Consider the following 41,688-nt stretch of genomic DNA (forward strand, 5'->3'; position numbering starts at 1 on the left):
GACCCTCTTAAAAGGCTAGAAGTGGTGTCCACTTAAATAGGTGGACACCATCGCCTTTGGCGGTGGGGTCAGGAAGGTGTGTTTGCTGGCCGGTTACGTAATACATAAGCTGGTGATTGCTAGAAGTATTATATGGCTAACATTTTTTCAACTATTTGCCTTCGTCCGGTGGTGCCTGGAAAGGCCTGAAAAGCTGCCCACCGACTGATCCATACTCATCGCAGCCGGGGAGCTTTGACGTCTTAATGGCGGCATCAGCGGCAGGCGTGGCCAAGCTAACGGCGATGATCGGAGGTTCCGCATCACTGAGGATTGCCACCTGCTTTGCAATTGCAAATGTAAATGCAGCAAGGAGTTCTGCCTGCTGCATTTACGAAAAGACTTTGTGCCATGACCCGTCAATGCGATCGCCTAATCAAAGACTTTGGGTAACCGTTCGACCGGCACCGTGCCTGCCATTTCTCGCTGTGTACGACACTTGAGCGGATTCAGATATGGCTGATGTCCGCAATCGAAAAATTTCTACTTAATGGCTACAAATCGTAATGGTCAAATTCGATGCAATCGGTGGCGATGATCGATTGGGAGAAAAGACTGAGGTTGCGGCAAAGAACTACGGACTGGCTACATACCAGAAACACTCACTGCGGATCGATCTACTATGTCGATGTCCCAAGGTACAACTACGCCCCAACAGGTTGCCATCCTGAAACCCTCAGGCTAGAGTGCGTCCGTCGTGGTCAATCCCACGACCGGGAGTCGAAACCCGTGTTTTGTCTGAGGCGCGGTAGCGTCATAGCTGTGTAGCCTGTGCTCGTTTCATCAGGCTACTGCATTTCTATGGCGGACCGTGCGGGGCAGGCTTTTGCCTGGCCGGTTCCCTCGGACGCCGGTATTTCGACCCCCGTACGGTTCGCCACCATAACCGAGTCGAAACGGTGTTGGTGGCTCCTCCAATCGTCCGAGGAGCATAAGGAAAATGCACTACCCCCTTTTTACCCAAGAGCTCCGCCTTGGTCTTCTGGTCTTGTCGTTCGCTTCCACTCTGGAGGTGCGCCATGGCTGAGTTCGAAACCTGTATTGTCCCTTTTCCACGGCGGCCAAGTCCGCTTCACGAATTCGAACCCTCTCCTCTCCCAGTCGAAGCTGCTGCCGAGCTGCGCGCGACCATGCTGGGCGACTTACTCGATCAGATGTCTGGGCAGGATGGCTTCCAGCCGGAAAATCTGCGGCTGCGAGTTGCGACCTATGCCGCCCAGGATCTACTCGACGAGATGGTTGTTCTCTACCGGCGCGCGCTGTCCGAAGCGCGAGGAGGTGTCAGCCATGAGTAAAGGCATCATGACCTTGCTTCCCCCGCACGATGGCCATCCTGGCATGGAGATCATCTGGGCAGCGGATTGTCGGCAGGCCTTCAACCAAGGTGTGAGCTTCGCCCAGACCTGGCTCGACAATGCCCGCAGCGGCTGGCTTTGGGCCGTTATGATTGCCGAGCGCGATCTATTGCCTTGCGCCATAGAGAGACGGGCCTTCGAAGTCGGCTTCCTCAGCCGCATCCATCAGCGTTTATGCTCGCCACAGTGTAGCGGCGAGCTAATCAAGGATGCGGCGTTGAGCCTTTAAGCCGGCATTACCGGCACTCCCGTTGCTGATGCGCTTACTGCGCGCATCGTTTCCATATGGGCCCAGCAGGTCGATGCGTCGACCTGCTGGGCGGGCCGTCGCCACACGGTGGTGACGCTTCACCATTCCAAGAGCAGGGGTTCTTGCCCCCTCAAAATCAAGATAAATAGACGGTTTCCACCCGGCCGCTGCGCTGGGCGGAGCCTCCGCGATTTTTCCTGATTTTTTCACGACAGCCTTAGTCGCCCTAGTCGGCAGGGGGCCATGCGCGATGCAAAGCGCAGAACCCCGACGACGAAAGGAGCCGAAGACTATGAGCCAAGCAATCAGAATCTACGTAGCCGATCTTGCCGCCTATAACGCGGGCCATCTGCATGGCGAATGGATCGATGCGACCCTAGACACCGACGACATTCAGGAACAGATCAACGCCATGTTGGCCAACTCCCCTGTTGATGGAGTAGAGGAGTACGCCATCCACGATTACGAAGGCTTCGGCGGTTACAGCCTCGGCGAATACGAAGGCATCCAATCCGCCCACAAGATCGCCTGCTTTATCGAAGAATACCCGGACTTCGGCGGCGAGCTTCTCGCCCACTTCAATGATCTTGATGATGCCCGCCAAGCAGCGGAAGAGTCCTATTGCGGCTGCCATGTATCGCTGGCCGACTACGCACAAGAACTGACCGAGGAAACCAGCACTATTCCCCAGCACCTGGCTCAATACATCGATTATCGCGCCATGGCCCGCGACATGGAGTACAACGGCGACGTGTTCACCATCGAGACCGGCTTCGAGCAAGTGCACGTGTTCTGGAACAGGTAGGGGAAGCGCAGAGCAGCGGGTTTGCCCCGGTGCTCTTGTACTTTGCGCCCCTGCCCTGCGGCCACCCGCGCGCCCCGCCCATAAACTGATCCCCTGCCGCTGATCGCCAGGAGCTCAGCGGCTGCATCACATACGCCACACGGGCAAAGGCAGCTTGCAGAATCAGGCCGAGCATTCGGACATTTACGGCATCACGTATTTGCACAGATGCGCTAATCCGCGTTCACGGATCTACGGATTTGTGGGAATCCTGATTTACGCTTCTACGGTTTTACAGAAAAGCGGGCAAACGTATTGCCGGCTTTGCACGAAAGCGTAAAGCCGCAGATCCGCAGATCCGCAGGATTGGCCATGTTTCAGCACAGCAAATACCTTCCGGTCATTGCCGTTCGCATCGCAGCTGAGCGTACTCAGTCTGAGATCAGACTGAGTACGCATCAATCCAGGCTCTGCTCACCCCCACCTTCGCTTTGACACAACCCGGCATGATCGAGCGCGACGACTGCCGCATGGTGCACCTCCCAACGCAACGGAGGACTCATCATGTCGCATACACCCGAGTTGTACAGGCAACCTCGCCTCGTCGATCTGGACTCGCCCCATCACCGCAAGGCCGGCCCGACATCACACGCAATGAACCCGTCAGCGCGCGAGAACGCAGGAGAAACCCAGAAGCCCGCCCCCTCCCCTCGCTACCTGACCAACGACGAAGCCGCGGACTTCCTGCGCCTATCGCCGCGAACGCTGGAGAAGCAGCGGGTGATCGGCGGCGGGCCGCGTTTTCGCAAGTTCGGCCGACGGGTGATGTACGCCTTGGCCGACCTCGAGACCTGGGCGGATGCGCGCAGCTTTGAGACAACCTTCGATCCCGAGTACATCGAGCGCCACCAGGGAGCGAACCGCCATGATCAGTGAAGCCGTCTCTGCCCATGAGCCACAGCAAGCGCATACAGCAGGCGCAGAGCGAACAGCTGGATCTATTCCGTGCCCTACCGGGCGACATGGCTCCACGCGACGCCCAGGACCTGATGGCGCATCCGTTCTTCTCGCTGGCGAAATCGCGCCGCAGCGTGCCGATCGACTTCCGCTCCGGCGGGGTAACGGTGAGGGTCGAGGGCACGCGGGAACATGGCATCGCTACTATCTGGGATGCCGACATCCTGATCTGGGCGGCCAGCCAGATCGTCGAAGCACAGGATGCGGGGATTGCTACCTCGCGGCTGATGCGGGCAACGCCCTACGAGATCCTGCGTTTCATCGGTCGTGGCACCTCGCTGCGCGATTACCAGCGTCTGAAAGCCGCCCTGGATCGCCTGCAGTCCACCAGCGTGGCCACCTCGATTCGCGAAACCACGGGCCGACGGCTACACCGTTTCTCCTGGATCAACGAATGGAAGGAGCTCGCCGCAGCGGATGGGAGGCCATTGGGCATCGAGCTGATCCTGCCCGACTGGTTTTACAGCGGGGTGCTCGACCAGGCTCTGGTGCTGACCATAGACCCCGGTTACTTCCGCCTCACCGGCGGCATCGAGCGCTGGCTGTACCGCCTGGTACGCAAGCACGGCGGTCGCCAGGAAGATGGCTGGCAGTTCGACTTCCGGCATCTGTACCGAAAATCAGGCAGCGTCGCGCGCTATTCGGACTTCGCCTTCGACCTGCGTGCGCTGGTGGTTCGTCAGCCGTTACCCGGGTACCTGTTGAAGATCGAACGCATCCCGCCCTCGACCGAGTTGCTGGCGTTCCGACCCGTGCCGTACACGGCACGGGGATAACCTGGGCAAAAGCTGTGAATTCACTCGTGCTATCAGGCGCAAACCGGCTCGTGCTATCAGGAGTACGACTCTCGTGCTATCAGGCGCACGAGCGCCTCTGCAGGCCACGACTGGCGCAGCTTTCAGCCGCCCTTAACTTAACTAACTTAAAAGCTCTAACTTGTTATTGGGGCAGCCCCCTGCTGTGGACAGGTGCTGCGCGACGATATTTTGCCTGGAGAACCAGGCCATGATCGTCGCCCTGCTCAACCAGAAAGGCGGGGTCGGCAAGACTACCCTCGCCACCCATATCGCCGGTGAATTGGCCCTTCGCGGCCAGACCGTGATCCTGCTCGATGCCGACCCGCAGGGCTCGTCGCTGGATTGGACGCAACGGCGCAGCCAGCAGGGGCTACCCAGGCTATTCAGCGCCGTCGGCCTGGCGCGCGAGACCCTGCACCAAGAAGCACCGGAGCTGGCCAAACAGGCCGACCACATAATCATCGACGGCCCACCACGCATCGCCGCCCTTGCACGCTCGGCGCTACTGGCAGCGGATCGCGTGTTGATACCGGTGCAGCCCAGCCCTTACGACCTGTGGGCCAGCGCAGAGATGGTCAACCTGATCCGCGAGGCGCAGGTGTTCAGGCCGTCACTGCGCGCCGCCTTCGCCATCAACCGTCGCGTCAGCACCACAGTGATCGGCCGCGAGGCCCGCAGCGCCCTCGCCGACCAACCGCTGCCCGCCCTGCAGGCGGAGGTTCGCCAGCGCATCGTCTTCGCCGAGAGCGTGGCCGCTGGGCGGCTGGCACGCGAACTGGTCCCCGACAGCGCCGCCGCGCGCGAGATCAGCAGCCTGGTCGACGAGCTGTTGAGGTGGACCACATGAGTGGTAAGCGCATCGGCATAGGTGCGCGGCCACTGGCCGATCCGCAGGCCGAAACCTGGATACATCAGGGTACCGCCAGCGACACCAGCAAGAGCGTCCGCTTTACGGCTCGACTTACCCTCGACATAACCCCCGCGCTACGGGCACGCATCAAGGTCGCCGCCTTCAGCCAGGGCATCACCGTGGCCGAGATGTTGCGCGAGTTGCTGGAGCAACAGTTCCCGGAGACCACCCCATGACTACCAACACCCAGGCTCTGGCGGAGCAATCGCCAGATGTACTGACTGAGTGCGCGCATGGCATACCGCTGACGCGCGTCTTGCAGGCTTACGTGGAGGAACGCCTAAACCTCTACCTGCGTTTCGGTCACCCAGCGCAAACACGCCGGCTAGATCACAGGAGGAGCATTGCGCTGTTCGCACCAGCCACCTTGTTCTGTCGTATTCGCTGGGAGGCAAACGACTACAGCACGACTCGCTGGCAGTTGTTGGTGCTGCAGGCCGGGACGCTACACGAGCCGATGCAACGCATCGCTGGCATCTGGCCCGGTGCAAGTGTCCTGCTGCAAGCAGATGGCGATAATCAGGTACGCGCCGTACTCACGCAGATAGATGCTATCGAGGCGCTCGGGCTCGACCCAACACAGGTGTCCCCAAGTTACTGGCGAACGTCGGGCAACCGCCTACGCGCACGCATGCCATTGCCCGCATATACGTGCGAGAGGCATGTCGCCTGGATTGCGGGGAGTGCGCTGCATTGACGACTCGCATTCACTTCAACTGGCTGCCGTTGCTACTGGTTGCTGGCAGCTTGGCTGCACTGGTCTGGTCGGCGTTTGGCACACCGTTACAGTTGATCATCTACAACGGCTCCGACAGCGTGCCGATGGGCTGGTACCGCATCACGCTGACCGGCTCACCGGCAGTCGGCGATATCGTGCTCACTCGGCTTCCGCTGGCTGCCGCGACGCTGGCTGCACAGCGCAGCTACCTGCCGACACGCATCCCACTGCTCAAGACAGTATTTGCCATCGCGCCACAGCGCGTGTGCGTAAGGGGGAACCACGTGCTGCTCGACGACCAAGTCGTAGGCAAGCTACTAGCCCATGACCGGCTCGGCCGCCCGATACCCACCTGGCGGGGATGTCGTCCCCTCGTCGGAGATGAGCTGTTTCTGCTCAGCGACAACAATCCGGAGTCGTTCGACAGTCGTTACTTCGGGCCTATCTCCGCCGCCACGGTGATCGGTCGGGCGCAGCCGCTGTGGTTGGAGACGCGACCATGACCTTAACTCCCTTGCGACAACCTGCCTGCCGAGCGCGCGTAATCGGCTTGCGAGGTCGCGCGCCGCCGCAGTGCAGTCGGCTATCTCTTTGCCCGCCGGCTCGGGCATCACCTGAGCAACCCGAACACACCTCTCAGGGACGTCAAAGCTTGGATAAAGCGGAGGGCAAGATAAAAGGGCGCAGCACTTCGTGGCGCTTGAAGGCCGTCTGCACATGGGGTGGAGGCGGCACAAACCCTGCCCTAGCTAGGTGCCGAGCAGTGCCGTTTACCCGCATCAGACTTAGTAAGAAGGCGTGCCCGGCACGCTGCAGGGCGATCACGTTGGAGGAGTAATCAGGATGACCAAGGAGCGAGACCACGATAGCGAACAGCGCTTCCGCCCCAAGCCAGGGGCACCGAAGCAGCGCGACCAGACCTTCATCAACCAGGTGCTGCGCCAGGCCAACAAGGCTGGTACCGGTAAGATTCGCAAGGCAGGACATCAACCTGGCGCACGCCTCGGCCGCGGCCATGTCGCCGCACGCTTCAGTGCGCAACAGGTATCGCCCAATTCGCGCCGGGTGACCATCAAGACCCGCCTGGTGAACCTGCGTCAGGCCGGCAAACGCTCGACCCTCAGCCACCTACGCTACATTGAGCGCGACGGCGTAAGTCGCGAAGGCAACCCCGGCAAAGCCTACGGCCCACAGACCGATCAGGCCGATGTGGAAGCTTTCGAGGAGCGCGGCCGGGAGGATCGCCACCAGTTCCGATTCATCGTCTCACCCGAGGATGCAGAGCAACTCGATGACCTGCGCACCTACACCCGCCACCTGATGAGCCGCATGGAGGCCGACCTGGGCACCCGTCTCGACTGGGTAGCGGTCGATCACTGGAACACCGATAACCCGCACACCCACATCGTCCTGCGCGGCAAGGACGAGACGGGCAAGGATCTGGTCATTGCCCGTGACTACATCGCCGAGGGCATGCGCAATCGTGCCGCGGAATTGGCAACAGAATGGCTCGGTCCGCGCACCGACCTGGATATCCAGCGCAGCCTGCAACACGAGGTGCAGCAAGAACGTTGGACGAGCCTGGATCGCGCCTTGTTACGCGAACGTCAGGCCGATCTGGTGCGCCTTGACAGCCTGACCGGCCACCCACGCAGGCAACTACTGATCGGACGTTTGCAGCACTTGCAGAAGATGGGGCTTGCCGTCGAGGACCGACCTGGCCAGTGGACTATAGGTCGCGATATAGAGTCGACGTTGAGAGCCATGGGCGAGCGCGGCGATATCGTGCGAACGATGCAGCGGGCCATGGGTGGCGTACAGCGTGACATCGCGATCTTCGAGCCAAGCACCGGCAGCGACGTTGTAGTCGGCCGGGTGGTGGCAAAAGGGTTGGCGGACGAACTGCACGACAAGGGCTATCTGGTGGTGGACGGTATCGACGGCAAGGCCCACTACCTCGCCCTGCCCGCCCGCGTGGAACTGGTCGCCTACCCGCTCGGCGCGGTGGTCGAGGCACGAGGCTCGCTCGAGCCGCGGGCAATAGACCGCAGCATTGCCGCACAGGCAGCCGGAGGCCTGTATCGCAGTGACCATCACCTTGCAGTAGCCAAGGCGCAGACCGAGCCAGGGCGAGACCCACAGGCACAGGTCGAGGCCCATGTGCGGCGTCTGGAAGCCTTGCGTCGGGCTGGGATTGTCGAGCGGGTTGCCGAGGGCGTCTGGCGGGTGTCCGCCGATTTACCCGAGCAAGGTCGTCTGTACGATGCCCGCCACCGTGGTGACGTGTCCGTTAATCTCCGTACGCCCCTATCCATCGAGCGGCAGATCCGCGCTATGGGCGCTACGTGGTTGGATCAGCAACTAATTGACGGCGGTAAGGACTTGACTGGCAAGGGCTTTGGCGCGCAGGTGCGCGAAGCACTGCTTCAACGTGCCGATTACCTGGTGGATCAGGGCTTGGCCGAACGTCAGGGGCAGCGCGTCGTACTTGCCCGCAACCTGCTGGCGACACTGCGTGGGCGCGAGCTATCGGCCACCGCTCAGGACATCGCGACGAAAACAGGCATGCAGTACCGCCCAGCTTTAGACGGCGAGCGCGTCAGAGGGGTTTACCGGCGTAGCGTGCAGTTGGCCAGCGGCCGTTTCGCCCTGCTCGACGACGGTCTCGGCTTCAGTCTGGTGCCGTGGAAGCCAGTGATCGAGCCGAAGCTCGGGCAGAGCATTTCTGCCGTCGTGCAGGGCAACAGCGTGTCGTGGCAGCTGGGCCTACAACGCGGGCCGGCGATCGGCTGAGCGATGGTTCTGCGTTCACACCAGTCCAGGTTCCTGCTGCAGCCATTGCTCAAACAGTCGACTCTCAGGTTTGCCTTCCTTCGCCGCGTAGTACACCAGGCGCAGGTGGCGATCCTCGTCGATGGTCAGCGTGGTGTGCTCAAAGACCACCGGGCCAACCTCCTCAATGTGCAAATGCCGTATGCCTTGGCATGCCCCGTGAATATCCTGCTGCCGCCACCAGGCCTTGAAGTCGGGGTCGACCTTCTCCAGGTCCTTCACCAGCGCTGCAATGTCCGGGTCCTGGGTCGCACGCACGAAGTCGCGACGAAAACTCGACAGGATCTGCAGCGTTTGTTCTTCCCAGGGACTGAATAGCTCACGCATCGCCGGCGTGGTGAACAGCATCCACAGCAGGTTGCGGCGATCTGCCGGGTGCGCGGAAAAGCGGAATACCCGATCCGCTGCCGCGTTCCAGGCCAGCACATCCCAGCGCAGGTTGAGCACGTAGGCTGGGCGCGAAGGGATGTCATCCATCAAACGGTTTATCAGCGGCGGTACGACGCACCAAGTCCTGCCTGGCTCCGCCGGCAAGCGCTGGTGAGCCAGCAGGAACAGATGTCGCCGCTCGGTCGCATCCAGCTTGAGCGTTCGGGAGAGGTTATCCAGGAACGTGGAAGACACGCTGATGTCCCGCCCCTGCTCCAGCCAGGTGTACCAGGACAGTCCCACCCCAGCCAGGGTAGCGACCTCCTCGCGGCGCAGTCCTGGCGTCCGCCGTCGGCTGCCGGCGGGCAGCCCCACATCCTCCGGTGAAATCCGCTCACGCCGGCTGCGCAGGAATTCAGCCAGTTCTGTCCGGGTGCGGTCGAGTGTGCGAGGCGCGCTCATCCGATTACCTCCAGTAATAGCATAAACGGTCAAATTGTAACCCTTATAAATCCAAACAAGAATACCTCCTCCCTGGCCGTAAAGGAGCGTGCCAGGGCGCTTGCTTGATGAGGAAAAACACATCGACGTGTCATCAACTGCTCAGGAGATATACGGATGTACCAAGCACTTCTTCGCGAACAACTGGAGACATTGAAGTCATCCAACCAGTACCGCACTTTCACCACTCTCAGCCGCATCTGCGGCCAGTACCCACTAGCCAAATTGACAGGTACAAACCAGCGACCGGTGGTTGTCTGGTGCAGCAACGATTACCTCGGCATGTCCCAGCACCCCAGCGTCCGTGAGGAAATGCACGACGCGCTGGAGACCTATGGCGCAGGCTCTGGTGGCTCACGCAATATCGGCGGCTCCCATGAGGTTTATGCCCGCCTGGAAGAAAGCCTTGCCGATTGGCATGGCAAGGAAGCGGCCCTGGTCTTCCCTACCGGCTTCGGCTCTAACGACGCCACGATCCAGTGTCTGCTGCGGCAGATTCCGGATTGTGTGGTGGTAAGCGATGAGTTGAACCATGCCTCCATCGTCAATGGCATTCGCTCGACGCCGAACGAGCGCAAGATCTTCCGCCATAACGACCTTGCCCACCTGGAGCAAATACTCGCCGGCTACCCACTCGGCCAGCCAAAGCTTGTCGTATTCGAGTCCATCTACTCGATGGATGGGGACATTGCGCCCATCGCAGGGATCGTGGAAGTCGCCAAGCGCTACAACGCGCTCACCTACCTCGATGAAGTGCATGCCGTCGGCATGTACGGCCCGCGCGGCGCGGGTATCGCCGCCGAGCGTGGGCTGGCCGACCGGGTGGATATCATCCAGGGCACGATGGCTAAGGGCATCGGCGTTATAGGCGGCTATATCACCTCGACCCAGGTCATCGTCGACGCCGTGCGCTCCTTCGCCACCGGTTTCATCTTTACCACTTCCCTACCGCCCGCCATTACGGCCGGCTGTCTGGCCAGCGTAAATCACCTCAAAGTAAGCTGCGTTGAGCGTGATCTTTTGCGCACCAAGACTGCCAAGCTGCGCGAACGCCTCAAGCACTACGACGTGCCAGTCATGCCCTGCTCGCAGACTCACGTACTGCCGGTGCTGGTTGGTGATGCGCAGCGCTGCAAGGCTGCGGCAGAACGTCTGCTGCACATCCATGGTGTGTACCTGCAGCCAATCAACTACCCGTCCGTACCGATAGGCACCGAACGCTTCCGGGTCAACGCCACCCCGAACCACAGCGACGAGCAGATCGAGCATCTGGCGGCCTCGCTGCGCGAGACCTTCGAGCACTTCTCCATACCCCTGGCCTCCCAGGCCTTCGGCACGGAGGTGGCCTGAGATGGATCACACCTTCCTTACCGTGCGCCCCGCGACCATTACCGACCTGGGCAGCCTGGTCGAGTTGCGTGCGCACTTGCTGGACGGCACCTCGGCCAGCTACTCGAGCCGGACTCCGGATGACGCCATGCGCTGGCGTGCGGCCTACCGTGCCTGGCTGACCAGCCGGCTGAGTGAAAGCGACTGCGTGCAAATCCTGGCGGCCGAACACCGGGAGTCAGGCCAGGTGCTCGGCTGCGCAACGGCGATTATCGACCAGCGCGCACCGGCTACGGGATGCCTCAATGGTCTTTCCGGCTGGGTGCAGTCGGTGGTGGTGGAGCCCCAGTGGCGCAACCGCGGCATCGCCCGGCAATTGATGCAGCACCTGCTGCGCTGGTTCGCCAACCGTGGCGTCGGTACCGTGGTACTGCAGAGCACCGAGGAAGCCGGTGCGCTGTACCAGGCCTTGGGTTTCACGGTCAGCGGTGAGCGCCTACTGATTCGTCAGGAGGCGCTGGCATGAGAATCCTCATCATTGGCCTCGGCTACGCCGGCCAGCGCTACCAGCGGGCTTTCGAGCACATCGCGGCCAGCACCGGCATGCCGCTCACCCTGGCCTATGTCGGTCGCCAGAAAAAGCCAATCGACCTGCCCTACTTCGACAGCGTCGGCCGGGCGCTGGAGGAGTTCGCGCCCGAGATCGTCGTGGTCAGCGTCAACGACCACAGCCATGCGCCCGTGCTGCATCAACTGGCCGGCTACCGGGGCTTCGTGATTTGCGAGAAGCCGCTGGTCACGCCTCAGGACGATCTGACCCCTCTCTCCACTGGGCTGGGGCAAGTCAGTGGCTTTGCCCTGGATCTGGTTGAGCGCTACTCGGAGGCCAGCCGGCAACTGCGCGAGTGGGTCGAGCGGCATGACTGGCAGTTGGTGCGCGCCAACTTCCACTGGGGTAAGGATCGCATCAACGACTACCGCCCTACCTGTGGCGTAGCCAGCGAGGTGATCCATGCCCTAGATCTTCTCGGCTGGACCTGCCCACGAGCAGGCCAGCTCAGGCTGCAGGGGGTGCTCGGCGTGCGCTCGGACTTCTCGATCTCCGGCAGCGAGGTGCTCGATACCGTGCTGCTGACGGCGAGCCTGGGTGAGGCGCAGGTGACCGGCTACAGCAGCTTCGTCAACATCGTCCGCCAGCGCACGGTCGACTTCAGCTTCGTCGACCGCGACGCCCGGCTGATCCACGCGCGCCTGGTGTTCGACACGCCGCGCTGGGACCACGACCAGTTGCGCATCTGGACGCGCACGGCCAGCGGCAGCGAAGAACTGCTGCACGAGCATGCCAGCGCCCCCAACGACCCAGGTCTGGACACAATTCACAAGCTGGCGCGGCTGTGCCTGCAGGTGGTGCGCTGGGTCACGCTCAAGGAGAAGCCCCGCCAGGCGTTCGCCGACCTCGACACCGCCGTGGCCCTGCAACGGCTGCTTAACGAAATAGACACCCATGCGCAAACCCCGCCTCCGGCTCGCTACCTCCATGGCGAGACGCGCGCACTGCTGCCTGAAGACAGCGACCTGGAAAGCCTCGGGTAACCCAAGATCACAAGGAGAATTTTATGTGTGGAATCGCTGGATGGCTGTCCTACAGCCAGAACATGGAAGCGCAACGCGACACCCTGCAGCGCATGACCGACACCATGGCCCTGCGCGGACCGGACGCCGGCGGCGTGTGGGTCGACGGTCCGGTCGGCCTCGGCCATCGCCGGCTGTCGATCATTGACCTGGAAGGCGGCCGCCAACCGATGACTGCGCGCCAGGGCGGCCTGCGCGAAGTCGCCGCCATCACCTACAGCGGCGAGGTCTACAACTTCCGCGAACTGCGCACCGAGTTGCAGCGGCGCGGGCACCAGTTCGAGACCCGCAGCGACACCGAGGTGGTGCTGCGCGCCTATGTGGAATGGGGCGAAGCCTTCGTCGAGCGGCTCAACGGCATGTATGCCTTCGCCATCTGGGACCTGCGCTCGCAGGAGTTGCTGCTGATCCGCGACCGCATGGGCGTCAAGCCGCTCTACTACTTCCCCACCGCGGATGGTGTGATCTTTGGCTCCGAGCCCAAGGCGCTGCTGGCCAACCCCTTGGTACCGCGCAAGGTGCGAGCTGACGGGTTGCGCGAGATCCTGGAGATGGTCAAGACACCGGGGCACGCCGTGTTCGCCGGCATGCGCGAGGTGATGCCGAGCGAGATCGTGCGGATCAGCCGACAGGGTGTGAACAGCCGCCACTACTGGAAACTGGAAGCACGCGAGCACTGCCACTCGCTGGACGAGACTATCCGCCATACCCGCGACCTGCTGGAAGACATCGTCGACCGCCAGATCGTCGCCGACGTGCCGCTGTGCAGTCTGCTGTCGGGCGGCCTCGACTCCTCGATCATCACCGCGCTGGCCTCGAAGAAGCTACTCGCCGCCGGCAAGGAGAATATCCGCTCCTTTTCGCTCGACTTCGTCGACCACGGCAGCGGCTTTACCGGCGATGCAGTGCGTGGCACACCGGATGCCCCCTTCGTCCGCGACTTGGTGGAGAAGATCCGCTCCAGTCACCAGGAAATCATGCTCGACAGCCGCGATCTGGCTGATCCAGCTCTGCGCGCGAAGGTCGTTCGCGCCCTCGATCTGCCGCCAGCGTTCTGGGGCGACATGTGGCCGTCGCTCTACCGCCTGTTCCAGGTGGTGCGCAAGCACTCGACGGTGGCGCTGTCCGGCGAGAGCGCGGACGAGGTGTTCGGCGGCTACCGCTGGTTCCACGACCCGGAGGCGATCCAGGCCGACACTTTCCCCTGGCTAACCTCGGTCACCGGCAAGTACTTCGACGGCAAGCCCCTGTTCGACCAGGGCCTGCTGGCTCAGTTGGACATGCACAGCTTCCTGCGCGACAGCTACGCCCAGGCCATCGCCGAGGCGCCGGTGCTGCCAGGTGAGAGCGCGCAGGACCGGCGCATGTGGCAGATGAGCTACGTCAATCTGACCCGCTTCGTGCAGACCCTGCTGGATCGCAAGGACCGCATGAGCATGGCCGTTGGCCTCGAGGTGCGGGTGCCGTTCTGCGACCACCGTCTGGTGGAGTACGCCTTCAACATTCCTTGGGCGATGAAGGCCTTCGACGGCCGGGAGAAAAGCATCCTGCGCGCGGCGACTCGCGACTTGCTGCCGGAGTCGATCTCCGAGCGGGTCAAAAGCCCCTACCCCTCGACCCAGGACCCCGCCTACGAGCAGGCGTTGCGCAATTCGCTGGCGGAGATCCTCGCCGATCGTAATGCGCCGGTCACACCGCTGCTCGACTCCAGCCGGATCAAGGACGCCCTGGACAAACCGCTAGGCACTGTCTCGCCCATGTACGAACGCATGGGCATGGAACTGGCTGTCGGCCTCAACACCTGGCTGAACGAGTACGACGTCAGTCTCGAACTTTAGTCCCCAACCGAATGTGGCCCTGGTTCGGGGCCGCATCCCTCAGCTGTACCACCTACGCGCCTCCACTAAAGCGCAAGCGAGCCTGAGCATGCACACGCACAACCAATCCCCCATCTACCTAATAGCGCTAGGTGCCTTCGCCCTCGGCATGGCCTCCTATGTCACCGCCGGATTGATCCCGATGATCGAGGCATCGTTCTCAGTGTCCGTGGCGGTCGCCGCCCAGTTGGTCACCGCCTTCACCCTGGCGTACGGCCTGGGTTCCCCGCTCTTCGTCGCCCTAACCCCGGCGCATCGTCAGCGCACCGGCCTGCTGCTGGCCCTGACCCTATTCGTTATCGCCAACGCCGCCAGCGCGCTGGCCGAGGACTTCACCGTGTTGATGATCTGGCGAGCCATCGCCGGTATCGGAGCCGGCGTCTACCTGGCCATGGGCATCGGCGCCTCGGCGGCGGTTTCCACTCCGGAACGCCGAGGCAAAGCCATCGCCATCATCATGGGGGGCATGGCCAGTGGCGTGGTGCTGGGCGTCCCACTCAGTCTGCTCGTCGCCGAACAGATGGGCTGGCAGTCCGCCCTGTGGGTGGTCACCTTGCTAGGCCTGGTGGCACTTTTCGGCTTATGGCTCAAACTTCCGGCACTGCCCGCTGCGACGGCGACCTCTCTGGGGCAGAAGCTGGCGATCCTCGGTGACAGCCATGTACTGGTCATCTTGCTGGTATCCCTGTTCGCGGCCATCGCCAGTCTAGGTATGTATACCTTCATCGCCCCGCTCCTGGCGGATCCGGCCTACGGCGCGGTGCGCTCGGTAACACCCTACCTCTGGGTGTGGGGCATCGGCGGCGTGCTGGGCAGTTTTCTGATCGGCCCGCTGGTAGACCGCATCAAGGGCCCAGTCCTGACCTTCGCCATCATGCTGATCCTCGCCGTATCGCTGTTCGCGCTTCCGCTGACAGCCGCCCTCAGCACCTGGCTGGTCATGCTGCCTATCGCTCTCTGGGGCGCGGTTGGCTGGGCCCTGCAGGTGCCGCAGAACAATGAGTTGATCCTGGCCCGCCAGGCCCAGGGAGATGGCAATCTGGCTATCGCGCTTAATGAGTCAGCCCTCTACCTAGGCAGTGCCATCGGTGCGGCGGCAGGTGGATTCGTGCTGCTTTTGCAGATGCCCACCTGGACCCTGGCCGCCAGTGCCGGAGGCGTGGCAGCGTTGGGCGCCCTGCTGCAGATCATCAACCTGCGGCGCCAACCAAGCTGGACCGGCGACGTACAAGCCGAACCCTACAACTGATTCACAGATAGGAGGAAAGGCCATGGAACTGCGCCATCTTCGCTGTTTCATCGCCGTTGCAGAGGAACTGCACTTCGCGCGTGCGGCCGCGCGTCTGCACATAGAGCAATCGCCCCTCTCCCGGATCATCAAGGAATTGGAGTACCGCCTGGGTGTCCAGCTGTTCGAACGTACGACGCGGCGCACACGGCTGACCTGGGCTGGTCAGGTGTTGTTGGAAGAGGCCCGGCGGGTGTTCGCCGTCGTCGACCAAGCCAAGGCCAGCGTCAAGAGCGCCGCAGCCGGATACCGCGGACGCCTACGTGTCGCGCTATCCGACGGCATCCCGCAATCACGCCTGGCCGCCCTGCTCGCCCAGTGCCGCGAGCAGGAACCAGAAGTCGATATCTGCCTGTCGGAGGTCACCTTCACCGAGCAGGTCAGAGGGCTCAACGATGACCTGTTCGATATTGGCTTTGCCCAATCTGACGACGTTAACCAGGGTCTCGTGGCGGAGCCGGTCTGGTTCGATCCACTGGTAGTGGCGGTACCTGCCCGCCACCCCCTGCTGACCTATCGGCGCGTGCCGCTCGAAGAAGTGGTGCGCTATCCCCTGGTGCTGTGTGATCCGCAGGTCTGTGAGGGCTTCTGGCAGCAACTACAGCGGGTGCTATGCACCGTGGAGGCAAGGCTGACTATTGCCGACCGCGTGCCAACGCTGGATCTGATGATGGCGCTGGTAGCCGCTGGCTACGGCCTGGGCTTCTCCAGCCTTGCTCGGATCACTGAACTCAACAACCCCGACGTAGTGGCCCGCCAGTTGGCAGGCAGCCCCACGATGCTGACCACCTATCTGATACAGCGCGAGGCAGAGCCTTCTGAACAGCTAGGCAGGTTCATCGACAGAATACGCCCTGCCGAAGACCAAGCCTTGTTACCCAACAAAACCCAACGAGAAGATATCGCCGGATGAACAGGATTCCACTGCTGATGACTGCATTGCTGCTGGGCGCGTGCGAGAAACCTATGCCCTTCGAGTCGGCGGAAACGCTTGCCGAAAATCCCGAAAGACTGGAAGAGTTGCGACTCCAGTGCAGAGACAACTGGGACAAACTGGGTAACGCCCAATGCAATGCAATGCCGTGACCGAGGCGCAGCGGAAACGCTTCATGGGCAAGGGCACGCCTTACACTCCACGTCCCGTCAAGATCTTCCACTCTGGCACTGAAGAAGGACGCTAGCTAAGGCATCGGCCAAGCGGTTATTTTTATCTGTAGATGCAAATATGCTATATTTTGCTCTGTAGATAATATCAAGGAGCTACCCATGACGGCAGCATTCCAAGCTCAAGACTTTTCGAAAAGCCAATGTGCAGCCGGCCTGCGTACAGCGCTGAACATCCTGGACAAGTGGAAGGCCTCCTCCGAACAGGCCTGCCAAATCTTGCGTATTTCGCGCAGCACCTATACCCGAGCCAAGCAACGTGACTCGGAGTGGGCGGTAGGCCTGGACTTTGATCAGATGCAGCGCATCAGCCTCGTGCTGAATATCCACGCGGCACTGCGCCTGGTGTTCGACAACCCCGAAAACGTCTATGGCTTTCCCTCGATGGAGAATCGCAACGAATTCTTCAACGGGCGCGCGCCGCTAGACATCATGGCGCAGGGCGACATGATCTCGCTGTACGAGACATTCCGACGGATCGACGCGCTGCGGGGCGCCCAGTGGTAATGCTAAGCAGTCTTCCCCCCTTGGAAGGCGAGAGCCTGCAAGCCTACCGTTTGGTCAACTCCAAATTTCCGCCCATTGCCTTGTTCGATGATGTCGCTGACGCAGCAGACTTCGAAGCCATTTATCAGCTTCAAGCAATGACAAACCCAAGATTGCAGAACGAACTTGGCAGGTTGGAGCTAATTCCTCGCGATCAGATTCCGTTCGGTATTCCTGGATGCTCTTACGCCACAGCGCCCTTTACCCATGTGAACCCGGCGGGCTCACGCTTTAGCAATGGCAGCTTTGGCGTGCTCTACCTGGCCGACAAGATGGACACTGCGATTGCAGAGGTGCGCCATCACCAGGAGCGCTACTGGTCGAACGTGCCGGACCTCAATTACGAGCGTTTTGTCTTCAGAGGGCTGGCCTGCAGCTTCACTGATGCTGGACTGAGAGACGCTACGGTAGTGCCGCTGTCGGCCCCCATATACGCACCTGACGATTACACGCTTTCTCATCAATTGGGAGGCGAAACGAAGCGCGCGGAATGCACGGGCCTGCGCTACAACTCGGTCCGCTTCCCAGACAACATTTGTTGGGCACTGATGACACCGAGCACTGTTGCGTCAATCATCCAAGCCGCTCATTTCGAGATGATCTGGAGCGGACAAATCATCAGCGTCAACCGGATTACAACGCTGATAGCCGAATAACTCCCAGTTCTGAGGATGAACTAGACTATTAAGCAGGAGGCAGCCTCCGGTCGCGAACTGCCGATCACGATCACAACCGGCAGAAATCGGCCAAAAGCGGCCATCCAGCGTCTACGAATTCAGGGGCGATCCACTTCTAGAAACGCTGGGTCGACTAAAATCTAAAGCGAAGCTCTCTATGTCTCGAGCTTTGGCGCAAACTGGTCTCCAGTCATCCAAGGAGCTTGGGCCTGAAGTTTTGGCAAAATCTGAGTCGCGAATATCGATTTTATAAGCTCCGCGATCTGATTAGGTATGACGCCCATCTCTCCTTTTCTAGCGATCAGTTGAATGGTTCTTGCGTGGCGACTGTCGCCGAGTTCCAGCACATCCACCCCGTCCAAGGCATGTAGTGTTTGCGCTAAACACAGCGCGGTGAGAATGGCCCAGCCGTGACCGTCGCGTACAAAACTCATCAAGGTGTGCGTGTCGTCGGTTTCATAGCGCACGTTTGCGTGTATCCGCATGCGTCGCAATACCACTTCGCTGAACTTGCCGATGCTGGCATCTCTACCGTACTTGATCAGAGGCTTGCGCGAGGCGAGGTTCTCTAAGGAGTAACCCACTCCCTCGATTTGCTGACGTGAAACGGCAAGCAGCATCGGATCGCGCAGCACGACGAAGCGGTCTAGGTTCTCCACGCCCGATAAAGTCTCGTCCGATACCAGTACGTCGATTTCCCTGTTGAGGAATGCATCGACCATTGTTGAAGTCAGCCCGCTCCTGAGGGTGAGGCGTTCCGTTTGCTGGCCGAGAGCGGCGATTAGTTTGCTGCCGAAGACCTCGGCACATGAAGTTATAAACCCCAGGCGACATTGAACCAGCCCCTTGTCTGCGGCATCGCGGACGGTCGCGTTGAGCCTGCGCAGCTCGCCCAGGATCGCGTCCGCGTTTTGTTTGAGCGCATGTCCGGCGACAGTCAGTTGCACTGGGCTGGTGCGCCGAACCACAAGCTGTGTCCCGACCTGCTCCTCGAGTTGCTTCAAGCACTGCGACACAGCCGGCTGAGTAATGCCCAGGCGTTTTGCTGCTTCAGTCAGGGATTGGGACTCGGCAATGGTGACGAAGGAGTTCAGTGCCTGGGTGTCAATCATCCGTTCATGCTTCATGGCTTAACTCGGTCATGGGTTGGCTTAAAAATAAGCACAGCTTATGAAGTCTATCAATATTCCTTAAAATAAAGCCTAGATATAGAAAAACAAATACTCGGCGAGCAGTATCTCTTAGCACCACCTTGGCTAACTGGGGCAGCGAAGACGCTAACGGCGTTTGCCCACCAACAGGCAGGACGAAAGCACACATGATTCTTCCCGAATACGACGGTCGTTGTGGTTGGTATGAGCTGCTTGGCGCAACCTCCAACTTCGATGAGCTAGAGAGCGACGCGACCTTCGACACGGTTGTCATTGGCGGTGGTTTCGTCGGTACGGCTGCCGCTCGCCGTCTTGCCGAAAATTGTCCGGATGACAAGGTGCTGCTCATTGATGCGCTGAAGATCGGCCAGGGCGCATCCGGGCGTAACTCGGGCTTTGTTATTGATCAGCCGCACAAGCGCGATCTGGAGCGAGCGGACGAAGTATTCAAACGCAAGATGGTTCAGCTCAATCGCGCCGCAATCGACTATCTCGAGAAGCAGATCGCCGAGTTCAGCATCGACTGCCAATGGTCCAGAGCGGGCAAGTATCAGGGGGCAGTCGGTATTCGCGGTGAGAAGTATCTCAATCACTACGAGAGTCTTTTACGTAATTTCGGTGAGCGCTACGAGCGCTTGTCGAAAGCGGAAGCGCAAAAGGTATTTGGCACGGACTATTACAGCGCCGCGATCTTTACCCCAGGCGGTACTCTGGTACAGCCTGCAGCGCTGATGCGCGGCTTGGTGGACTCGTTGCCGGCCAATGTGCGAGTAGTCGAGAACAGTCCGGTGCTGGAAATATGCCGGCAGCACAAAGGCTTCACCCTGACGACCCGGAAAGCCGTAATCACCTGCAATCAGCTCATTGTGGCGACCAGTATCTTCACGCCGGAACTGGGCTTCATGAAGGACCGTATCCTGCCCGTGATGACCTTTGCCAGCATGACCCGCCCACTCACCGACGCGGATATGCCGCTGTACGGCGGCAAATTGGACTGGGGGATGACGCCCGCCGACCATGCAGGCACGACTATGCGCATGACCCAGGACCGCAGGCTGATCATCCGCAACTCGTACCGCTATGCGCCTGAATACAATACCCCCGCCGCGATCATTCCCTCGATCCAGGCGCGGCATCGCGAGGGGCTCGACCAGCGCTACCCTACGTTGAAGCACGTCGGTATCGACTACACCTGGGGCGGCGCTACCAGTCTGTCAGGCAATTTCGAGACCTACTTCGGGCAGCTCGAAGAAGGCATTTACTCATCGGGCTGCGACCAGAGCGTGGGTGCGGCGCGAGGCACGATCTCGGGCATGATGCTGGCAGACCTGGCATCGGGAAAACAGAGTGAATTGCTGACCAATATGCATGAGGTCTCGGGCAAGCCGTCAAGATTGCCGCCTAAGTCGCTGCTTCGAATAGGCGTGCCTCTACGCATGGCCATGGCGCGCCTGGCGAGTCGGACAGAGATCTAGCGTTCTGTATTTCACAGGTATTACGCCCTGGGCACGTATCACTCAAGCAAAACAAATCCAAAACCGCGAGAGGACAACATGAATATATTCACTATTGCACGAGCGCTAGCTGTTTCCGCGGCTGTGGTTTTTTCAATGGCAGCAAGTGCGGACACAATCAAGCTGAAGATGGCCACCGACACCGGCGCAAAGGGTTCTCCGACAGGCGATGCCCTCGAAAACTGGGCTGATCTGATTCAGAAGAAAACTGCCGGATCGCCTGACGAAATCAAGATCAACATCTTCTACCAGGATGAGCTGGGTGACCAGAAAGAGGTGTTCGACCTGTTCATGGCGGGCGAAGTGGACATGATGCTCAACTGGCCGCTGACCTCCTACGACAAGCGCATGGGTTTGCGTAACACCCCCTACATGTTCCTCAACTGGGAGCAGGCGTTTGACGCTTATCGTCCAGGCGGCTGGCTCAATACCATCTATAACGAGGTTCATAATGATCAGGGGTTGATCTTTTTCGGTGCTTGGCCCGAGGGATTCGGTGGCGTAGCCACGCGTGGCAAGTATGCAACTACCGTCGAAGGCGCCAAGGGTCTCAAGGTTCGTGTGCCGTCGAACTTCCCGAACCCGCAGACCATGCAAGCACTGGGTTATCAGGCTACAGCCATAGCCTGGGGTGAGGTCTACACCTCGATCCAGACCGGCGTGGTTGATGGCGATGCAGGCAACATCATCTACTGGGACTATGAGTACTTCCGTGATGTGTTGACCCACTACACCCGCACCAAGCATGTATTCGTGACAGGTGTACTGTCTATGAACCAGGAAACCTGGGAAGAGTTGAATCCGAACCAGCAGAAAATCGTCGCTGATGCCGCGCTGGTCGTTATGGAGAAACAGTTCGCCGATGCCAAAGCGTTGGATCAGAGCTATGTCGACAAGGCAGTGGCCGGCGGCATGAAATACATCGAGCCGTCTGAAGAAGAGCTTCGCGCACTTGCAAAAGTAGCGCGCGAGCAGGTATGGCCGCAGATGGAGGCAGAGGTGGGTCCTGAACTTGTGAAGAAAGTGCGGGATAACGCACCCAAGCTCTAATGATTGACTGGCCTTGCTGCGAGGCAAGGCCATCAGCTTGTCTCAGGAGTTCCCATGCTTAGTTTTTTTTCTTCGATCGACCGCACGCTGGCGAACATACTCAACCTCATCGCGATCATTGCCAGTGCAATAGTGGCGGGGTTGGTTTTTTTCATGGTAATCGCCCGCTATCTACTGGAATGGTCATTGGTTGGCGCCGACGAGGTGGCATTGGTCAGCGCTATGTGGCTGTACATGATTGGCGGGATCATTGCCAGCCGACGCGCCGAGCATCTCGTGGTCGATTTTCTGCCGCAGATGCTGACGTCGCCTGCGCTGTTACGCCTGCATCAGCGCGTGATTGCCCTGATCATGGTTGGGACAACACTGTTCTTCATGTATCTGGCCTGGCGCATGATGGGTTTCGCCATAAAGCGTCCACAAACCACTCCAGGGCTTGGTCTCCCTGAGTTGATTCCGCTAAGCGCAGTGGCACTTGCCAGCATTGGCTGCTTCGCCTACGCCATGCGTGATCTGATCACCGGCAGGGCTTGCCACAACCCTAAAGAAGAAGGTGACGCGTAATGGGTGTTCTGGCCATATTGTTGCTAATCGTCCTGATGACCATTGGTGTGCCCGTTGCATGGTCATTTGCTGCCGTGCTGGCTTACCTAGTGTTCATCTACGACGTGAACATGACGACCTTGCTCTTGCAGGGCTTCCGCTCACTGGACCACATTATCTTGCTGGCGCTGCCGCTCTTTGTGCTCGCCGGCTACCTGATGAAGAGTGGCGGCATCGCTCGGCGCCTGGTCGACTTCATCGAAATGCTGGTAAGAGGGCGACGCGGAGGTTTGGGTGCATCGATGGTTTTCGCCTCGGGCATCTTCGGTGCGATTTCTGGTACCGCCAGCGGCGCCGTGGCCTCGATCGGTACCATCATGATCGGCCCGTTAGCCGAGCGTGGCTATCCGCGCGGCTACTCTAGCGCCCTGCTGGGGATTTCGTCTCTGCTGGGAATCCTGATTCCACCTTCGGTCACGATGATCCTGTTTGGTGTAGTCACCCGACAATCGATTACCGCATTGTTCGCCTCGACGATAGGACCCGCGTTGCTGCTAATGATCGGTCTGACCCTGTTCAACCGTTTTTGCGTCGGTCGCCTGTTTACTGAAAAACCTGCCGAGGGGGCCGGTCAGAAGATAGCTTCGCGCTGGAGCGTGACCAAATCCGCCTTGCCGGCCCTGTCGCTACCCTTCCTGATTCTTGGCGGCATTTACGGCGGCATCTGTACTCCGACCGAAGCCGCTGCAGTCGCAGTCGTCGCGGCAATCATTGTTGGCTTCTTTTTTTACAAGGACCTGACCCTCGGCCGCCTGAAGGACAGTGTGGTAGCGTCAGCCGAAACGACCGGCACCATCATGCTGATCCTGCTGTTCTCGTTCATGATCGGCCGCATCCTCACCGCCGAACGCGTACCACAGGAACTGACCGAGTGGATCACCACCCTGGTGCAAAACCCGTTGCTGATCTTGTTGATGGTCAATGCCTTCCTGATCGTTACCGGCATGATCATGGATGACCTGTCGGTTACCGTAGTAATAGCCCCCCTGCTGATGCCGCTGGTCGTGAGCGCAGGTGTCGACCCGATTCACTATGGCGCCATTGTCGCGTGCTCGGTGGTGATCGGCGCCAACAGTCCGCCAGTGGCCCCGATTCTCTACATGGCGTGTCGCATCGGCCAGGTATCGATCCACCACGCGATCATGCCGGCGATCTGGATGATTTTGGTCGTAGGCTTGCCGGTCATGATGGTCACGACCTTTATCCCTGAAGTCTCGCTGTTCATCCCGCGAATGCTTGGTGTTCTATAAAAAATTTCATGTGCCGCATTTAATAAGCCCCTGGAAGATGCTATGACAGCCAAAATAGTTCGTTCAGCCAATCTCAATTTTTCACATCGCGGCGGCCCTCCGGGGCATGCCGAAGTTGCTCGTGCTATTGGAGGTGAGCTCAGTTCGACAATGGCTGCTGGCATCGCTCGGTTCGATGCATGCTCTATCTCATGGACAGTGCTCTACGACGAAGTGGTTTATGTCATCGAGGGGATTTTTCGGCTGGTAACTGGCGGGGAAGTGCTTGAGGGCCAGGCTGGCGACATTATCTGGATTCCGAAAGGCACCGAGCTGAAATATGAGGGCGTACAAGCAAGCATTTTCTACGCTGTCTACCCAGGTAACTGGAAAGAACTGCTTGGCACTTCATGAGGCATGAGCTTATCACTCGCATCAAGTCCTGCGGCATTAGCAGTAATACATATTCAGCTATTTGATCCTCCAAATTCCAAAACCAGTAGGAACGTATACTCCATGATTCGCACGGTAAAGACAGAACTCTACAACTCACCCTCACCGCTTGAATGGGCTACCGTCGGCAATGGCATCCTGTTTACCGCACAAATCCCCATCGATGCCGCAGGCAAGGTGGTTGAGGGTGGCATTGAGGCACAAACCAGACAAACCCTTGATAACCTCAAACACACTCTTGAGTGCGCTGGAGCAGATCTCTCCAAGCTGACACAAGTGCTGATCTATGTGACGGATAAAAGCTATTTGCCTACAGTGAACCGTATCTATGCCGAATATATTTCCGCACCCTTTCCCAATCGTGCTGCATTAGTCATTGCGGGGCTAGCTCGGGATGAAATGTTGGTTGAGATGGTCGCTTATGCGGCTGTCAGTGATTAATAAGTTGTAATTGAATCGGCTGCGCCCTAGATACGGGAGGACCGCTTCTGGCCGATATTTTCTGCCCGTCGCTACTGGCTGCTCCGGGTCGAACCCGGTCATTCGTGACTGGCCGCTGTCGACCCAAAGCGGTCTGTGGTGACAGGCAGATATCGGTGTGAAGGTCGTCCTTACATACCTTTACCGGACCTTTACCTTAGCCTGAGGTTTACACCCCTGAAACTGTGATTTGATAACTCCATCGCACCCGGCATCGACAACGTTTTGCCGATCACTCACAGATACAGGACCACCATCAGATGAAAAAGACACTTTCAGTGATCTGCGCCGCGCTGATGCTCAGCGCTCCCTTGGCCAGCTTTGCTCAAACCGTAACCCCCCAGGACGACCAGCAAAAGCATCCTCAGCAAGGCCAGCAGAAAAACCAGCCACAGCAGAGCCACCAGAAAAACCAGCCACAGCAGGGTAATCAACATAAGGCCAGCGGGCCGGGCAACAACAAGGCCTATCGTGACCCTAGCTTCCGCCCACAGCCCGGCATGCCGGTGCCTCATTCCCAGTGGAAACGTGGCCACGTCGTCGCTAAAGGTTATCGCGTCGATCGTTACTGGGTGACGGACTGGCAGCCGCGCCAGCTGCCTGCTCCACCGAAGAACCATCGTTGGTTGCGCATCAACGGCGATTATGTACTGGTTGCCGTCGCCACTGGCGTGATCATCAACATTCTCACCGGCTACTGACTGTCATAAGAAAGCCCGCTGATGGCCGATCTCTGCCGTTAGTGCCTGGTAACTTATGCTCAGATGGGCATTTTCAGCAGTGCCCCACAAGGATGGCCCCATACACGCTACGCCCTGCCCTGCAGTTCTCCCCCGCTCCATTCCATAGTCGGAACTGTTGAGTACTCTCACAGAATTACCGCCCATACGGTCTTTGACCCCATCTCCACCTTTGCCGAACCTCTCGCACGCGGCACATCTGCGTGCCGTGCAATTTGCCGGAGAGGTTGGGTTCACGGATGCAAGCGACAACAGTGCTGTACGGTAATGTGCTGGCGGTTTTGGCCATCACCCTGTCAGGTGTATGGAGCGCTACCCAATGGACGGCTGCGGCGCTTGACTACCAGGCTCGCTTGGGTGCCCCGTGGTTCGAATTGCTCGACACCCCCATCTACCACCCTTGGCGGCTATTCGAGTGGTGGTTCTTCTTCGATGCCTACGCACCTGACATCTTCAATTTCGGCGGAGCCATCGCTGCGGGCAGCAGCCTCGTGGCTGTGCTGGTGGCAATTGGCATGGCCATCTGGCGCGCCCGCCAGGCGCGACGGGTTACCACCTACGGTTCGGCGCGCTGGGCCGATGCGACTGAGGTACGCGAGGCCGGGCTAATTGGAGAGGCAGGCGTTTTTCTCGGTCTCTTTGAGGAGCAGTACCTGCGCCATGAAGGCCCCGAACATGTTCTGGCATTCGCCCCAACACGCTCGGGCAAGGGCGTTGGCCTGGTAGTACCCACCCTGCTCTCCTGGCCGGCCTCTGCGGTTATCCACGACATCAAGGGCGAGAACTGGAGCCTCACCGCAGGCTGGCGCTCGCGCTTCTCACACTGCCTTCTGTTCAACCCCACTGACCCGGCTTCGGCAGCCTACAACCCCCTGTTGGAAGTACGCCGCGGCACCCATGAGGTGCGCGACGTGCAGAACATCGCCGACATCCTGGTCGACCCGGAAGGCGCCCTGGAAAAACGTAACCATTGGGAGAAGACCAGCCATGCACTGCTGGTCGGTGCCATTCTGCACGCGCTCTACGCCAGCGACGACAAGACCCTGCGCGGCGTCGCCAACTTCCTCTCAGACCCAGCCTGCACCTTCGAGCTGACCCTGCACCGAATGATGACTACACCCCATCTCGGTGAGATACCTCACCCGGTTGTGGCCTCGGCCGCTCGGGAAGTACTTAACAAGAGCGAGAATGAGCGCTCAGGTGTGCTTTCCACAGCCATGTCCTTCCTTGGCCTGTACCGCGACCCCACAGTGGCCAGCGTGACCGCGCGCTGCGACTGGCGTATCGCCGACCTGATCTCGGCCAAACACCCTGTCTCGCTGTACCTGGTGGTACCGCCATCCGACATCAACCGCACCAAGCCACTCATCCGCCTGATCCTGAACCAGGTCGGACGTCGCCTGACCGAATCCTTGGACGGTGCCGACGGGATCAAACGTAGGCACAAGTTGCTGCTGATGCTCGACGAGTTCCCCGCGCTGGGTCGGCTGGATTTCTTCGAATCGGCCCTGGCCTTTATGGCCGGCTACGGGCTGCGCGCCTTCCTCATATCTCAGTCACTCAATCAGATCGACAAGGCCTACGGCCAGAACCACTCGATCCTCGACAACTGTCACGTACGGGTGACCTTCGCCACCAACGATGAGCGCACCGCCAAGCGCATCTCCGAGACGCTCGGTACCGCGACCGAATTGCGTGCGCAGCGCAACTACGCGGGCCACCGGCTGGCTCCCTGGTTGGGGCACCTGATGGTGTCGCGCCAGGAGACCGCACGCGCCCTGCTCACGCCCGGCGAGGTGATGCAACTGCCCACCGACGAGTCGGTGGTGATGCTCTCCGGCCATGCGCCGATCAGGGCAAAGAAGCTGCGCTACTTCGCCGACGCTAATTTCCAGCGCCGGGTGCTGCCGCCCCCGCAGCTGCAGCCTGGGGAGTACGCCGATGCGCCAGCGGCCCAGGCAGATGACTGGAGTGCCCTGGCCGCACCGGCAGCCGTTGCCGTCCCACTTGCAGGAACCCTTAACAGCGAATCCCTCGACGACGGCGGCCCACGTCGCCAGCCCGAACTGACGGAAATCGCCGACCTGCCAGATCCCGAAGAGCCGGCCAGCGACCTGTTCCTCCTCGACGAGGACGACGCTTCCACGCCCTTCCCCTCCCAGCTCGAGCCGCGACTGCAACGCGCGGCTCGACTGGCCGCCCTCGACCCTGACGACGGAATAGCCCTATGAGCCGAGCCCGCCTCAACCTGTTCATTCAACCGGAGCACGTCAAGCGCCTTAACGAGCTGGCAATCAAGAAAGGTGTGTCGAAGTCCTCAATCATTGCCGCAGCGCTCGCCTCCTGGCTATCGCCGGACGCCGGTGACCAGCGTGAGGCGGTCATTGCCAAGCGTCTGGATCGGTTGTCTCGCCAGTTCGAACGACTGGAGCGCGATCAGAATATTCTGATCGAGACCATGGCGCTCTATGTGCGCTACTACCTTACGGTCATCACGCCGGTGCCCGAGGCACACCAGGACGCCGCACGATCTCAAGGCAAGCTGCGCTTCGCCCAGTTCGTCGAGCAACTGGGCCGCCACCTGCAGCGTGGCCGCAGCCTGGTCAGGGACGTACAGGAGGAGATCCAGCCTGACGCCCAGTGGCTGGATAGCTCCGAAGCCTCGGGAGAGCAGCCATGACCGGCGCCCCGCACGCAACCCTGGCGGCGACCGCTACCGCCCTGGATCGCCGCACCCGCATGCTGCGCACGGCAATGGGCCCGCTGATCGCCTCTGCGCTGGAAGACCCCGACGTGGTGGAGGTCATGCTCAACCCCGATGGAAAGCTCTGGCTCGACCGCCTCTCCAGCGGCCGGGTGGCGCTGGGCGCGCTTTCAGCCGACGACGGCGAGCGCATTATCCGCTTGGTCGCCGCGCATATTGGTGCCGAGGTGCACCGTGGCAAGCCGCTACTAAGCGCCGAACTGCCGGAAACCGGCGAGCGCTTCGAAGGATTACTCCCACCCATCGTATCTGGACCGACCTTCGCACTGCGTAAACGCGCCATGAGCGTTATACGGCTGACCCAATACGTAGCGGACGGAGTTCTCACGCCAGCGCAAGCCGACTACCTGCGTGGCGCAGTATTCAGCCGGCAAAACATCCTTGTAGCCGGCGGGACCAGCACCGGCAAGACCACCCTGGCCAATGCCCTGCTCGCTGAAGTGTCCAGTACGGGTGACCGCGTTCTGGTGCTGGAGGACACAGTCGAGTTGCAGTGCTGCGCCCACGACCATGTTGCATTGCGAACCCGTTGCGGTGTGGTGTCCATGGCCGACCTGGTGCGCACCACCCTGCGCCTGCGCCCCGACCGAGTGGTCGTCGGCGAGGTGCGCGGCGGCGAAGCGCTGGACCTAGTCAAGGTCTGGGGCACCGGCCACCCAGGTGGTATTGCCACCGTCCACGCCGGTTCCGCCCATGGAGCCCTGTTGCGCCTGGAGCAACTGATTCTCGAGGTCGCCATGACGGCCCCCCGCGCGTTGATCGCAGAAGCAGTCAACCTGGTGGTTTTTCTCGCCGGGCGCGGCCGCGCCCGCCATGTCCAGCAAATCGCCCGCGTCGTCGGCCACGACGAACTCGGCTACCGGCTCGAGACCACCGATCCCGCTCAAGCCCTGCCCACCGCCTTCGGAGAACAGCAATGACCGCAGCCTTTGTCCGGCCCATCCACCGACGCCTGTCTGCTCGTACGCTGACAGTGGGCGCGCTTCTACTGGGCGTTGCCTTTCAGGCTTTCGCAGCCGGCTCCGGGATGCCCTGGGAGGGACCGCTGCAATCGATTCTCGACTCGGTGCAAGGCCCGGTGGCGCGGATCATGGCGGTGATCATCATTATTGTCACCGGCCTGACCCTGGCCTTCGGCGATACCAGTGGCGGCTTCCGCAAGCTGATCCAGATCGTCTTCGGCCTGTCCATTGCCTTCGCCGCGTCTTCATTTTTCCTGAGCTTCTTCAGCTTTGCCGGCGGGGCGGTGGTCGCATGAATATCGATAGCGATTTCATCGCGGGCTTCGAGGTGCCACTGCACCGCTCTCTGGCCGAGCCGATCCTACTTGGTGGTGCGCCGCGTAACGTGGCCATCCTCAACGGCACCTTGGCCGCCGTAGTCGGGCTGGGTCTGCAACTGTGGATACCGGGCTTGGTGCTCTGGCTGGTCGGCCACTCGCTGGCAGTCTGGGGTGCCCGGCTGGATCCGCAGTTCCTGCAGGTCTTCGCTCGGCACATCAAACATCGCCCCTTGCTTGACGTATGAGGGGAACGCCATGCTGAATCTAGCCGAATATCGCCACCGCCCTTCGCAACTCGCCGACTGGTTGCCCTGGGCCGGACTGGTCGCCCCTGGGGTCGTACTCAACAAGGACGGCTCGTTCCAACGCACCTTGCGTTTTCGCGGGCCAGACCTGGACAGCGCCACTCCGAGCGAGTTGTCAGCCACCTCTGCGCGCTTGAATAACGCCCTACGTCGCCTCGGTTCGGGCTGGGCCCTGTTCATCGAGGCTGAACGCCTGACCGCTGCCGGTTACCCGGCAAGCGAGTTTCCCGAGCCGCTGTCCTGGCTGGTTGACGAGGAGCGCCGCGCCACCTTCGAAGCGCAAGGAAGCCACTTCGAGAGCGCCTATCACCTGACGCTGCTCTACTTGCCACACGAGGAATCACGCTCGCGTGCTGCTGGGTTGCTTTACGAGCACAAGACGCAGCGCGGCGTCGACTGGCGCGAGAGACTGGCCGCCTTCATGGCAGAGACGGCACGCCTGCACGACCTGCTCGAGGGGGTGATGCCAGAAGTCACTTGGCTCGACGACAGCCAGACGCTGACGTACCTGCACGCCACAGTGTCGACTCACAGGCAGTGCGTTGCTGTTCCTGAAGTACCCTTCCACCTGGACGCCCTACTTGCCGACTGCCCGCTGAGCACAGGCCTGGCACCCAGACTGGGCGAGCAGCACCTGCGCGTGGTCTCGGTGCGTGGTTTCCCAACCTCGACCTGGCCCGGCCTGCTGGATGACCTGAACCGACTGGGTATCGCCTATCGCTGGTCAACCCGCTTCATCTGCATGGACAAGGACGAGGCGGAAAAGGAACTGGTACGCCTACGCCGGCAGTGGTTCGCCAAGCGCAAGGGTGTCCTGGCCCTGCTGCGCGAGACCCTCTTTCAGCAGGAAAGCCCGCTGGTCGACAGCGACGCCTCGAACAAGGCCAGCGACGCCGATGCGGCCCTGCAGGAACTCGGAGCCGATCAGGTCGCCTTCGGGTACATAACCGTGACCGTTACGGTGAGCGACACCGACGCTCTGGTAGCCGACGAGAAGCTTCGTCTCATCGAGCGGGTGATTCAGGGCCGAGGCTTCGTCACCATCGCTGAAAGTCTCAATGCGGTGGAAGCCTGGCTGTCGTCCATTCCGGGCAACGCCTACGCCAACGTGCGCCAGCCGATCATCTCCTCACTCAACCTGGCGCACCTGATGCCGTTGTCGGCGGTGTGGGCCGGCCCTGCGCGCAACGCCCACCTCGACGGCCCGCCGCTGGTGGTGACCCGTACCGATGGGGCTACGCCTTTCCGCTTGGTCACCCACGTCGGCGACGTCGGCCACACTCTGGTGGTGGGCCCAACCGGCATGGGCAAGTCGGTGTTGCTGGCAACCCTGGCCATGCAGTTCCGCCGCTACCCCGGCTCACGCCTGTTTCTCTTCGACATGGGTCGTTCGCTGCGCGCGACGGTGCTGGGCCTGGGTGGCGAGCACTACGACCTGGGCGGTGATGGCGACCTGGCCTTCCAGCCCTTGGCGCGCATCGATCAGGACAGCTATCGCCCCTGGGCCGCCGAGTGGCTTGAAGGCCGCGTACTGCATGAGGGCGTTGCCGTCGGCCCGGACCAGAAAGCAGCCCTCTGGACGGCCCTCACTAGCCTGGCCGGTGCGCCTGAGGCGCAGCGCACCCTGACAGGGCTGTGCATGCTGCTGCAGGACAACGCCTTGCGTCAGGCCCTGCAACCTTATGTGCTGGGCGGTGCTCACGGCAGGCTGCTGGACGCAGACACGGATCGTCTGGGTGCAGCCGACGTGCAGTGCTTCGAGATGGAAGAGCTGATGCACAGCAAGGCGGCAGTAGCGGCCGTACTCGGCTACCTGTTCGCCCGCTTCGAGGCGCGCTTCGACGGGGCTCCTGCCCTGCTGATCCTCGACGAAGCCTGGCTGTTTCTCGACGACCCGCTTTTTGCGGCGCGCATCCGTCAGTGGCTCAAGACCCTGCGCAAGAAGAATGTCTCGGTGATCTTTGCCACCCAATCGCTCGCCGATATCCAGAACTCCAGCATCGCCGCCGCGATCATCGAGAGCTGCGCGAGCCGCATCTTTCTGCCCAACCCTCAGGCCAGTGAGCCGCAAATACGCGGCATCTACCAGGGCTTCGGGCTCAACAACCGGCAGATCGAGATCATCGCCCAAGCCACCCCCAAGCGTGATTACTACTACCAATCGCGCCTGGGCAACCGGCTTTTCGACCTCGACCTGGGGCCGGTGGCGCTGGCATTCACAGCAGCTGCAAGCCCAGCCGAGCAGCGCGAAATCAGCCAGATCCTGCAGGGCGCTGATGCCGCGGGCTTCGCGCCCGCCTGGCTACGCCACCGTGGGCTTGGCTGGGCCGCCGACCTGCTCACCTCCCATACCTCGCAACTCAAGGAGCAACTGCCATGACGCCTCGCGCCCGCCTTACGCCAATCGCCGCCTTATTGACCCTAGGTTTGCTGGGATTCCAGCCGGCGAGCGCAATGACCGTCATCGACCCGACCAACCTGGTGCAGAACATGCTGACGGCGGTGCGCACCCTGGAGGTGATCAACAACCAGGCCAGCCAACTGCAGAACGAAACACAGATGTTGCTGTACCAGGCCCGCAACCTGGAAACCCTGGACGTCAACGTGCTCAATCGCTTACGCACGACCCTGGCCAGCACCGAGCGATTGCTGGCCGAGGCTCAAGGTTTGGCATTTGACGTACAGCGTCTGGACCAGGAGTTTACCCGTCTGTATCCGGCCGAATACACCAGCTCCGTCAGTGACGAGCGCATGGCACAGGACACGCGCGCACGTTGGAAGCAGGGGCTTGATGGCCTGCAGACCGCCATGCGCATGCAAGCCCAGGTGGCGCAGAACCTGGCCCAGGACGAGAGCGTGCTGGCCGACCTGGTCGACCGAAGTCAGTCGGCCAGCGGCGCACTGCAGGCCAGCCAGGCCACCAACCAACTGCTGGCCCTGCAGGCCAAGCAGTCGATCCAGGCGCAGCAGTTGCAGATCACCCAGAACCGCGCCATCGCCCTAGAGCTGGCGCGCCAGGCCGCAGCGGCAGAGGAAGCCCGCGAACTGCGGCGGCGCTTTATGGGCAGCGGTACGCCCTACACCCCCTATCCCGTGCAGTTTTACCAGTAGAGGGGTGGGCGCGATGAAAGCTCCATTGCTGATACCGGTTCTGCTCGTACTGGCTGCCTGTGGCCGTGGTGGCGCACCCGATGAAGCCAGGCAGCACGCGCCCCTGCATGAGCGCTTTTACTCCGGCTGCGCTCTACCGGGTGAGTTCCAGACGCCCGAAAGCCTGCCAGCCATCCCCGCAAGTTTCGAGGAGGACGTGCAGTGAACGATGTCAGCGTGATCGATCATTTCCTCGATGTGTTCTCGCGCTACATCGACTCGGGTTTCGGCCTGCTCGGCGGCGAGGTGGCCTTTCTCACCCTCACGTTGGTGGTGATCGACATGACCCTGGCCGGCCTGTTCTGGGCCATGGGTGGAGAGGACGTTACCAGCAAGCTGATCAAGAAGACCCTCTATGTCGGAGCCTTCGCCTTCATCATCGGCAACTTCAATACCCTGGCCGAGATCATCTTCCGCTCCTTCGCCGGATTGGGCCTGCTTGCCTCAGGATCCGCGCTGACCCAAGCCGAGTTTCTGCAGCCCGGACGGTTGGCGTCCATCGGCATCGAAGCTGGCCGACCAATGCTGGAGCAAATCAGCAACCTCAGCGACTTCCCCAAAGTCTTCGGCAACCTTGACACCATCGTTGTGCTGCTCCTGGCCTGGACTGTGGTGGTGATCAGCTTCTTTATTCTGGCCATCCAACTGTTCGTCACCCTGATCGAGTTCAAGTTGACCACCCTCGCCGGCTTCGTCCTGGTGCCCTTCGCGCTGTGGAACAAGACCGCCTTTCTCGCTGAGAAGGTGCTGGGCAACGTGGTTTCCTCGGGCATCAAGGTACTGGTGCTGGCGGTGATAGTAGGCATCGGCTCCGGTCTGTTCGCTGAGTTCCAGACGTTAACGGACAAGCCCTCCATCGATCACGCGCTAGTAGTCATGCTTGCCGCACTGGCACTGCTGGGCCTAGGTATTTTCGGCCCGGGTATCGCCACCGGCCTGGTCTCCGGTGCACCGCAACTCGGTGCCGGAGCAGCCGCTGGCACTGCCCTTGGCGCTGCGGGGATGGCGGCTGGAGCCGCGGCGCTTGCCACAGGCGTCGGCGGCGCCGTGATGGCCGGCGCACGTATGGCACCGGGCGCAGCGCGCCTGGCCATGGGCGGCGCACAAACGGCGAGCACCGCGTTGCCCCAGGGGAGCCAGCCCGCAGGAGCAACAGTAGGCAGCGCTTCCGCCGCGAGCACCGCGTCAGCAACGCCCGCTAAGCAACCCGATTGGGCCAAACGCCTGCAGCGCAAGCAACAACTCACCCATGCCGCCACTACCGTTGCCCACACCCTGCGTGGTGGTGATGGCGGCGGCTCAGCCCCTGGGCCACAGGTGCGCGACCCGTCGAATTCGTGAAGGAGAACGAGCATGCGATTCAAACGCCCGCAGGTGCGCTACAGCGACACCCCGACACCTGCAACGCCTTACCAGGCAGCAGCGCAGGTCTGGGACCAACGTATGGGTTCCAGCCTGGCGCAAGCGAAGAACTGGCGCTTGATGGCCTTCGGGTGCCTGTGTTTAGCCTTGCTGATGGCCGGTGGTCTGGTCTGGCGTTCGGCCCAGTCGATGGTCACGCCCTATGTGGTGGAGGTCGACAGTGCCGGCCAGGTGCGGGCCGTTGGCGAGGCGGCCAGCCCTTACCAACCCAACGATGCGCAAATGGCTCACCATCTGGCGCGCTTTATCAGTCTGGTGCGCTCGCTATCTATCGACCCGGTGGTGGTGCGGCAGAACTGGCTGGAGGCTTACCACTACACCACCGACCGGGGCGCTGCGACGCTCAACGATTACGCCCGCGCCAACGATCCCTTCACCCGGGTCGGCAAGGAGTCGGTGACAGTCGAATTGAGCAGCGTCGTGCGTGCCAGTGACAACTCGTTCCAGGTGCGCTGGAACGAGCGCCGCTATGTGAATGGCGCGGCTGCGGGCCTGGAGCGCTGGACCGCGGTGATATCGATCGTACTGCAGCCTCCACGTAGCGAGGAAAAACTGCGCCGTAACCCATTGGGCATCTACGTCAACGGCCTGTCGTGGAGCCGTGAACTGGACACTACGCAAGGAGCCAAGACCCCATGAAAACCTCCGCATACCTTTACGCCTGCCCTCTCCTGCTGGCCATGCTTTCCGGCTGCGCCAGCCAGGGTAAAGCTCCGCCGGCCATTGCCCTGGACGAGCCGTTGGAAGCCCAGCGTCTGCCGGAACCACCCAAACCCATCGAGGTGGTGGCAGTACCGCAGCCACTGGCCTTACCGGCACAGCTGAAACCGCTTCCTAATACCAAGTCGGCCTCCCGGGCCAAGGAACCCGCCGATGAACGGGTACGCGTCTCACGTGCTAATCGGGACGCGCGCATGGCGCCGACCCAGGAGGGCTATATCAATGCCATTCAGGTGTGGCCATTTTCTGATGGCGCGCTGTATCAGGTGTACACCAGTCCAGGTCGCGTGACCGTGATCAACCTGCAGGTCGGCGAGGATCTGGTCACCGTGGCCGCAGGCGACACCGTGCGCTGGATCGTTGGCGACACCTCCAGCGGCAGTGGTGATGAGCTTCGGATCAGTGTGCTGGTCAAACCCACACGCTCCGACCTCAAGACCAATCTGGTCATCACCACGACGCGGCGCACCTACCTGATCGAGTTGACGTCCACCGAGCAGGCCTGGATGGCCTCGGTGTCCTGGGATTACCCCAAAGATCGCATGCTCGCACTGCAGCGTCGGGCCAACACTGCTCACGCGGCAGTACCGGTCGATGTTGGCTTGTCGCTGGATCGGGTGCGCTTCCGCTATGCGATCAGCGGCAGCAATCCGCCGTGGCAGCCGCTGCGCGCATTCGACGACGGCCAGAAGGTGTATATCCAGTTTCCTGCGGGCATCGCCCAAGGCGAACTGCCGCCGCTGTTCGTCATCGGCCCGGAGGGCGACGGCCAGTTAGTCAACTACCGCTTCCGTTCGCCCTACTACATCGTGGATCGGCTGTTCGGTGCCGCCGAGTTGCGCCTCGGCGCAGACAAGGGCGACGTAGTGCGGATCGAGCGCACCGATGGTGTAGCACGGAGGCCCTGAGCATGAGCGCTGCCGATAACGTCCAGCACACCCAATCCTCAGAATTACCGCCCAAGGTGCCCCCGGAAAGTCTCGAACTGCGTGCCCAGCCGCGCCCGGTCACCCGTCTCAACCCGCGGATGCTGGCCGTCCTAGCGGGTGGACTGGCCACTGCAGTGCTAGGCGCCATGCTCTGGTCACTGCAGCCGCCTCAGCGGCGGCAAGGTGCCGAGCAAACCGAGTTGTACAACGTCGACCGCGTGGCCCGTTCCGAGGGGCTGGAGCAGTTACCCGCCGACTACTCGCAGCTGCAGCCGCCCTCCGCACCCGAAGTACCGCAACTCGGGCCACCCCTGCCCGGCGATCTGGGTGGCCCCATCCTAAGGGCGGAGCAACAGGCCCAAGGTTATGACTACCGCCATGCTGGCCCTGATCCGGCTGAGACCGAGCGCCTGGCCAGGCTCAAGGAAGCCGAAGAAGCAGCGCTGTCCTCCGTATTTTTCCGCTCGGGTGGCGGGCGGACGGCAGGTGCGGGTACCCCGACCAAAAGCCGGCCGGTACATTCGCAACTGGCCGGATTCGACCCCATGGCGGCCGGGCCCGCCTCGACTGCCGCAGTACCTGCAAGCGCCGGATCAACGCAGAACAGCCAGGAGCAGAAAGAGGCGTTTGTCAGTAAATCCACATCCCCACAAATCCGTAATTCCGGATTTGTGCAAATGCCCGACTCGCCCTACCAGGTCATGGCCGGCACGGTGCTCGCTGCTGCCCTGGTAACAGGTATCAAGTCAGACCTAACGGTCGATGTAATCGCCACGGTGACCGAACCGGTCTACGACAGCGCCACCGGCCAACATGTGCTGATCCCTCAGGGTTCGCGCCTGCTAGGCCGCTACAACAGTCAGGTGAGCTACGGCCAGAGTCGCGTACAGGTAGTGTGGCAGCGGGTGATCCTACCGGACACCTCGTCCTTCCAACTCGACAACCTGGTTGGCAGTGACACCGCCGGCTATGCCGGTCTGGAGGATGACGTTGACTGGCACTGGGATCGGATCGTCGCCGGCGCGGCCATGACCAGCCTGCTGGGTATTGGTGCCGAACTGGCGGCTCCTGCCAACCGCACCGACGGCGACCGAATCATCATCGCTGGGCGCGACAGCCTGCAGGACACGGTGAACCAGGTCGGCCAGGAGGTCACCCGTCGCAATCTCGATATCCAGCCCACGCTGACCCAGCGCCCAGGGTTGCCACTGCGCGTGATCGTCAACCGCGACCTGGTGTTACGTCCCTATCAGCCCTTGTTTATCCAGCAGAAGAACCCGCAATGAACACGAACAAGCTGCGTCTCGGCCCCTTGCCGAAGACCGAGAACCTGAAAGTCACCTTCATCTGTCCAGCCAGCCTGAAGGCTGATCTTGAGCGCTATGCGGCGTTGCACGCGCAAGCCTATGGCGAAGAGGTTGATGCACTGACGCTCATCCCGCACATGCTGGAAGCATTTATGGCGCGAGATCGGGTATTCAGAAGAGCCAACGTGGAAATAGATAAAGGCAATTGATTGCCGCGACGTCGAGCAAGCTCTCTGGAATGCCCGAACCCAGGACTGGGTAGCAAACCTGAATCCAGGCAACACGCATCCCGTTGAAAACCGTGACCGAATACATCACACTATGATCTTAAGCTTCAGGCACAAAGGCCTACGCGTATTTTTCGAATCTGGCTCCAGCAAAGGCATCCGAGCTGACCACGCCAAGCGCCTGAGCCGGATGCTGAGTTTTCTGGATCGAGCCAGCGAGCCTACCGATCTCGATATACCCGGTTGGCGGCTACATCCCCTCAAAGGGGAACTGGAAGAGTTCTGGTCGCTCACCGTCAACGGCAACTGGCGGGTGATCTTTCGTTTCGTGGGTAGCGACATAGAACTCGTCGACTACCTCGACTACCACTAACAGGAGGCGCCCCTATGGTCATGTTCAACCCGCCGCATCCTGGCGAAACGCTGCTCGAGGACGTGCTCCCCGAACTAGACATCAGCATTGCAGAACTGGCGCGCCGTCTGGGCTTTGCACGTGAAACCCTGTCCCGGATCCTGCACGGCCACGCACCGATCAGCCCGGACCTAGCCGTTCGCCTGGAACTGGCCGGCATTGGCAATGCCCGCACCTGGCTGGGCGTACAAGCCGACTATGACCTTTGGCAAGCAAGGCACCGCGATCAGCCGCCTATCGAGCGTTTTGCCGCGATCGCTTAACGGCCAATCGGCAAGATGCGGAGCAACACGACGAAACGCTGGTACAACATGGTGCCTGGGCTGCCAACACCCTCGGACTCACCCACGGCCCGACCTGCCTCAGTCGACACCGGGTGTTCGGAAAAATCGATCTATTAAATTAAGAAAAAATAAGTAGAATCACCTGAAATAAAGATTTTCTTGTCTCAGTTAAGAAAAACTGAGGCTCAGAATCGGCCTAAAGGATTTTTGACATGCACCTAGTCGGATATGCCTGGCTACACGAGGCGATGCAACTATCTGCGTTTCCTCTGCGCCTGCCAGCAGTTGTGCAACCTGTCACCCGCCTGGAAAAGATAGGCCAGACCTTGGCGGTACCACCAGCCACTGCTCCAGCATCCGACGATTTGCTCGGCCACGTGCTATTTGCCCTGAAGCATGAAGGAATCAATCTCACGATTCTGGCTCAGGCCTTACCTCAGATACCAGCCACAGCGCTTGAACTAGCACTGAAAGAAGCTCCCAACGGCATTTACATCCGAAAAGCCTGCTACCTACGGGAAGCCTTTACAGGCGAGGAAGTTTCTCAACATGCGCCGGTTCGAGGTGGTTTCGTCGCGCTTTTCGATCCTAAGCGCTACGTCACCAGACCAGGCGAGAGAAATTCGCGGTGGCGGGTGGAGTTCAATGGTCTCGGTACACTGGACTACTGCGCCACCGTGGAAAGAACACAACGAATAATGGAGCTTCAAGCGCACGACATTCTCGGCCGGGCAAAAGCGTTTGTGGCGTCATTACCGCCTGTCATGATGGACCGGGCAATCAACTGGGCGTACCTGCATGAGACGAAGGACTCTTTCGCAATCGAGCGTGAAGCACCGAGCGAAGACAAGTCCCGACGTTTCATTCAGTTGTTACGCCAGGCGCACGAACGTCAGCCTCTGACCGAGGAGTATCTAGTTGCGCTACAGAACGCCACAGTGTCCAACCCGTACGATCTCGCGGCAGCATTCCGACACGAGCAGAACCACCTCGCTGGTGCTCTACAGGGTGCTGCCGGTGTGACTTATGTACCTCCGCCACCAGACTTGTGCCGCGAGTTAATGGAGCACCTCATGCAGTTCGCTAATGAGGCCCCGACCCAAATCGACCCACTTGTCGCAGCCGGCATTATCTCGTTCGGTTTCGTCCTCCTCCACCCCTTCATGGATGGGAATGGCCGACTGTCCCGGTTCCTGATTCACCAGGTGCTGTGCCGCGCCAACGCATTAGAAAACGGCTTGCTTCTACCCGTGTCGGTGGCAATGAAGCGCGAAGAGCGCCTGTATCTGGAGTCGCTGCAGGAGTTCTCACGCCCGGCTCGCGACTTCTGGGATGTTCAGTGGATTGACTTTGGAACGCTGGCTTTTGATTTCAGAGGCCACCCGGCAATCTATCGCTTTTGGGATGCAACCCCGGGCGTCACCTTCACGATGGAGATGGCTCAGCACGCCCTAGAGGTCGAACTACGGGAAGAAACAGCCTTCCTGGGGTGCTACGACGCAGTCTACAAAGCTGTTGATGAGCAATTCGACATCCGTGGCAGCGACTTGGCTAACCTGGTGATGATGTGCCTCACAAATAATGGGGTTGTTTCCAAACACCGCCGTAAACAATACCAGTACACAGTACCTGCTGAAGTCTTCGACTACATCGAGACGGCTGCTCAGCAGGTCCTCACAGAGCAGCGTACGACTCGATGAGGCCGGCAACTGGCGAGTAATCTTCCGCTTTGAGGTTAGCAACCAGAGAGCCAAGCGCTCCTCGGAGGTGTGGTTAGTTACTTGCGCTCCAACTGAACACGATCGGTGTAACGTCTATCCCAGGTGCTCATCCAGATCCGCCGGCAAGGTTATTTGGTAGGTCGGGTTCAAGTGCCCCCCAGGGACCAAGCAGCGCTTCCCCTTGCCGAGATACACACCATCCAGCGAGACATGCTCCAGCCAGGCATGCTGGTGACGGTCGGCAAGTGCTAGGAATAACCGCTTGGCCTTTATGCTGGTGCAATGCTGCAGCAGCATGCTGACCCGCTGGGGGCGGAAGGTGTCTGCACCTTGCATCAGCGCATCGACCTCATAGACGAGTGATGAGTCCGAAACTCCATCACATAACTCCAGCATGGCACGTTCGGGCGTTGCGAAGACCACACGACCAAGATCGCCATCGACGTCTATCCACTCGAGTCCAAGCGCTCGAAGCTTCTCATCTGTCGCGTCAGCATTGAATGGCGGTGCAGTCAGATCGAATGGGCTTTTCCCGCAGACTACTATCCTGCTCTTGAGCGGCAACTTGTCCACCCATCCTGGAACACCGTCGACCCCATACAGCGTTACAGTCTCGGAATCCCCCAGTCGAAGGTAGTGCTCGTGCCCGTACCAGGCTAAAGCAAAGCGCCCACCGACATGCAGGGGCAGTCCTTCACCCTCCTGCAACGCTCGTACGACACCGGACCAACTAAGTCGTCCGCCTTTACGCAGGTACACCCCGCGCGCAGGGGAGTCCAGCCAGCCGCTCGCGACGTACCGCGAAACGAGGCTACTGCCATAGCTACGAGCCTTGAGCCAGCGACTTGTGACCAGAGTCCTGTCGCGGAGCCCCGCAAGCAGAGATTTTAACTTTTCTGATTTTTGCACACTCATAGTGAGCAAAATATGATTTATTTAAACCAAACGCAAGCCATCGGTTTAAATAAATAAAGAATAACTCACTTATAGTGAGCATTTATAATTAAATATAAACCAACGGTATGCTCAGGTACCAACTCCACTGGTGTAATACCCCCCTGAGCCACCCACACCTACGCCCCCATTTTCTACAGCTGGTTTTCAGCGTGACCTCTGCCTCTTAGGCTGCGAATAGGATAATCAATGAGGCACGTGGAGTGATGAAGACACTGTTTTTGCTGATGACTCAGTACGACGGACAAGCCGTCATCCCCATCGACTGGGTTTGCCGCGACTTTCTTGGATTGTCGGTGGACAAGTTCAAACGCAAAAGGCTTATGGGTGAGATCGACCTACCAGTAGTGCGCCTCGGCGCAGACTCCCAGAAGGCAAACCTTGGAATACACCTCGAAGATCTCGCTGCCTATATCGACAGGCAGCGAGCGGCAGCAATCAAAGAGAGGGATCAGTTGACGGGACGGCGCTTAGGCTGACCCGCTCTGGCCAAACCAGGATCGGCCTCACTTGGCACCCGAGCCCCAAGCTCTACAGGGGCGGCGATGATCTTGCCCAACCAAGTCCATTCCTTGTATGGATCCCCTCGACCGTTCAAATGCGTGTACCGACGCATTGAGTTCCAGTCACGATGCCCAGAAACACTGGCTACGCGAGGAATATCCCAGTCCATCTCAAACAACCGACTCACACCATCATGGCGAAGGTCATGGAAATGCAGATCTTTGATCTCGAGGAACTTGCAGGTACGGGTAAAGGAAGCCGAAATTGAGTCCGAGCAATAGGGGAAGATCTCTCGGCACGATTTGTGGGGATTCCATGCGCACTTGGACACCCAGTCCACGAACACTTGGACAGCGATTCCACGCTGACTTGGACACCCATTCCACGGCCACTTGGACACTC

Annotated in this window: 46 protein-coding genes and 1 pseudogene; 43 read left to right on the top strand and 4 right to left on the bottom strand. The window is 60.5% G+C overall.

Annotation, left to right across the window (positions count from 1 at the left end):
- Window positions 1-1,058: 1,058 nt before the first annotated feature.
- The 10 genes from ACXPVS_RS25665 to ACXPVS_RS25710 all read left to right on the top strand — a co-directional run bounded on the left by ACXPVS_RS25665 (window position 1,059) and on the right by ACXPVS_RS25710 (window position 8,663).
- Window positions 1,059-1,334, top strand: a complete 276-nt coding sequence (locus ACXPVS_RS25665; protein ID WP_458512399.1) for a hypothetical protein — start codon at window positions 1,059-1,061, stop codon at window positions 1,332-1,334.
- On the top strand, window positions 1,327-1,623 hold the full coding sequence (locus tag ACXPVS_RS25670) for a LasR-specific antiactivator QslA (RefSeq protein WP_458512400.1): 297 nt from the start codon (window positions 1,327-1,329) through the stop codon (window positions 1,621-1,623). Before ACXPVS_RS25665 ends, ACXPVS_RS25670 begins: the two co-directional genes overlap by 8 nt.
- A gap of 313 nt (window positions 1,624-1,936) precedes the next feature.
- Complete coding sequence (locus tag ACXPVS_RS25675; RefSeq protein ID WP_458512401.1) at window positions 1,937-2,449, top strand: antirestriction protein ArdA; 513 nt, start codon at window positions 1,937-1,939, stop codon at window positions 2,447-2,449.
- Between the two features lie 633 nt (window positions 2,450-3,082).
- Window positions 3,083-3,364 carry a helix-turn-helix transcriptional regulator gene (locus tag ACXPVS_RS25680; protein WP_458512440.1) on the top strand — a complete coding sequence of 94 codons (282 nt, stop codon included), beginning with the start codon at window positions 3,083-3,085 and terminating at the stop codon, window positions 3,362-3,364.
- 14 nt (window positions 3,365-3,378) lie between these two features.
- Complete coding sequence (locus tag ACXPVS_RS25685; protein ID WP_458512402.1) at window positions 3,379-4,221, top strand: replication initiator protein A; 843 nt, start codon at window positions 3,379-3,381, stop codon at window positions 4,219-4,221.
- A 229-nt stretch (window positions 4,222-4,450) separates the two neighbouring features.
- Window positions 4,451-5,089, top strand: coding sequence for a ParA family partition ATPase (parA, locus tag ACXPVS_RS25690; protein ID WP_458512403.1), 639 nt, complete (start codon window positions 4,451-4,453; stop codon window positions 5,087-5,089).
- Window positions 5,086-5,328 carry a hypothetical protein gene (locus ACXPVS_RS25695; RefSeq protein WP_458512404.1) on the top strand — a complete coding sequence of 81 codons (243 nt, stop codon included), beginning with the start codon at window positions 5,086-5,088 and terminating at the stop codon, window positions 5,326-5,328. Before parA ends, ACXPVS_RS25695 begins: the two co-directional genes overlap by 4 nt.
- Before the next feature lie 62 nt (window positions 5,329-5,390).
- A complete protein-coding gene (locus tag ACXPVS_RS25700) occupies window positions 5,391-5,849 on the top strand; it encodes a DUF2840 domain-containing protein (protein ID WP_458512441.1) in 459 nt (152 codons plus the stop codon).
- On the top strand, window positions 5,846-6,373 hold the full coding sequence (locus ACXPVS_RS25705) for a S26 family signal peptidase (protein WP_458512405.1): 528 nt from the start codon (window positions 5,846-5,848) through the stop codon (window positions 6,371-6,373). Before ACXPVS_RS25700 ends, ACXPVS_RS25705 begins: the two co-directional genes overlap by 4 nt.
- A 340-nt stretch (window positions 6,374-6,713) precedes the next feature.
- Window positions 6,714-8,663 carry a DUF3363 domain-containing protein gene (locus tag ACXPVS_RS25710; protein ID WP_458512406.1) on the top strand — a complete coding sequence of 650 codons (1,950 nt, stop codon included), beginning with the start codon at window positions 6,714-6,716 and terminating at the stop codon, window positions 8,661-8,663.
- Between the two features lie 15 nt (window positions 8,664-8,678).
- Here ACXPVS_RS25710 and ACXPVS_RS25715 read toward each other — a convergent pair whose 3' ends face one another.
- Entirely contained in the window at window positions 8,679-9,533 is an 855-nt protein-coding gene (locus ACXPVS_RS25715; RefSeq protein ID WP_458512407.1) for a helix-turn-helix transcriptional regulator, read from the bottom strand.
- A 156-nt stretch (window positions 9,534-9,689) separates the two neighbouring features.
- Here ACXPVS_RS25715 and hemA point away from each other — a divergent pair, with 156 nt between their 5' ends.
- From hemA to ACXPVS_RS25760, 9 genes are all read left to right on the top strand, one after another.
- Window positions 9,690-10,922 (top strand): 5-aminolevulinate synthase, encoded by a 1,233-nt coding sequence (gene hemA / locus ACXPVS_RS25720; protein ID WP_458512408.1) that lies wholly within the window; start codon window positions 9,690-9,692, stop codon window positions 10,920-10,922.
- A 1-nt stretch (window position 10,923) separates the two neighbouring features.
- The gene (locus ACXPVS_RS25725; protein ID WP_458512409.1) at window positions 10,924-11,427 is read left to right on the top strand and encodes an N-acetyltransferase family protein; all 504 of its coding nucleotides are present in this window, start codon (window positions 10,924-10,926) and stop codon (window positions 11,425-11,427) included.
- Window positions 11,424-12,494, top strand: a complete 1,071-nt coding sequence (locus ACXPVS_RS25730) for a Gfo/Idh/MocA family oxidoreductase (RefSeq protein ID WP_458512410.1) — start codon at window positions 11,424-11,426, stop codon at window positions 12,492-12,494. Before ACXPVS_RS25725 ends, ACXPVS_RS25730 begins: the two co-directional genes overlap by 4 nt.
- 23 nt (window positions 12,495-12,517) lie before the next feature.
- Complete coding sequence (asnB, locus tag ACXPVS_RS25735) at window positions 12,518-14,371, top strand: asparagine synthase (glutamine-hydrolyzing) (protein WP_458512411.1); 1,854 nt, start codon at window positions 12,518-12,520, stop codon at window positions 14,369-14,371.
- Between the two features lie 88 nt (window positions 14,372-14,459).
- Window positions 14,460-15,659 (top strand): MFS transporter, encoded by a 1,200-nt coding sequence (locus ACXPVS_RS25740; RefSeq protein ID WP_458512412.1) that lies wholly within the window; start codon window positions 14,460-14,462, stop codon window positions 15,657-15,659.
- A 22-nt stretch (window positions 15,660-15,681) separates the two neighbouring features.
- On the top strand, window positions 15,682-16,611 hold the full coding sequence (locus ACXPVS_RS25745; RefSeq protein ID WP_458512413.1) for a LysR family transcriptional regulator: 930 nt from the start codon (window positions 15,682-15,684) through the stop codon (window positions 16,609-16,611).
- A 17-nt stretch (window positions 16,612-16,628) separates the two neighbouring features.
- A complete protein-coding gene (locus ACXPVS_RS25750; RefSeq protein ID WP_458512414.1) occupies window positions 16,629-16,784 on the top strand; it encodes a hypothetical protein in 156 nt (51 codons plus the stop codon).
- 180 nt (window positions 16,785-16,964) lie between these two features.
- Window positions 16,965-17,369, top strand: a complete 405-nt coding sequence (locus ACXPVS_RS25755) for an antitoxin Xre-like helix-turn-helix domain-containing protein (protein ID WP_271346505.1) — start codon at window positions 16,965-16,967, stop codon at window positions 17,367-17,369.
- Entirely contained in the window at window positions 17,369-18,064 is a 696-nt protein-coding gene (locus ACXPVS_RS25760) for an RES family NAD+ phosphorylase (RefSeq protein ID WP_458512415.1), read from the top strand. Before ACXPVS_RS25755 ends, ACXPVS_RS25760 begins: the two co-directional genes overlap by 1 nt.
- 176 nt (window positions 18,065-18,240) lie before the next feature.
- Here ACXPVS_RS25760 and ACXPVS_RS25765 read toward each other — a convergent pair whose 3' ends face one another.
- Window positions 18,241-19,212 (bottom strand): LysR family transcriptional regulator, encoded by a 972-nt coding sequence (locus tag ACXPVS_RS25765; protein WP_458512416.1) that lies wholly within the window; start codon window positions 19,210-19,212, stop codon window positions 18,241-18,243.
- A 191-nt stretch (window positions 19,213-19,403) separates the two neighbouring features.
- On the opposite strand from ACXPVS_RS25765, the gene ACXPVS_RS25770 reads away from it, so the two are divergent.
- The 23 genes from ACXPVS_RS25770 to ACXPVS_RS25880 all read left to right on the top strand — a co-directional run bounded on the left by ACXPVS_RS25770 (window position 19,404) and on the right by ACXPVS_RS25880 (window position 39,807).
- Window positions 19,404-20,711, top strand: a complete 1,308-nt coding sequence (locus tag ACXPVS_RS25770) for an NAD(P)/FAD-dependent oxidoreductase (RefSeq protein WP_458512417.1) — start codon at window positions 19,404-19,406, stop codon at window positions 20,709-20,711.
- Window positions 20,712-20,789: 78 nt separating this feature from the next.
- A complete protein-coding gene (dctP, locus tag ACXPVS_RS25775; RefSeq protein ID WP_458512418.1) occupies window positions 20,790-21,800 on the top strand; it encodes a TRAP transporter substrate-binding protein DctP in 1,011 nt (336 codons plus the stop codon).
- Between the two features lie 54 nt (window positions 21,801-21,854).
- The gene (locus ACXPVS_RS25780) at window positions 21,855-22,364 is read left to right on the top strand and encodes a TRAP transporter small permease (protein ID WP_458512419.1); all 510 of its coding nucleotides are present in this window, start codon (window positions 21,855-21,857) and stop codon (window positions 22,362-22,364) included.
- Window positions 22,364-23,653: a TRAP transporter large permease gene (locus tag ACXPVS_RS25785; RefSeq protein ID WP_458512420.1), complete on the top strand. Its 1,290-nt coding sequence runs from the start codon at window positions 22,364-22,366 to the stop codon at window positions 23,651-23,653. Before ACXPVS_RS25780 ends, ACXPVS_RS25785 begins: the two co-directional genes overlap by 1 nt.
- Before the next feature lie 42 nt (window positions 23,654-23,695).
- On the top strand, window positions 23,696-24,046 hold the full coding sequence (locus ACXPVS_RS25790) for a cupin domain-containing protein (RefSeq protein ID WP_458512421.1): 351 nt from the start codon (window positions 23,696-23,698) through the stop codon (window positions 24,044-24,046).
- 102 nt (window positions 24,047-24,148) lie between these two features.
- A complete protein-coding gene (locus tag ACXPVS_RS25795; RefSeq protein ID WP_458512422.1) occupies window positions 24,149-24,526 on the top strand; it encodes a RidA family protein in 378 nt (125 codons plus the stop codon).
- A gap of 299 nt (window positions 24,527-24,825) precedes the next feature.
- Window positions 24,826-25,266, top strand: coding sequence for an RcnB family protein (locus tag ACXPVS_RS25800; RefSeq protein ID WP_458512423.1), 441 nt, complete (start codon window positions 24,826-24,828; stop codon window positions 25,264-25,266).
- Between the two features lie 278 nt (window positions 25,267-25,544).
- Window positions 25,545-27,536: a conjugal transfer protein TraG gene (locus tag ACXPVS_RS25805; protein ID WP_458512424.1), complete on the top strand. Its 1,992-nt coding sequence runs from the start codon at window positions 25,545-25,547 to the stop codon at window positions 27,534-27,536.
- Window positions 27,533-27,985 (top strand): ribbon-helix-helix domain-containing protein, encoded by a 453-nt coding sequence (locus ACXPVS_RS25810; protein WP_458512425.1) that lies wholly within the window; start codon window positions 27,533-27,535, stop codon window positions 27,983-27,985. Before ACXPVS_RS25805 ends, ACXPVS_RS25810 begins: the two co-directional genes overlap by 4 nt.
- A 59-nt stretch (window positions 27,986-28,044) precedes the next feature.
- A complete protein-coding gene (trbB, locus tag ACXPVS_RS25815) occupies window positions 28,045-28,989 on the top strand; it encodes a P-type conjugative transfer ATPase TrbB (RefSeq protein WP_458512442.1) in 945 nt (314 codons plus the stop codon).
- The gene (locus tag ACXPVS_RS25820) at window positions 28,986-29,327 is read left to right on the top strand and encodes a TrbC/VirB2 family protein (protein ID WP_458512426.1); all 342 of its coding nucleotides are present in this window, start codon (window positions 28,986-28,988) and stop codon (window positions 29,325-29,327) included. The genes trbB and ACXPVS_RS25820 overlap by 4 nt, the downstream gene beginning before the upstream one ends.
- Window positions 29,324-29,596 (top strand): VirB3 family type IV secretion system protein, encoded by a 273-nt coding sequence (locus ACXPVS_RS25825; RefSeq protein WP_090505757.1) that lies wholly within the window; start codon window positions 29,324-29,326, stop codon window positions 29,594-29,596. Before ACXPVS_RS25820 ends, ACXPVS_RS25825 begins: the two co-directional genes overlap by 4 nt.
- Before the next feature lie 10 nt (window positions 29,597-29,606).
- Window positions 29,607-32,036 (top strand): conjugal transfer protein TrbE, encoded by a 2,430-nt coding sequence (trbE, locus tag ACXPVS_RS25830; RefSeq protein WP_458512427.1) that lies wholly within the window; start codon window positions 29,607-29,609, stop codon window positions 32,034-32,036.
- Complete coding sequence (trbJ, locus tag ACXPVS_RS25835; RefSeq protein ID WP_458512428.1) at window positions 32,033-32,767, top strand: P-type conjugative transfer protein TrbJ; 735 nt, start codon at window positions 32,033-32,035, stop codon at window positions 32,765-32,767. Before trbE ends, trbJ begins: the two co-directional genes overlap by 4 nt.
- A 13-nt stretch (window positions 32,768-32,780) precedes the next feature.
- Complete coding sequence (locus ACXPVS_RS25840; protein ID WP_458512429.1) at window positions 32,781-32,972, top strand: hypothetical protein; 192 nt, start codon at window positions 32,781-32,783, stop codon at window positions 32,970-32,972.
- Window positions 32,969-34,147, top strand: a complete 1,179-nt coding sequence (gene trbL / locus ACXPVS_RS25845; RefSeq protein ID WP_458512430.1) for a P-type conjugative transfer protein TrbL — start codon at window positions 32,969-32,971, stop codon at window positions 34,145-34,147. The genes ACXPVS_RS25840 and trbL overlap by 4 nt, the downstream gene beginning before the upstream one ends.
- 12 nt (window positions 34,148-34,159) lie before the next feature.
- Window positions 34,160-34,867 (top strand): conjugal transfer protein TrbF, encoded by a 708-nt coding sequence (trbF, locus tag ACXPVS_RS25850; protein WP_458512431.1) that lies wholly within the window; start codon window positions 34,160-34,162, stop codon window positions 34,865-34,867.
- Window positions 34,864-35,856 carry a P-type conjugative transfer protein TrbG gene (trbG, locus tag ACXPVS_RS25855; protein ID WP_458512432.1) on the top strand — a complete coding sequence of 331 codons (993 nt, stop codon included), beginning with the start codon at window positions 34,864-34,866 and terminating at the stop codon, window positions 35,854-35,856. The genes trbF and trbG overlap by 4 nt, the downstream gene beginning before the upstream one ends.
- Window positions 35,857-35,858: 2 nt before the next feature.
- On the top strand, window positions 35,859-37,163 hold the full coding sequence (locus ACXPVS_RS25860) for a TrbI/VirB10 family protein (protein ID WP_458512433.1): 1,305 nt from the start codon (window positions 35,859-35,861) through the stop codon (window positions 37,161-37,163).
- Window positions 37,160-37,393 (top strand): DUF2274 domain-containing protein, encoded by a 234-nt coding sequence (locus ACXPVS_RS25865; protein WP_458512434.1) that lies wholly within the window; start codon window positions 37,160-37,162, stop codon window positions 37,391-37,393. Before ACXPVS_RS25860 ends, ACXPVS_RS25865 begins: the two co-directional genes overlap by 4 nt.
- Before the next feature lie 112 nt (window positions 37,394-37,505).
- A complete protein-coding gene (locus ACXPVS_RS25870) occupies window positions 37,506-37,784 on the top strand; it encodes a type II toxin-antitoxin system RelE/ParE family toxin (RefSeq protein WP_458512435.1) in 279 nt (92 codons plus the stop codon).
- Window positions 37,785-37,798: 14 nt separating this feature from the next.
- Window positions 37,799-38,086: a HigA family addiction module antitoxin gene (locus ACXPVS_RS25875; protein WP_458512436.1), complete on the top strand. Its 288-nt coding sequence runs from the start codon at window positions 37,799-37,801 to the stop codon at window positions 38,084-38,086.
- 233 nt (window positions 38,087-38,319) lie between these two features.
- Window positions 38,320-39,807 carry a Fic family protein gene (locus ACXPVS_RS25880; RefSeq protein ID WP_458512437.1) on the top strand — a complete coding sequence of 496 codons (1,488 nt, stop codon included), beginning with the start codon at window positions 38,320-38,322 and terminating at the stop codon, window positions 39,805-39,807.
- A gap of 114 nt (window positions 39,808-39,921) precedes the next feature.
- Here ACXPVS_RS25880 and ACXPVS_RS25885 read toward each other — a convergent pair whose 3' ends face one another.
- The gene (locus tag ACXPVS_RS25885) at window positions 39,922-40,743 is read right to left on the bottom strand and encodes a type IV toxin-antitoxin system AbiEi family antitoxin domain-containing protein (protein ID WP_458512438.1); all 822 of its coding nucleotides are present in this window, start codon (window positions 40,741-40,743) and stop codon (window positions 39,922-39,924) included.
- A gap of 245 nt (window positions 40,744-40,988) precedes the next feature.
- On the opposite strand from ACXPVS_RS25885, the gene ACXPVS_RS25890 reads away from it, so the two are divergent.
- Complete coding sequence (locus ACXPVS_RS25890; protein ID WP_458512439.1) at window positions 40,989-41,261, top strand: pyocin activator PrtN family protein; 273 nt, start codon at window positions 40,989-40,991, stop codon at window positions 41,259-41,261.
- Here ACXPVS_RS25890 and ACXPVS_RS25895 read toward each other — a convergent pair.
- Window positions 41,234-41,590 (bottom strand): annotated as a pseudogene (locus ACXPVS_RS25895) (tyrosine-type recombinase/integrase); the annotation flags it as partial. The gene ACXPVS_RS25890 and the pseudogene ACXPVS_RS25895 overlap by 28 nt on opposite strands.
- Between the last annotated feature and the right edge of the window lie 98 nt (window positions 41,591-41,688).

This window comes from Pseudomonas sp. Ma2-10 (assembly GCF_054330215.1).

Excerpts from the sequence above, each read along its gene's own strand:
- ACXPVS_RS25665 (WP_458512399.1), top strand. The coding sequence starts at position 1,059 with ATGGCTGAGTTCGAAACCTGTATTGTCCCTTTTCCACGGCGGCCAAGT.
- ACXPVS_RS25670 (WP_458512400.1), top strand. The coding sequence starts at position 1,327 with ATGAGTAAAGGCATCATGACCTTGCTTCCCCCGCACGATGGCCATCCT.
- ACXPVS_RS25675 (WP_458512401.1), top strand. The coding sequence starts at position 1,937 with ATGAGCCAAGCAATCAGAATCTACGTAGCCGATCTTGCCGCCTATAAC.
- ACXPVS_RS25680 (WP_458512440.1), top strand. The coding sequence starts at position 3,083 with ATGAACCCGTCAGCGCGCGAGAACGCAGGAGAAACCCAGAAGCCCGCC.
- ACXPVS_RS25685 (WP_458512402.1), top strand. The coding sequence starts at position 3,379 with ATGAGCCACAGCAAGCGCATACAGCAGGCGCAGAGCGAACAGCTGGAT.
- parA (WP_458512403.1), top strand. The coding sequence starts at position 4,451 with ATGATCGTCGCCCTGCTCAACCAGAAAGGCGGGGTCGGCAAGACTACC.
- ACXPVS_RS25695 (WP_458512404.1), top strand. The coding sequence starts at position 5,086 with ATGAGTGGTAAGCGCATCGGCATAGGTGCGCGGCCACTGGCCGATCCG.
- ACXPVS_RS25710 (WP_458512406.1), top strand. The coding sequence starts at position 6,714 with ATGACCAAGGAGCGAGACCACGATAGCGAACAGCGCTTCCGCCCCAAG.
- ACXPVS_RS25715 (WP_458512407.1), bottom strand. The coding sequence starts at position 9,533 with ATGAGCGCGCCTCGCACACTCGACCGCACCCGGACAGAACTGGCTGAA.
- hemA (WP_458512408.1), top strand. The coding sequence starts at position 9,690 with ATGTACCAAGCACTTCTTCGCGAACAACTGGAGACATTGAAGTCATCC.
- ACXPVS_RS25725 (WP_458512409.1), top strand. The coding sequence starts at position 10,924 with ATGGATCACACCTTCCTTACCGTGCGCCCCGCGACCATTACCGACCTG.
- ACXPVS_RS25730 (WP_458512410.1), top strand. The coding sequence starts at position 11,424 with ATGAGAATCCTCATCATTGGCCTCGGCTACGCCGGCCAGCGCTACCAG.
- asnB (WP_458512411.1), top strand. The coding sequence starts at position 12,518 with ATGTGTGGAATCGCTGGATGGCTGTCCTACAGCCAGAACATGGAAGCG.
- ACXPVS_RS25740 (WP_458512412.1), top strand. The coding sequence starts at position 14,460 with ATGCACACGCACAACCAATCCCCCATCTACCTAATAGCGCTAGGTGCC.
- ACXPVS_RS25745 (WP_458512413.1), top strand. The coding sequence starts at position 15,682 with ATGGAACTGCGCCATCTTCGCTGTTTCATCGCCGTTGCAGAGGAACTG.
- ACXPVS_RS25750 (WP_458512414.1), top strand. The coding sequence starts at position 16,629 with ATGACTGCATTGCTGCTGGGCGCGTGCGAGAAACCTATGCCCTTCGAG.
- ACXPVS_RS25755 (WP_271346505.1), top strand. The coding sequence starts at position 16,965 with ATGACGGCAGCATTCCAAGCTCAAGACTTTTCGAAAAGCCAATGTGCA.
- ACXPVS_RS25760 (WP_458512415.1), top strand. The coding sequence starts at position 17,369 with ATGCTAAGCAGTCTTCCCCCCTTGGAAGGCGAGAGCCTGCAAGCCTAC.
- ACXPVS_RS25765 (WP_458512416.1), bottom strand. The coding sequence starts at position 19,212 with ATGAAGCATGAACGGATGATTGACACCCAGGCACTGAACTCCTTCGTC.
- ACXPVS_RS25770 (WP_458512417.1), top strand. The coding sequence starts at position 19,404 with ATGATTCTTCCCGAATACGACGGTCGTTGTGGTTGGTATGAGCTGCTT.
- dctP (WP_458512418.1), top strand. The coding sequence starts at position 20,790 with ATGAATATATTCACTATTGCACGAGCGCTAGCTGTTTCCGCGGCTGTG.
- ACXPVS_RS25780 (WP_458512419.1), top strand. The coding sequence starts at position 21,855 with ATGCTTAGTTTTTTTTCTTCGATCGACCGCACGCTGGCGAACATACTC.
- ACXPVS_RS25785 (WP_458512420.1), top strand. The coding sequence starts at position 22,364 with ATGGGTGTTCTGGCCATATTGTTGCTAATCGTCCTGATGACCATTGGT.
- ACXPVS_RS25790 (WP_458512421.1), top strand. The coding sequence starts at position 23,696 with ATGACAGCCAAAATAGTTCGTTCAGCCAATCTCAATTTTTCACATCGC.
- ACXPVS_RS25795 (WP_458512422.1), top strand. The coding sequence starts at position 24,149 with ATGATTCGCACGGTAAAGACAGAACTCTACAACTCACCCTCACCGCTT.
- ACXPVS_RS25800 (WP_458512423.1), top strand. The coding sequence starts at position 24,826 with ATGAAAAAGACACTTTCAGTGATCTGCGCCGCGCTGATGCTCAGCGCT.
- ACXPVS_RS25805 (WP_458512424.1), top strand. The coding sequence starts at position 25,545 with ATGCAAGCGACAACAGTGCTGTACGGTAATGTGCTGGCGGTTTTGGCC.
- ACXPVS_RS25810 (WP_458512425.1), top strand. The coding sequence starts at position 27,533 with ATGAGCCGAGCCCGCCTCAACCTGTTCATTCAACCGGAGCACGTCAAG.
- trbB (WP_458512442.1), top strand. The coding sequence starts at position 28,045 with ATGCTGCGCACGGCAATGGGCCCGCTGATCGCCTCTGCGCTGGAAGAC.
- ACXPVS_RS25820 (WP_458512426.1), top strand. The coding sequence starts at position 28,986 with ATGACCGCAGCCTTTGTCCGGCCCATCCACCGACGCCTGTCTGCTCGT.
- ACXPVS_RS25825 (WP_090505757.1), top strand. The coding sequence starts at position 29,324 with ATGAATATCGATAGCGATTTCATCGCGGGCTTCGAGGTGCCACTGCAC.
- trbE (WP_458512427.1), top strand. The coding sequence starts at position 29,607 with ATGCTGAATCTAGCCGAATATCGCCACCGCCCTTCGCAACTCGCCGAC.
- trbJ (WP_458512428.1), top strand. The coding sequence starts at position 32,033 with ATGACGCCTCGCGCCCGCCTTACGCCAATCGCCGCCTTATTGACCCTA.
- ACXPVS_RS25840 (WP_458512429.1), top strand. The coding sequence starts at position 32,781 with ATGAAAGCTCCATTGCTGATACCGGTTCTGCTCGTACTGGCTGCCTGT.
- trbF (WP_458512431.1), top strand. The coding sequence starts at position 34,160 with ATGCGATTCAAACGCCCGCAGGTGCGCTACAGCGACACCCCGACACCT.
- trbG (WP_458512432.1), top strand. The coding sequence starts at position 34,864 with ATGAAAACCTCCGCATACCTTTACGCCTGCCCTCTCCTGCTGGCCATG.
- ACXPVS_RS25860 (WP_458512433.1), top strand. The coding sequence starts at position 35,859 with ATGAGCGCTGCCGATAACGTCCAGCACACCCAATCCTCAGAATTACCG.
- ACXPVS_RS25865 (WP_458512434.1), top strand. The coding sequence starts at position 37,160 with ATGAACACGAACAAGCTGCGTCTCGGCCCCTTGCCGAAGACCGAGAAC.
- ACXPVS_RS25870 (WP_458512435.1), top strand. The coding sequence starts at position 37,506 with ATGATCTTAAGCTTCAGGCACAAAGGCCTACGCGTATTTTTCGAATCT.
- ACXPVS_RS25875 (WP_458512436.1), top strand. The coding sequence starts at position 37,799 with ATGGTCATGTTCAACCCGCCGCATCCTGGCGAAACGCTGCTCGAGGAC.
- ACXPVS_RS25880 (WP_458512437.1), top strand. The coding sequence starts at position 38,320 with ATGCACCTAGTCGGATATGCCTGGCTACACGAGGCGATGCAACTATCT.
- ACXPVS_RS25885 (WP_458512438.1), bottom strand. The coding sequence starts at position 40,743 with ATGAGTGTGCAAAAATCAGAAAAGTTAAAATCTCTGCTTGCGGGGCTC.
- ACXPVS_RS25890 (WP_458512439.1), top strand. The coding sequence starts at position 40,989 with ATGAAGACACTGTTTTTGCTGATGACTCAGTACGACGGACAAGCCGTC.